General features: G+C 33.1%; 61 protein-coding genes, 2 tRNA genes and 1 rRNA gene. 53 read left to right on the top strand and 11 right to left on the bottom strand.

Features of this window, described 5'->3' with window-relative positions; translation table 11 throughout:
- Positions 1-11 precede the first annotated feature (11 nt).
- The 3 genes from rrf (at position 12) to C7P63_RS08740 (ending at position 983) form a co-directional block, all read left to right on the top strand.
- Positions 12-127: ribosomal RNA gene (gene rrf / locus C7P63_RS08730) — 5S ribosomal RNA — on the top strand.
- 5 nt (positions 128-132) lie between these two features.
- Positions 133-206: transfer RNA gene (locus tag C7P63_RS08735), tRNA-Asn, on the top strand.
- Between the two features lie 96 nt (positions 207-302).
- The gene (locus C7P63_RS08740; protein WP_125943776.1) at positions 303-983 is read left to right on the top strand and encodes a DUF2238 domain-containing protein; all 681 of its coding nucleotides are present in this window, start codon (positions 303-305) and stop codon (positions 981-983) included.
- 54 nt (positions 984-1037) lie between these two features.
- Here C7P63_RS08740 and C7P63_RS08745 read toward each other — a convergent pair whose 3' ends face one another.
- On the bottom strand, positions 1038-1529 hold the full coding sequence (locus C7P63_RS08745; RefSeq protein ID WP_165863808.1) for an AAA family ATPase: 492 nt from the start codon (positions 1527-1529) through the stop codon (positions 1038-1040).
- Positions 1530-1695: 166 nt separating this feature from the next.
- Between C7P63_RS08745 and C7P63_RS08750 the strand changes: the two genes are divergently transcribed.
- The 10 genes from C7P63_RS08750 to C7P63_RS08795 all read left to right on the top strand — a co-directional run bounded on the left by C7P63_RS08750 (position 1696) and on the right by C7P63_RS08795 (position 13580).
- Positions 1696-1768: transfer RNA gene (locus C7P63_RS08750), tRNA-Thr, on the top strand.
- A 166-nt stretch (positions 1769-1934) separates the two neighbouring features.
- Entirely contained in the window at positions 1935-3269 is a 1335-nt protein-coding gene (locus C7P63_RS08755; RefSeq protein WP_125943778.1) for a C1 family peptidase, read from the top strand.
- Between the two features lie 159 nt (positions 3270-3428).
- Positions 3429-4793 carry an endolytic transglycosylase MltG gene (gene mltG, locus C7P63_RS08760; RefSeq protein WP_243640827.1) on the top strand — a complete coding sequence of 455 codons (1365 nt, stop codon included), beginning with the start codon at positions 3429-3431 and terminating at the stop codon, positions 4791-4793.
- 148 nt (positions 4794-4941) lie between these two features.
- The gene (gene greA / locus C7P63_RS08765; RefSeq protein WP_125943779.1) at positions 4942-5415 is read left to right on the top strand and encodes a transcription elongation factor GreA; all 474 of its coding nucleotides are present in this window, start codon (positions 4942-4944) and stop codon (positions 5413-5415) included.
- 160 nt (positions 5416-5575) lie between these two features.
- Positions 5576-6307 (top strand): cell wall-active antibiotics response protein LiaF, encoded by a 732-nt coding sequence (liaF, locus tag C7P63_RS08770; RefSeq protein ID WP_125943780.1) that lies wholly within the window; start codon positions 5576-5578, stop codon positions 6305-6307.
- On the top strand, positions 6304-7383 hold the full coding sequence (locus C7P63_RS08775) for a sensor histidine kinase (protein WP_125943781.1): 1080 nt from the start codon (positions 6304-6306) through the stop codon (positions 7381-7383). The genes liaF and C7P63_RS08775 overlap by 4 nt, the downstream gene beginning before the upstream one ends.
- Positions 7376-8008 carry a response regulator transcription factor gene (locus C7P63_RS08780; RefSeq protein ID WP_125943782.1) on the top strand — a complete coding sequence of 211 codons (633 nt, stop codon included), beginning with the start codon at positions 7376-7378 and terminating at the stop codon, positions 8006-8008. The genes C7P63_RS08775 and C7P63_RS08780 overlap by 8 nt, the downstream gene beginning before the upstream one ends.
- Positions 8009-8032: 24 nt before the next feature.
- A complete protein-coding gene (locus tag C7P63_RS08785) occupies positions 8033-8695 on the top strand; it encodes a potassium channel family protein (RefSeq protein ID WP_125943783.1) in 663 nt (220 codons plus the stop codon).
- A gap of 68 nt (positions 8696-8763) precedes the next feature.
- Positions 8764-9063, top strand: a complete 300-nt coding sequence (locus C7P63_RS08790) for a HesB/YadR/YfhF family protein (protein WP_125943784.1) — start codon at positions 8764-8766, stop codon at positions 9061-9063.
- Positions 9064-9224: 161 nt separating this feature from the next.
- Positions 9225-13580 (top strand): 5'-nucleotidase C-terminal domain-containing protein, encoded by a 4356-nt coding sequence (locus C7P63_RS08795; protein ID WP_125943785.1) that lies wholly within the window; start codon positions 9225-9227, stop codon positions 13578-13580.
- Between the two features lie 54 nt (positions 13581-13634).
- On the opposite strand, the gene C7P63_RS08800 is transcribed toward C7P63_RS08795, so the two are convergent.
- The gene (locus tag C7P63_RS08800; RefSeq protein ID WP_125943786.1) at positions 13635-14447 is read right to left on the bottom strand and encodes a DUF1189 domain-containing protein; all 813 of its coding nucleotides are present in this window, start codon (positions 14445-14447) and stop codon (positions 13635-13637) included.
- A gap of 171 nt (positions 14448-14618) precedes the next feature.
- On the opposite strand from C7P63_RS08800, the gene C7P63_RS08805 reads away from it, so the two are divergent.
- From C7P63_RS08805 to holA, 15 genes are all read left to right on the top strand, one after another.
- Entirely contained in the window at positions 14619-15233 is a 615-nt protein-coding gene (locus C7P63_RS08805; protein WP_125943787.1) for a superoxide dismutase, read from the top strand.
- Between the two features lie 125 nt (positions 15234-15358).
- Positions 15359-16216 (top strand): diaminopimelate epimerase, encoded by an 858-nt coding sequence (locus C7P63_RS08810; RefSeq protein ID WP_125943788.1) that lies wholly within the window; start codon positions 15359-15361, stop codon positions 16214-16216.
- Between the two features lie 72 nt (positions 16217-16288).
- Positions 16289-16579, top strand: a complete 291-nt coding sequence (locus tag C7P63_RS08815; RefSeq protein WP_125943789.1) for an Fpa/YlaN family protein — start codon at positions 16289-16291, stop codon at positions 16577-16579.
- A gap of 17 nt (positions 16580-16596) precedes the next feature.
- Entirely contained in the window at positions 16597-17811 is a 1215-nt protein-coding gene (locus C7P63_RS08820; protein ID WP_125943790.1) for an FtsW/RodA/SpoVE family cell cycle protein, read from the top strand.
- Positions 17812-17834: 23 nt separating this feature from the next.
- Entirely contained in the window at positions 17835-21260 is a 3426-nt protein-coding gene (locus C7P63_RS08825; protein ID WP_125943791.1) for a pyruvate carboxylase, read from the top strand.
- Positions 21261-21281: 21 nt separating this feature from the next.
- Positions 21282-22445 carry a CAP-associated domain-containing protein gene (locus C7P63_RS08830; RefSeq protein WP_125943792.1) on the top strand — a complete coding sequence of 388 codons (1164 nt, stop codon included), beginning with the start codon at positions 21282-21284 and terminating at the stop codon, positions 22443-22445.
- A 23-nt stretch (positions 22446-22468) separates the two neighbouring features.
- Positions 22469-22870, top strand: coding sequence for a YlbF/YmcA family competence regulator (locus C7P63_RS08835; protein ID WP_279386796.1), 402 nt, complete (start codon positions 22469-22471; stop codon positions 22868-22870).
- Positions 22860-23213 (top strand): YlbG family protein, encoded by a 354-nt coding sequence (locus tag C7P63_RS08840; protein WP_125943794.1) that lies wholly within the window; start codon positions 22860-22862, stop codon positions 23211-23213. Before C7P63_RS08835 ends, C7P63_RS08840 begins: the two co-directional genes overlap by 11 nt.
- 12 nt (positions 23214-23225) lie before the next feature.
- Entirely contained in the window at positions 23226-23777 is a 552-nt protein-coding gene (rsmD, locus tag C7P63_RS08845) for a 16S rRNA (guanine(966)-N(2))-methyltransferase RsmD (RefSeq protein ID WP_125943795.1), read from the top strand.
- Between the two features lie 35 nt (positions 23778-23812).
- Entirely contained in the window at positions 23813-24307 is a 495-nt protein-coding gene (coaD, locus tag C7P63_RS08850) for a pantetheine-phosphate adenylyltransferase (protein WP_125943796.1), read from the top strand.
- Between the two features lie 23 nt (positions 24308-24330).
- Positions 24331-25383, top strand: coding sequence for a SepM family pheromone-processing serine protease (locus C7P63_RS08855; protein ID WP_243640829.1), 1053 nt, complete (start codon positions 24331-24333; stop codon positions 25381-25383).
- An 86-nt stretch (positions 25384-25469) separates the two neighbouring features.
- Positions 25470-26147 carry a helix-hairpin-helix domain-containing protein gene (locus C7P63_RS08860; RefSeq protein WP_125943797.1) on the top strand — a complete coding sequence of 226 codons (678 nt, stop codon included), beginning with the start codon at positions 25470-25472 and terminating at the stop codon, positions 26145-26147.
- A gap of 20 nt (positions 26148-26167) precedes the next feature.
- Positions 26168-26677 carry a ComE operon protein 2 gene (locus tag C7P63_RS08865; RefSeq protein WP_125943798.1) on the top strand — a complete coding sequence of 170 codons (510 nt, stop codon included), beginning with the start codon at positions 26168-26170 and terminating at the stop codon, positions 26675-26677.
- A 154-nt stretch (positions 26678-26831) separates the two neighbouring features.
- Positions 26832-28991 (top strand): DNA internalization-related competence protein ComEC/Rec2, encoded by a 2160-nt coding sequence (locus tag C7P63_RS08870; RefSeq protein WP_165863809.1) that lies wholly within the window; start codon positions 26832-26834, stop codon positions 28989-28991.
- Positions 28992-29015: 24 nt separating this feature from the next.
- The gene (holA, locus tag C7P63_RS08875; protein ID WP_125943800.1) at positions 29016-30038 is read left to right on the top strand and encodes a DNA polymerase III subunit delta; all 1023 of its coding nucleotides are present in this window, start codon (positions 29016-29018) and stop codon (positions 30036-30038) included.
- A 43-nt stretch (positions 30039-30081) separates the two neighbouring features.
- Here the strand turns inward: holA and rpsT are convergent, their stop codons facing one another.
- Positions 30082-30342, bottom strand: coding sequence for a 30S ribosomal protein S20 (gene rpsT / locus C7P63_RS08880; protein WP_125943801.1), 261 nt, complete (start codon positions 30340-30342; stop codon positions 30082-30084).
- Between the two features lie 256 nt (positions 30343-30598).
- Here rpsT and C7P63_RS08885 point away from each other — a divergent pair, with 256 nt between their 5' ends.
- Positions 30599-31576 (top strand): inorganic phosphate transporter, encoded by a 978-nt coding sequence (locus C7P63_RS08885; RefSeq protein WP_125943886.1) that lies wholly within the window; start codon positions 30599-30601, stop codon positions 31574-31576.
- Between the two features lie 41 nt (positions 31577-31617).
- Positions 31618-32244 (top strand): DUF47 domain-containing protein, encoded by a 627-nt coding sequence (locus C7P63_RS08890; protein WP_165863810.1) that lies wholly within the window; start codon positions 31618-31620, stop codon positions 32242-32244.
- A 50-nt stretch (positions 32245-32294) separates the two neighbouring features.
- Here the strand turns inward: C7P63_RS08890 and C7P63_RS08895 are convergent, their stop codons facing one another.
- On the bottom strand, positions 32295-32771 hold the full coding sequence (locus C7P63_RS08895) for a glutathione peroxidase (protein ID WP_125943803.1): 477 nt from the start codon (positions 32769-32771) through the stop codon (positions 32295-32297).
- Between the two features lie 137 nt (positions 32772-32908).
- Positions 32909-33742, bottom strand: coding sequence for an undecaprenyl-diphosphate phosphatase (locus tag C7P63_RS08900; RefSeq protein ID WP_125943804.1), 834 nt, complete (start codon positions 33740-33742; stop codon positions 32909-32911).
- Between the two features lie 201 nt (positions 33743-33943).
- On the opposite strand from C7P63_RS08900, the gene C7P63_RS08905 reads away from it, so the two are divergent.
- The 5 genes from C7P63_RS08905 (at position 33944) to C7P63_RS08925 (ending at position 39843) form a co-directional block, all read left to right on the top strand.
- Positions 33944-34792, top strand: a complete 849-nt coding sequence (locus tag C7P63_RS08905) for an aldo/keto reductase (RefSeq protein ID WP_125943805.1) — start codon at positions 33944-33946, stop codon at positions 34790-34792.
- Between the two features lie 131 nt (positions 34793-34923).
- The gene (gene rbr / locus C7P63_RS08910) at positions 34924-35511 is read left to right on the top strand and encodes a rubrerythrin (protein WP_125943806.1); all 588 of its coding nucleotides are present in this window, start codon (positions 34924-34926) and stop codon (positions 35509-35511) included.
- Between the two features lie 163 nt (positions 35512-35674).
- Positions 35675-38299, top strand: coding sequence for a pyruvate, phosphate dikinase (ppdK, locus tag C7P63_RS08915; protein ID WP_125943807.1), 2625 nt, complete (start codon positions 35675-35677; stop codon positions 38297-38299).
- Positions 38300-38380: 81 nt separating this feature from the next.
- A complete protein-coding gene (locus tag C7P63_RS08920; protein ID WP_125943808.1) occupies positions 38381-39022 on the top strand; it encodes a helix-turn-helix transcriptional regulator in 642 nt (213 codons plus the stop codon).
- A 14-nt stretch (positions 39023-39036) separates the two neighbouring features.
- Positions 39037-39843 carry a pyruvate, water dikinase regulatory protein gene (locus tag C7P63_RS08925; protein WP_125943809.1) on the top strand — a complete coding sequence of 269 codons (807 nt, stop codon included), beginning with the start codon at positions 39037-39039 and terminating at the stop codon, positions 39841-39843.
- A 39-nt stretch (positions 39844-39882) separates the two neighbouring features.
- Here the strand turns inward: C7P63_RS08925 and C7P63_RS08930 are convergent, their stop codons facing one another.
- On the bottom strand, positions 39883-40506 hold the full coding sequence (locus C7P63_RS08930; RefSeq protein WP_125943887.1) for an MBL fold metallo-hydrolase: 624 nt from the start codon (positions 40504-40506) through the stop codon (positions 39883-39885).
- Positions 40507-40585: 79 nt separating this feature from the next.
- Complete coding sequence (locus tag C7P63_RS08935) at positions 40586-41344, bottom strand: MerR family transcriptional regulator (protein ID WP_125943810.1); 759 nt, start codon at positions 41342-41344, stop codon at positions 40586-40588.
- 133 nt (positions 41345-41477) lie between these two features.
- Here C7P63_RS08935 and C7P63_RS08940 point away from each other — a divergent pair, with 133 nt between their 5' ends.
- The gene (locus C7P63_RS08940; RefSeq protein WP_125943811.1) at positions 41478-42092 is read left to right on the top strand and encodes a DUF5052 family protein; all 615 of its coding nucleotides are present in this window, start codon (positions 41478-41480) and stop codon (positions 42090-42092) included.
- A gap of 11 nt (positions 42093-42103) precedes the next feature.
- A complete protein-coding gene (locus tag C7P63_RS08945) occupies positions 42104-42886 on the top strand; it encodes a sulfite exporter TauE/SafE family protein (RefSeq protein ID WP_125943812.1) in 783 nt (260 codons plus the stop codon).
- Between the two features lie 175 nt (positions 42887-43061).
- Here C7P63_RS08945 and C7P63_RS08950 read toward each other — a convergent pair whose 3' ends face one another.
- Both C7P63_RS08950 and C7P63_RS08955 read right to left on the bottom strand, forming a co-directional pair.
- On the bottom strand, positions 43062-44207 hold the full coding sequence (locus tag C7P63_RS08950) for a site-specific integrase (RefSeq protein ID WP_125943813.1): 1146 nt from the start codon (positions 44205-44207) through the stop codon (positions 43062-43064).
- 65 nt (positions 44208-44272) lie between these two features.
- Positions 44273-44848: a helix-turn-helix domain-containing protein gene (locus C7P63_RS08955; RefSeq protein WP_125943814.1), complete on the bottom strand. Its 576-nt coding sequence runs from the start codon at positions 44846-44848 to the stop codon at positions 44273-44275.
- Between the two features lie 164 nt (positions 44849-45012).
- On the opposite strand from C7P63_RS08955, the gene C7P63_RS08960 reads away from it, so the two are divergent.
- Entirely contained in the window at positions 45013-45288 is a 276-nt protein-coding gene (locus C7P63_RS08960) for a hypothetical protein (protein WP_125943815.1), read from the top strand.
- Between the two features lie 52 nt (positions 45289-45340).
- Here the strand turns inward: C7P63_RS08960 and C7P63_RS08965 are convergent, their stop codons facing one another.
- Positions 45341-46033, bottom strand: a complete 693-nt coding sequence (locus C7P63_RS08965) for a helix-turn-helix domain-containing protein (RefSeq protein ID WP_165863811.1) — start codon at positions 46031-46033, stop codon at positions 45341-45343.
- 174 nt (positions 46034-46207) lie between these two features.
- Between C7P63_RS08965 and C7P63_RS08970 the strand changes: the two genes are divergently transcribed.
- The 13 genes from C7P63_RS08970 to C7P63_RS09030 all read left to right on the top strand — a co-directional run bounded on the left by C7P63_RS08970 (position 46208) and on the right by C7P63_RS09030 (position 54563).
- Entirely contained in the window at positions 46208-46483 is a 276-nt protein-coding gene (locus tag C7P63_RS08970) for a DNA-binding protein (protein WP_125943817.1), read from the top strand.
- Positions 46484-46525: 42 nt separating this feature from the next.
- Entirely contained in the window at positions 46526-47272 is a 747-nt protein-coding gene (locus tag C7P63_RS08975) for a Rha family transcriptional regulator (RefSeq protein ID WP_125943818.1), read from the top strand.
- A gap of 36 nt (positions 47273-47308) precedes the next feature.
- Positions 47309-47491 (top strand): hypothetical protein, encoded by a 183-nt coding sequence (locus C7P63_RS08980; protein ID WP_125943819.1) that lies wholly within the window; start codon positions 47309-47311, stop codon positions 47489-47491.
- A gap of 114 nt (positions 47492-47605) precedes the next feature.
- On the top strand, positions 47606-47881 hold the full coding sequence (locus C7P63_RS08985; RefSeq protein WP_125943820.1) for a hypothetical protein: 276 nt from the start codon (positions 47606-47608) through the stop codon (positions 47879-47881).
- A gap of 14 nt (positions 47882-47895) precedes the next feature.
- Complete coding sequence (locus tag C7P63_RS08990; protein ID WP_207853025.1) at positions 47896-50238, top strand: DNA primase family protein; 2343 nt, start codon at positions 47896-47898, stop codon at positions 50236-50238.
- A 284-nt stretch (positions 50239-50522) separates the two neighbouring features.
- The gene (locus C7P63_RS08995) at positions 50523-50759 is read left to right on the top strand and encodes a hypothetical protein (protein ID WP_125943821.1); all 237 of its coding nucleotides are present in this window, start codon (positions 50523-50525) and stop codon (positions 50757-50759) included.
- Complete coding sequence (locus tag C7P63_RS09000) at positions 50740-51213, top strand: hypothetical protein (RefSeq protein ID WP_125943822.1); 474 nt, start codon at positions 50740-50742, stop codon at positions 51211-51213. The genes C7P63_RS08995 and C7P63_RS09000 overlap by 20 nt, the downstream gene beginning before the upstream one ends.
- Positions 51214-51767: 554 nt before the next feature.
- Entirely contained in the window at positions 51768-52259 is a 492-nt protein-coding gene (locus C7P63_RS09005) for a hypothetical protein (protein ID WP_125943823.1), read from the top strand.
- A gap of 10 nt (positions 52260-52269) precedes the next feature.
- On the top strand, positions 52270-52842 hold the full coding sequence (locus C7P63_RS09010) for a hypothetical protein (protein ID WP_125943824.1): 573 nt from the start codon (positions 52270-52272) through the stop codon (positions 52840-52842).
- 19 nt (positions 52843-52861) lie between these two features.
- Positions 52862-52996 carry a DUF2292 domain-containing protein gene (locus C7P63_RS09015; protein ID WP_125943825.1) on the top strand — a complete coding sequence of 45 codons (135 nt, stop codon included), beginning with the start codon at positions 52862-52864 and terminating at the stop codon, positions 52994-52996.
- A gap of 184 nt (positions 52997-53180) precedes the next feature.
- On the top strand, positions 53181-53444 hold the full coding sequence (locus C7P63_RS09020) for a hypothetical protein (protein ID WP_125943826.1): 264 nt from the start codon (positions 53181-53183) through the stop codon (positions 53442-53444).
- Positions 53445-53467: 23 nt separating this feature from the next.
- On the top strand, positions 53468-54100 hold the full coding sequence (locus C7P63_RS09025; protein ID WP_125943827.1) for a hypothetical protein: 633 nt from the start codon (positions 53468-53470) through the stop codon (positions 54098-54100).
- 1 nt (position 54101) lies between these two features.
- Entirely contained in the window at positions 54102-54563 is a 462-nt protein-coding gene (locus tag C7P63_RS09030) for a hypothetical protein (RefSeq protein ID WP_125943828.1), read from the top strand.
- 428 nt (positions 54564-54991) lie between these two features.
- On the opposite strand, the gene C7P63_RS09035 is transcribed toward C7P63_RS09030, so the two are convergent.
- Positions 54992-55210: a hypothetical protein gene (locus C7P63_RS09035; RefSeq protein WP_125943829.1), complete on the bottom strand. Its 219-nt coding sequence runs from the start codon at positions 55208-55210 to the stop codon at positions 54992-54994.
- Between the two features lie 235 nt (positions 55211-55445).
- Between C7P63_RS09035 and C7P63_RS10285 the strand changes: the two genes are divergently transcribed.
- Both C7P63_RS10285 and C7P63_RS09040 read left to right on the top strand, forming a co-directional pair.
- The gene (locus C7P63_RS10285; protein WP_165863812.1) at positions 55446-55595 is read left to right on the top strand and encodes a hypothetical protein; all 150 of its coding nucleotides are present in this window, start codon (positions 55446-55448) and stop codon (positions 55593-55595) included.
- Between the two features lie 1286 nt (positions 55596-56881).
- Positions 56882-57502, top strand: a complete 621-nt coding sequence (locus C7P63_RS09040) for a replication initiation protein (protein WP_341538930.1) — start codon at positions 56882-56884, stop codon at positions 57500-57502.
- Positions 57503-57671: the final 169 nt, after the last annotated feature.

The raw sequence follows: 57671 nt of genomic DNA on the forward strand, positions 1-57671 counted from the left end.
CAACAACATAGTGTGGTGGCGATAGCAAGAAGGATACACCTGTTCCCATGCCGAACACAGAAGTTAAGCTTCTTAGCGCCGATGGTAGTTGGGGGTTTCCCCCTGTGAGAGTAGGACGTTGCCACGCAATATTCCGGCATAGCTCAGTTGGTAGTAGCGCATGACTGTTAATCATGATGTCGTAGGTTCGAGTCCTACTGCCGGAGCTAGGCAAAGACTATATAGATTTTCTATATAGTCTTTTTTTGTTATTATCTACTGCTTAATGTATACTTAGATATAATGAAGGGTAGATGATAAGAATGAAAAAATATACATTTGATCAAAAAATTCAGTTTTTTTTAGTAGGAATTGGTGTATTAATAACCATATGGTTTTTCTATCAGGGGCTCTATCTTCCAAAAACAAAACAAGGAGCGCAATTTTTTTTAGCTTTTGAAATGTTGTTAGGTGTTTTATTATTATTTATACCTGATTTAATTAGGTTTATGTTTAAATATGAGTTTCCCACTAGCATTAAAATACTTTACTGGTTGTTTGTATATTTTGCTGTGTTTATTGGAACTGGGTTTAGTTTTTATGGGAAAATTCATTATTGGGATAAACTATTACACATATCTAGTTCTATGCTACTTACAGCCTTAGCTTTTAGTTTGTTAGGCACCTTTATTCGAAAAGATTTAATGGGACAAATTCATCCTATTATTTATGCATTATTTGCTTGTTGTTTTGGAATTAGTATGGGAGTTTTATGGGAATTTTATGAATTTACTTTTGATGGTTTGTTGGGGATGAACATGCAAAGATTTGCTGCACATGGAAAACCACTTATTGGTAGAGAAGCTCTTTTTGATACGATGGGAGATTTGTTTATTGATGCGTTGGGTTCTATTCTATTCGCAGGATATGGTTATTGGCAAATAAAGAAAGAACCTTTGTGGCTAGATACTATTCGCATGCATAAAGCAGAAAAAAAGAGATAACTTTATTGTAAGTGTGAATGATTTTTCTCCTTACAAGTAGGGTTACTCTTTTTTCTATAAGTAATAACTAATAATGGTGTCAATTCGTTCACGCTCTTTAGGGGAGTGAATAATAAAATAATTAGGATTGAGTTTAAAAATTTTCTTTTTAACATGAGATTTTTTTTTATAGAAGCGCCGATTCCATTTGAATAAATTAAACATACGCTTAAGTAAAAACTTTTTTCGTTTCCAATTTTTTTTCTTCATTCGAGTTAAGGTGCGTTTAAATACACGATATTGGACAAGTAGCAAAGGATAATCTAAGAAAAGAATAATATCTGCTTCTTTAAAGGTATCTTGACACCAAGGTCTATCTTGGACACCTTCGATAATCCACGCATCATGCTGAGATAAAAAATGTTGTAAGCTTTTTTCACGATTTTTTTTGTTCTTTTCGCGTAAAAAAGTGTCTAATGAAAGACAGGGGATCTTATGTTTCTTGGATAATTGTTTACCAAGGGTAGTCTTACCACTACCAGAGGGGCCAATAATTCTAATTTTCATAGCCATTCTCCTAGTAATCTATCAAATCTAAACTATCATCATTATTATATCAGTGTTAAAGGAAATAGTAAAAAAAATAACCGATAAATAATTGTATTTAGTCCTATAGTATTGACAATAAGCTACTTATCAGTTATTCTATAATATGTATTTGTTATAAAATTATGCCACCTTAGCTCAGTAGGTAGAGCACTACCATGGTAAGGTAGGGGTCGCCGGTTCAAATCCGGCAGGTGGCTTTAATAAAAAAATGATTGAGACACACGCTAAAATTATTTAGCGTGTTTTTTTTTATAAAATGAGATAAAATAGAGAATATTTAAAATTTAATGGCTTTTATTTGTGTTTTTTTAATTAAATGCTTATAATTCTAGTTATTATATCATTTATGAAAGGATGAATGAAATGATACAAGAAATTACATTAGATACAATTCAAAATTTTGAAAAAGATTTTAAAAAATGTCGAAAAAATGGTGTGATTCAAAGAAGTGTGATGAAAAATGGTATTTTTGCTTCTTCTGAAAATCAGGAATCTTTAGTGAAAAACACACCTGTTTTTTCAATTGATTTAGATACAGGTCAAGTTTCCAACCAAAAAAGAAGTGGTAGATGTTGGATGTTTGCCGCACTTAATACATTTAGACATAAAATAGCAACTGATTTTAAATTGAAAGATTTTGAATTATCTCAAAACTACACATTTTTCTGGGATAAATTTGAAAAAGCAAATTATTTTTATGGTAATGTGATTAAAACAGCCAAAGAACCGATAACAAGTCGAGAAGTCGCATTTCTTTTAGCAACACCTCAACAAGATGGTGGACAATGGGATATGCTGGTTGCCATTATACAAAAGTATGGGATTGTTCCTAAAAGTGTCATGCCAGAAACTTACAGCAGTTCCAATTCTGGTGAGCTAAATAGTTTATTGAATAAAAAATTAAGAAAAGATGCGATGGATTTACGTGGTTTAGTTGAAGCAGGGAAAAAAGAGGCTGAAATTGAATCAGCAAAACAAGGGATGTTAAAAGATGTTTATAATATTTTAGCTACATCATTAGGTATTCCTCCTAAACACTTTGATTTCTCTTACCGAGATACTAGTGAGGCTTATGTTTATGATCAAAATTTAACTCCTCAAAGTTTTTATGATAAGTATATTGGGATAGATTTAAACGAATATGTCAGTGTAATTAATGCACCAACGAAAGATAAACCATACAATCAGTTGTACACAGTAGACATGTTAGGAAATGTGGTAGGCGGTAAAGAAGTTTGCCATTTAAATGTTGATATGGATACGTTTAAACAACTGGCTATTGCTCAGTTAAAAGCTGGGGAATCTGTCTGGTACGGCTGTGATGTTGGTCAGTTTTCAACGAGAGATTCTGGTATTATGGCAACCGATGTGTATAAATTTAACCAAACCTTTAGTGTTAACTTTGATATGACTAAAGCGGAACGCCTAGATTCTGGTGAAAGCTTGATGACTCATGCTATGGTGTTAACTGGAGTAGATTTGGTAGATGACCAACCAACTAAATGGAAAGTTGAAAATAGCTGGGGAGATAAAGTAGGAACGAAAGGTTATTTTGTGATGAGTGATGATTGGATGAGTGAGTATACTTATCAAATTGTTGTGCGGAAAGAATTTTTATCTGAAGAATTAAAAGAAGTCGTAGAAAAAAATGAAATGACAAGATTAGCACCTTGGGATCCTATGGGCGCTTTAGCCTAATCATAAGAGCAAAAAGAGAGGATAAATCCTCTCTTTTTGCTTGGTTTAATTTTATCTGTGAAAACAGATAAAAATCTGCTAGAACGTTTTAACTTTAAAGGGAATCGTGTATAATGGGAAGAGTTAGAAACTTAGTAAATTAAGCAAGGAGGTTTCATTTTGGCCAACGAAAAAAACAATAACCAAGATGAAAAGTTGACACAAGATAACCAGACTGCTAATTCTTCAGATAAAAGTCTGAAAGAACAAGTCATGGCGTCTTTAAATGAATCACTGGATAAACAGAAAGGTTCCCAACTTGATAATAATAAGATGGATACAGAAACAAGTAGTACTGATTCTTCTGAAGTAGAAGCAGATAATACCGCTAGAAATATTGCTGCTCAAACTAGAACCGAAAGTAGACAACGAGAAAGTCAACGTCGAAAAGTTCAACGAAAAAAAGAAAACTCAATGGTTAAAAAAATAGTTACCATTGTTGTTTTAACGATTGCTATTATGTTGACTATTTTAGGCGTTTCTTTTTATCGGTATTGGCAAGCAGGCTTAAAACCTTTAAATGCTAATAATGATAAATTAGTTCAAGTTAATATTCCTATTGGTACATCAAACAAAGGGATTGGAAGCATTCTTGAAAAAAACAACGTGATTAAAAGTGGCTTTGTGTTTACTTATTACGTAAAAACAGAAAACATCACTGACTTTAAAGGTGGCTATTACCAAATGGCGCCTAATATGACGTTAGATGAGATTGCTGAGATGTTACAGCAAGGTGGAACAGAAGAACCTGAAGCGTTAGCAGATGCTAAAATCACTATTCCAGAAGGTTCAACTGTTGAAGAGATTGCTAGAATTTATGGGAAAGAAACGAAAACAAAACCAGAAGACTTTTTAAAAGTAGTGAAAAGCGATAAATTCTTTAATAAGCTATTGGCAAGTTATCCAGAATTACTTCAAAGTGCTAAAGAAGGAAAACAGGTTCGCTACCGCTTAGAAGGTTACTTATTCCCAGCAACTTATAATTATTATAAGGATAAAAGTGTAGAAGATATGGTTACCCAAATGGTAGCTAAAACCAATAATGTAATTAGTAATGTATCAGAAGATATCAAACATGCCGATTTAACTGTGCAACAAGTGTTAACTTTGGCATCTCTAGTTGAAAAAGAAGGGGTAACAGATAGTGATCGCAGAAAAATAGCCCAAGTTTTCTTTAATCGTCTAGAAACTGACATGCCTCTTCAATCAGATATTTCTATTTTATATGCAATGGAAGAGCACAAAGTTCATTTGTCTAACAAAGATACTCAAATAGACTCTCCTTATAATTTATACATAAATAAAGGATTTGGTCCAGGACCTTTCAATAATCCAGGTAGTGATGCAATCGAAGCAGTGGTTCATCCAGCACCTAATGATTATCTTTACTTTTTAGCAGATGTAAAAACTCATAAAGTTTACTTCGCTAAAACTTATGAAGAACATTTGGCACTTAAACAAAAATATATTGACTCACAAAAATAAAAAAACCCACGTTTTTCTTATTTACAATCTGAAAAACTTGTGATAATATTTTGTGGTATAGACGTATGCAAGCTTTTCCAAAGGTTTACCTTTGGGAAAGCTATTCATTTATAACAACAATGTACGATTAAAAGGAGAAGAAGTTAAGATGGTAGAAAAAGTTTATCCGATGACTTTGGAAGGAAAACAAAAGTTAGAGGAAGAATTAGAGTATTTAAAAACAACTAAACGTAAAGAAATCGTTGAAAGAATAAAGATTGCTCGTGGTTTCGGAGATTTGTCTGAAAACTCTGAATATGAATCAGCTAAAGATGAGCAGGCATTTGTTGAAGGCAGAATTACTACTCTTGAAAATATGATTCGTTTTGCTCAAATTATTGATAACAATGGTGTTGATCAAGATGAAGTATCTATTGGGAAAACTGTTACTTTTATGGAATTACCAGATGGAGATGAAGAAGAGTATACGATTGTAGGAAGTGCTGAAGCAGATCCTTTTTCAGGTAAAATCTCTAATGACTCTCCAATTGCTAAAGCATTAATTGGTAAACACTTAGATGAAGAGTTAACTATTTCTACACCAGGTGGAGATATGCGCGTTAAGATTTTAGCAGTTAAATAAAATAAATGAAAGCTGTGCATCTTGCACAGCTTTTTTACATAGAAAGTCAGTCTAAAGTTGTAGCTTTTTTTCCAACTAAAGTGGCTACCTATTTTAGTTATGTTTCCGTATAATAAGTAAGATGAGGAAAGTATCATTTTTTAAGAAAAGGAGCAAGAATATGACAAGCTCATGGAAATTATTTATGGTGATTGAGATGTTGTTACTATTGGTTAGTAGTTATCAAATCTTTCAAAATACCCCAATCTTTATTTTACTGGTTATTGCTGCGATTAATATTGTTTATGTCATAAAAAAAACGCAAAGAACTTCTTTTAATCAGTTTCAAATTATCATAGGGATAGTTGTAGTAGTGCTTTGTTTATTAACTAGTCCAGCTACTTGGGTTCTTTTGGCTTTAGCTGTTATCTTTATTGGACTAAAAGGTGTAGAAGTTTCAGGAGTGGATTTATTTCATAATGCCCCTTGGAAAAAGAAACATATGTTAATGATTAAAACAGTTGAAAGTGATCCGAAAAACGGTCGACGCTTTAAACGCCCGTGGATTGGCAATCAGCGAATTGGAAGCAGTGTGTATGAATGGGATGATATTAACTTTACTATTTTTTCAGGGGATACTATTGTCGATTTAGGAAATACCTTGCTTCCTAGGCAAGATAATGTCATTATGATTAGAAAAGGCTTTGGTAGAACCCGAATTTTAGTTCCTGTAGGTGTAGGGGTAGTTTTAGAACACTCTGCTTTATTAGGAAATGTTATTTTTGAAGAAGAATTTTTCCGCTTGAAAAATGAGTCTTTAAAAGTATATAGCCAAGACTATGATTATAATGAACGGCGAATTCGAATTATCACTAGTACCTTAGTAGGGGATGTGGAGGTAGTGAGATTATGATGTATAAATGGACTCGTCCTTTATTATTTCTAGGCACTTTTTTGGCGACGTTAATTGTTCTTTTTATTTCGTTATATTCTTATTTTTATGCAATTCATCAAAAGCGCTGGTTAATGATTTTAGTTCAAGAAAAAATTGTTGGGGTTCCTTTGGTCATTTACTTAGTTTTGATTGCACTAGCAGTTAGTACAGTAGTAGTGTTGATGGTTTATTTTATAAGACGAGCTCAGTACGGTAAAATAGAAGAAAAAGTTCGTCTATTATCATCTGGTCACTATGATAACTCTATTTTTTTAACACCGATTTATTCTTTTGAAGAGGAATCATATATTTCTAATATTGATAGTGATTTAGATGCTATTCGGTTAAAGATGATGGATATGTCAAAAGAATTGCAACAACTATCTAGCCGGCCCCAATTAGTTGCGGGCGAAACGAAAGAAGAAATTTTACAAGAAGAGAGGCATCGGTTAGCTAGAGAACTTCATGATTCTGTTAGTCAACAGTTATTTGCAGCTACGATGATGATCTCTGCTTTACAAGAGTCAGCTGTTAAGACTAATCAACCAGAAGCTGCCCAAAAACAGTTAAATATGGTAGGTGATATTATTAATACCTCTCAATCGGAAATGCGAGCTCTTCTTCTTCATTTACGTCCAATTACTTTAGAAGGAAAAAGTTTACGGGCGGGAATTGAACAGTTGCTAAAAGAATTGCAAAGTAAAATTCAAATTCAATTAAAATGGGAAGTTGAAGACGTTCATTTAGATAGCATGATGGAAGATAATTTATTTAGAATTGTTCAAGAATTATTATCCAACACATTAAGACATGCAAAAGCTAATAGTTTAGAAGTTTATTTAAGAAAAATGGATAATCTAGTCTTACTTAGAATGGTGGATGATGGAGTAGGATTTGATGTGGATAAAACACGAGTAGGTAGTTATGGACTTAATAATATACAAGAACGTGTGATTGGCATGGGAGGAACTTGTAAGATTATTAGTTTTATTGGAAAAGGCACTAGTGTAGAAATTAGAATTCCTGATTTAAAGGAGCGTGAAGTGAATGATTAAAGTATTACTAGTAGACGATCACGAAATGGTAAGATTAGGTGTTTCTGCCTATCTCTCTATTCAAGATGATATTGAAGTGATTGGGGAGGCAGAAAATGGCCGAATAGGGTATGAAAAAGCGATGGCCTTGCGACCTGATATTATTTTGATGGATTTAGTGATGGAAGAGATGGACGGGATTGAATCAACTCAAGCTATTTTAAAAGATTGGCCACAAGCTAAAATTATTATTGTAACTAGTTTTATTGATGATGAAAAAGTTTATCCAGCTATTGAAGCAGGAGCTGCTGGTTACTTATTAAAAACGTCAACTGCTAGTGAAATAGCACAAGCTATTCGAGCAACCTATGCAGGAGAAACAGTATTAGAACCAGAAGTGACCACTAAAATGATGGAAAAACTAACGCGAAAAAATGAAACAGCCTTACATGATGATTTAACCAATAGAGAAAATGAAATTTTATTGCTGATTGCAGAAGGTAAAAGTAATCAGGAAATAGCAGATGAACTGTTTATCACTTTAAAAACAGTTAAAACTCACGTGTCAAATATTTTATCTAAATTAGATGTGGAAGACCGAACGCAGGCGGCTATTTATGCCTTTAAGCATGGTTTAACTAAATAAGTAAAAGAATTGGAGTAAGAAAAAATGAAACAGAATTTTGCTATTATTGGGTTAGGACGTTTTGGTGGAAGTATTTGTGAAACCTTAATAGAGGCAGGTCAAGAAGTCTTGGCTATTGATAAAGATGAAGACCGAGTAAATGAATATATGAATATTGCTACTCATGCTGTTGTTGCTAATGCACAGGATGAAATGGCATTAAGATCTTTAGGTCTTCGAAATTTTGATCATGTCATTATTGCCATTGGAGAGGATATCCAAGCAAGTATCTTAGTGACATTAATGGCAAAAGAGATGGGTGTTCCAAATGTAACAGCGAAAGCTCAAAATAAATACCATGCGAAAGTATTATATAAAATCGGAGCTGACCGAGTAGTGCATCCAGAACGAGATATGGGAATTAGAATAGCTCATAATTTAGTTTCTAAAAATATCTTGGATTATTTAGAATTGTCAGATGAGTATACTTTGGCTGAAGTGAAAGTAACTAATTCTAAGTTTATTGGTAAAACGTTGTTAGAACTTAATTTTCGTCAACGTTTTGGTTTAAATATTGTGGCCATTAGAAGAGGACCTAGAAATTTAATTATTTCACCTTCAGCAGAAGAAATGGTTATTGAAAATGATACCTTATTAGTCATTGGGGCAACAGAAGATGTGGATAGACTAGATGACAAAATGAAGTAAGCATATCAGGCGTGTTCTGTAGATACCTGTGTTAAAATACAAGTATCAATAGAGTAGGATGTGACAGTATGCAAATAACAATAACACCAGAAGCAGAAAATTGGTTTATAGAAGAATTAGAATTACAACCAGGGGATAGCGTACGATTTTTTGGTAAATATGGTGGGAAAACCAATGTGCATGCAGGGTTTTCTACAGGAGTAGAAGTAGCCACACCAAGTCAAGAAACTTACGCAGCGTTAACTCAAAATGATATAACTTATTTTATCGAACCAACAGATGAGTGGTTTTTTGCCAATCATGATTTAATCGTTGGATTTGATGATTATTTAAAAGAACCTAATTACTCTTTTTCAGAAATTAAATAAGATAGGAGACCCTCCTATCTTATTTTTTTATGAAAAAATTAAGATAGATGATAGACATTTTTAATCAATCTGTTAGAATAAAACTGTGTTATAAATTTTATTAAGTTGAGGGGATGGTGTAATAGATAAAACGATTTACATAATAAAAGTTAGGGGGAATTATGTTGAAAGGTAAAGGAACATCAAGATGGCTACAGGCGACTATGGCATTTGTCTTGCTACTAGGAACCATCAGTCCAACAGGCGTTGTGCTAGCTGAGCCATTAAAAGAAATAGGTAAGCAAGTTCAAACGGAAAAAATTGAAGAAGAAGCTGTGCTTGATTCGGAAAATGAAACCGTTTTAGCTGAGTCTGAGGACACAGATTTAGAGCAAACTTTGGACTCAACAGAAGTACCACCATTGGAAAAAGAGTCAGAGGTTACAACTGAAAAAGAACCAATGCTGTCAGAAAGTCAGAAAACAGAGGAGAAACAAGCTGTTTCTGCTTTAGCTGAAGATCCTACTGAAAAAAGTGAGAAAGAAAAATCCGATGCTACAAAAGTTAGCCAGAAGCAAGTCACTATTTTAGGGACATCAGATGTTCATGGAAATGTGTGGGATTGGTCTTATGAAGATAACCGAGTAGCTGATTTAGGGTTTGCCCGTATTGGCACAATTGTGAAACAAGTAAAAGGTCAAAACCCTAATACTTTAGTCATTGATGCAGGGGATAACTTACAAGGTACTTTGCTAACAGATGATTTATATAGCACAGATAAAGAGTTACTTAAAGAAAAACATCCAGTAACTCAAGCTATGAATACAATTGGCTATGATGCTATGGTGTTAGGTAACCATGAATTTAACTTTGGTTTAGACTTGATTACTAAACTAAAAAATGAAGCAAGTTTTCCAATTCTTTCTGCTAATATCTATAATAAAAGCAATGGAAGTAATTTTGTTAAGGCTTACACAACTAAAAATGTTGATGGAGTTAAGGTAGCTATTTTAGGTTTAACAGTTCCTCATGTTCCAAAATGGGACGGGGATAAAGTTAGTTCCTTAGATTTTAAACCATTAAAAGAAGAAGCACAAAAACAAGTTAAAATAATTGAACAACAAGAAAAACCAGATGTCATTGTTGCAGCTATGCATACCGGATTAGATAATGAAGATCCTAGTGCAGCAGCTAGAAATGTCATTACAGAAGTGCCAGAAATAGATGCGTTTATCTTAGGACATGATCACCGTGAATTCGCTGAGAAATTGGCAGACAATACTGGAAAACTAAAACCAGTAGGAGCTGTGAAAGATACTGGTTCTGGAGTTCTTCGAATTGATTTAAATCTTGAAAAAGATGAAACAGATAAAAAATGGCAAGTAAAAGAAAGTGCTCCAACTATTATTTCATCTAAAAGTGTAACTGGAGACGGAGAAGTTAAAGCTGCCACTCAAGCAGCTCATGATAAAACCAAAGAATATGTAACAGGTGTGATTGGTGAAGCAGTTGCTGACTTTTTACCAGAAGCAGAAATCCCTGGTATTCCAGAAGCACAATTACAACCAACTGCTATGATTTCTTTGATTAATAATGTTCAACGTCAAGTCACTGGTTCAGACTTAGCGGCAGCTGCTCTATTTAAAGCAGATAGCCAATTAAATAAAGGACCTATTAAATTTTCTGATATTTTTAACATTTATAAATATCCCAATACGTTAGTGGGAGCTAACATGAACGGGAAACAATTAAGAACGTTCTTAGAAAAACAAGCAGCTTACTATCAACAATATGAAACAGGGGATGTAACCATTGCATTTAACCCTAATATTCGGGTATATAATTATGACATCGTGTCTGGTATTCAGTACAAAATGGATATATCTAAACCTGAAGGCTCTCGTATTGCTGAATTACTATTTAAAGGGAAGCCTGTTACAGATAACCAAACCTTTAAAATTGCAATGAACAACTACCGATTTGAAGGAATGGTTAAAGAAGGCTTAGTAGACGCTACTCCTTATTTTGAATCAGATCCTGATACGTTGCGAGGAGAAATTGTTAATTACATTAAAAATCAGCCAAATGGAGTTATAGACCCAGCTAAAGAGATTGAAAAAAGTTTTGAAATCATTGGAGCTGATTTAAGTCATCCGCTAAGAGATTATGTGATTAGCCAAATCAAGGCTGGAACTAAAGGCTTTGAAATTGAATCATCTAGTGATGGTAGAACTCCCAATGTGAAGAAATTTAACGTGGATCAACTAATTGCAGAGGGACTTATTCCAGAAGACATGCTAGAAGGTCTGGAAGGAAATACTGTTAAAATTATGCATACTAACGACATGCATGGCCGATTAGAGTATATGGAAGATAAATACAGTCCTTCTATTGGTATGGGCCGAGTGAAAACGTTTAAAGATCAACAAAAACCAACTTTATTAGTAGATGCTGGAGATGCTATGCAAGGTTTACCAATCTCTAACTATTCAAAAGGGATGGATATGGTAAAAGCGATGAATGCTGTTGGTTATGATGGTATGACGCTAGGAAATCATGAATTTGATTTTGGTTTAGAGACAGCTCTTGCTTATAAAGATAAGTTAAACTTCCCAATTGTCTCTGCTAATGTGTATAAAGACGGCAAACGGCCATTTGAACCTTATGCATTAGTTAATAAGAAAGTAGAAGGAAAGACCCAGCGGTTTGCTTTAATTGGGTTAACCACACCTGAAACTAGTGTTAAAACACATCCTAACAATGTCAAAGGTGTTACGTTTAAAAAACCAGCACCAGTAGCGATTAAAACAGTGAAAGAAATTGGCAATAAAGCTGATTATTTTGTATTTATGACACACCTAGGTTTTGATGAAACAACAGTAGAAGATGAAACTAGTACTTATTTAGCGAAACAACTAGCTAAAAATTTCCCAGATAAAAAAATATTTATAGCAGATGGTCATTCACATTCCGAGTTACCTAATGGTCATATCGAACAACATGTTTTAATGGGACAAACTGGTAACCATTTAAATAATGTCGGCATGATGACAGCTGATTATTCAGAGAAATTGACAAAATTATCAGCTAAACTACATTCTTTTGCGGAATTGAAAGGGCTAGAACCAAATCCTGAAGTTGAAGCGATTGTTCAAGAAGCTAAAGAGAATTTTGATGAAGATATGTCTCAAGTTGTTTTAGCTAACAATCCAATTGTCTTTAACGGAGAGAGAGAAAATGCTAGAACAAGAGAAACCAATTTAGGAAATATTGTAGGAGATGCTTTGTATCACTACGGACAAACAGGTTTCAATCAACCATCTGATTTTGCCATTATGAATGGCGGTGGTTTAAGACAAAGCATTCAAAAAGGTAAAGTAACGAAAGGCGATATTGTAGGGGTTATGCCTTTTGGAAATACTATTTCTCAAGTGAAAGTAACAGGAAAAGAAATTTATGAAATGTTCGAACATTCATTACGGTCTATTCATGAAAAAGATGAAGAGGGTCAAGTTATTTTAGATGAAAACGGCGTGCCTAAATTAGGGGCTAATGGTGGTTTCTTACAAGTATCCGACTCAATTAAAGTAGTGTATGATTCTAATTTACAAGGTGCTAATCCAGAAGAGAAAGTACCAGGTAAACGTGTTTTAAGCATTCATATTAGAAATCAGGCAGGTAAATTTGTTCCAATTAGTCGGACAGATAAAACTACTTTTAATATGGTGACCAATGATTTCCTTGCAGCAGGTGGAGACGGCTATACAATGTTAGCAGGCAAACCAGTGGAACAAGGACCATCAATGGATGAAGCCTTTCTTGCTTACTTAAAAGGACTAAGTACGAAAGAATTAGAGAAATATCAAGTAGCATTACCATATACACGTATTATCTCTAAAGACTCAGGTCTTGTAGTTCAATTGAATACTAAACCTTTAAAAGAAGCGATTGCTCATGCTGAAGGACTTACTTCAGCTGACTATACACAACATAGTTGGAAAGCATTAACAGCTAAACTTGCTTTAGCACAAGACTTATTACAACAAGGAACTGAAACAGAAGAGGTTAGTCAAGCAGATTTAGACAACATGGTAGCTCAGTTAAATGAAGTAACCTTGGTTTCAGTAGTAGCTTTGCGAGAAGCAGTGGCTAGCACTTCTCATTTGCGTGCTAAAGATTATACGACTAGTAGTTGGCAACAATTTATGACAGCACTTAATCGTAGTACTCAGTTATTGTATGATGCAAAAGATGAGTCCATCGCTATTTCTCAGCAAGCTTTAGATACTGTAGTAACTCAACTTTCAGATGCTAAACAAGGGTTAGTTTCTGTTACAAAAGAAACACCAACACCAACGCCAACACCAACACCTAAGCCAGGGCAACCTAAACCTGATAAAAAACCACAAACAAATAAACAAACTCTACCTAAAACAGGGGAGGAAAGAAGTTTAGTTGCTTTAGTCGGAATGGGAGTTGTTTTAACAAGTAGTTATGGCTGGTTTTGGCTTAAAAAGAAACAAGAAAAAGCTTCTTAATAACTAATATAAAGAATTAAAAAAAGAGCGATTCTAAAAGAGTCGCTCTTTTTATTATTTAAAAGTTAATTTGATAGGGTAGTTTTTATTGATGACTTGCATAAAAATAATCAGGGTCATTAGTAATAACACAAAATTACTATCCACTTGTGGAAAGAAACTAGTTAAAAAGATAGAAATAACAGCTGGTATAGATGAACAAAAAGCAATAATTTTAAAATGTTGAGCAAAGCTTAAAGGAGTTCGTCTCATTTTACTATAAAAATGTCCACCAATTGTTAAAATTAATAAATCAAACATAAAATTAAAGAAAATAGGCAGGAAACCAATTAAAAACGAAGCCAATATAATAGCACCTAAACGACCATTTGAATGGGCTAAGGTGACAAAGAAATCTTTGTTAATATCAGTGGTATCAAAGTCTTTATATGGAATTTTCTTTAAAGTAGTAGGTAAGAAAGAAGCCATTAAATTATCTTGAGTGACAGCAAAGACGACTTGATCTTTAAGTAAAGCCGCCCCAATTCGATTACCAATTAAATCTTTTTGAATATCTTCACTAGTTCTTTTACCATCAGGATCAAAGGTAAAATACATGTAGTTGGTTTGGTAAATAAACCCACTAGCTTGTTTCTCCGTTTTTAATTGGTTTTGTTGAATGTTAAATTCAGGCATTTTTTCTGTAATACTTACCATATCCTTTTGAATTACTTTTAAGGTTTGAATGGATTGAATGGCAATGGGAATACATAGCAGCAAAGCCAGTAACATAATGTGTCCAATTACTTTTCCAAAAGTTCTATCTTTTGCCTGAATCAATGCTTTCGGATGTTTAAAGGCTGCCTTGAATAATTGAAAGTTTGTCATAAAATCTCCTTCCTAATGTGTCTATCACGTATTGTAAACTGTTTTCAAAAGAAAAACAATATTGAAAGAAAAACAAGCATTTTTTTTGCCAATAGATGCTTAGAATGATACATTTAATGTAGAGAGTTAATTATAATAATAATAAATAAATATATAAATGGAGGAATGACCATGTCTTATTACAAATTATCAGATTTACCTTATGCTTATGATGCTTTAGAACCTTATATTGATGAAGAAACTATGCATTTACACCACGATAAACATCATCAAACTTACGTTAATAACTTAAATGCCGCTATTGAAAAACATCCAGAATTAGCAGAAAAATCAGTAGAAGAATTAATCGCTGATTTATCACAAGTTCCAGAAGATATTCGGACTGCTGTTCGTAACAATGGTGGTGGACATGCTAACCATGAGTTTTTCTGGAAAATTATGGGACCTGATGCTGGTGGAGAACCAACTGGTGCTGTTAAAGACGCGATTAAATCTGATTTAGGTAGCTTTGAAGCGTTTAAAGTTGACTTTAAAGCAGCAGCAACTGGCAGATTTGGTTCAGGTTGGGCTTGGTTAGTTGTGAATAAAGAAGGTAAATTAGAAGTGACTTCTACACCAAACCAAGATACACCATTAGCTGAAGGTAAAACACCTATCTTAAACTTAGATGTTTGGGAACATGCTTACTACAAAAAATATAGTAACCGTCGTGCTGACTACATTGATGCTTTTTGGAATGTAGTTAACTGGGACGAAGTGAACCGTTTATACGCTGCAGCTAAATAATTAATAAAATTAAGATTAGATAAAAAGATGTAGAAAATTCTACATCTTTTTTATTTGATTTGACGTTAGTTAAACTCCTTTGTGGTATGATGAACTTATTAAAATAAAGGAGTGGGCGAGTAGAGATGATTCCAGAGATGACGATGATTCAGGGGATAGGGAAAAATTTTTTCGTTATGGATAATTTAGGAGCAAAGAAACCTTTAACGTTCAATCAGATGAAAACGCTATCTAAACAAGCAGAGGAGTTTAATCAACCTATTAATGGTTATGTTTTACTTGAAACATCTAGACAAAAAGAAACGGATTGTCAGGCTAAAATTTATTACCCAGATTATGAAGAAAATCTTTTTTCAGCAAGTGCACTGTGTTCTGTTGGTCATTATTTAGCTAGTCACTTAATAGATCAACCTCAATTTGTAATTGAAACTAATTTTGCTAATTTAAAAGTAAGGCAACTACCTGAAGAAGCCTATTATCAAGTAGAAATTGCACCAGTGAGAATTGGCATGAATGAATCTTTTCAAAAAATTGAACCTAAGGATATTTTATTAAATCAGCCTTGCGTAAAAGATGAGGTAGAATTAACTTATTCTTTTGTTTCGATTTTAAAACCTCATCTGATTGTTTTTGTACCAACAGACTGGTTAGAGAACAAGAGTAAGTTAGAAGAAATCATCGAAGAATTTAATCAACGCTATGATTTAAAAGGGCACCATATTGCTGTTAGTTTTGTTGCAGAAATAAGTGAAACAAATATTTCCATTCAAACTTATGAATGGACACATGGTTGGGTTCTAGGTAGTGGTAAAAGTGCAGCAGCAGCTAGTCTGGCTTATACTTTAAGATTTAGCCAACCTTTTTATCAAAAAATAACTGTTAATTATCCAACTGTTTCATTAACAACTGTGGTACATCAAGATCAAGATGATAATTATTGGTTAGAATTAATTGCTCCAGCCACTCTTTTTAAATTACAGTAAAAAACGAGGATTGATAGTAAAAAGAGAAAAATTCTATGATATAATAAGAAAATTAGAATAGGAGGAATTATTATGGTAGAAAATCTCTCGAAAGAGGTTGTCATAAATGCTTTAGAACAAGATGCAGGTAAGATTAGACGCCTGATAGGTAACCAAAAAAATCATTTATGTATAGCACAGTGTAAAGCGTTTGAAGAAGTCGTAGATACTCAAATGTTTGGTTTTTCAAAAGAAGTGGATTTTGCTATTCGGATTGGGGTTATTAGTGAGCAAGAGGGGCAAAGTATTTTATTAAATTTAGAACAAGAATTAAATGATTTATATAGCCAAACTTATGACATACAAAAAGGTCAAGAAGGCTAAGGGTGGAGGAGTTTAGTATGTCTAAAAAAAGAATTTATTTAGATTACACCATTTTAATTCCCTATTTGATTCTTTCTTCATTAGGGGTTTTAATGGTGTATAGTGCTAGTTCATACTCATTGATGATTGAAGGGAAAAATGAAGCCAAGCAAGCGATTATGCAAGGTCTTTTTTTTGTCTTTAGTTTAATAGCGATTGTTTTCATTTATAAAATGAAAACGTCTGTGTTTCAAAACAAAAAATTTATCCAAATAGCTATGGCTATTATTGGAATCATGCTGGTTTTAACCAGATTTACGCCTTTAGGTGTTGAAGTTAATGGGGCAAAAGGCTGGTTAAAAATTGGACCGGGACAAATTCAACCGGCTGAATTTTTAAAAATTATGTTAGTTTGGTACTTAGCTTATATTTTAGCTAGAAGACAAGATAAAATTGAGGACAATTTTAAAGAAGCTGCCCAATCTCCCATCTTCATTGTAAGTTTACTTATTTTTATGGTATTAATTCAACCGGATACAGGTGGAGCGATGATTTTACTAGCGATTGCTAGTGTGATGTTTTTTGCCAGTGGTATTAGTTATATTTATTCTATGCTAATAGCTGGTGGCGGTTTTATTGTAGGGGTCGGGTTGCTTGAATTGATTATTGTAACCAAGGGGAAAATATTCCCTGGTCGACTTAAATACATTTATGACCGATTTGCCATTTATAAAAATCCGTTTATTGATCCATTTGATAAAGGACATCAAATGGTGAATTCTTATTACGCCATTTATAATGGAGGTTGGTTTGGAGTTGGTCTAGGTAAAAGTGTACAAAAAAAAGGCTTTTTACCTGAAGCTCAAACTGACTTTATGTTTTCTATTGTATTAGAAGAATTAGGCTTGATTATTGGCATTTTAATTTTACTACTGCTATTGTTTTTAATCATTCGGATTATTTGGGTGGGAATTAAGGCCAAAAAACCATTTAACTCTATGATGTGTATTGGAATAGGTGGTATGCTATTCATTCAAACTTTTGTAAATGTTGGCGGAATTACCGGTTTTATTCCGTTGACAGGTGTGACTTTCCCTTTTCTAAGTCAAGGAGGATCTAGTTTGTTAACCTTGTCAATTGGAATTGGTTTTGTGTTAAATATTTGCGCAGATGAGAAACGCCATTTAGAATTAGGTTCAGTGGAATCGAACAAAGACGAAATAGGAGACGTTGTTCAATTACCTCGCTCATAGATTGATGATAAGGAGAGATTGTAATGAAAAAAGTATTAGTGGCTAATCGGGGAGAAATTGCCATTCGTGTCTTCCGTGCTTGTACCGAGTTAGATATTCGGACGGTAGGAATTTATGCAGCAGAAGATGAAAATTCAATGCATCGATTTAAAGCGGATGAGGCGTATGTAGTCGGTAAGGGAAAACGTCCAATTGATGCGTATCTAGATATTGAGGATATCATTCGTATTGCAAAAGATTCAGGGGCAGATGCTATTCATCCTGGCTATGGTTTTTTATCTGAAAACATTGAGTTTGCTAAAAGATGTCAGGAAGAAGGAATAATTTTTATTGGACCTTCTTTGACACATTTAGACATGTTTGGAGATAAGTTAAAAGCCAAAGAAACGGCTTTGGCAGCTGGGATAAAACCTGTTCCAGGATCAGACGGTCCTGTTAACTCTGTTCAAGAAGTACTAGACTTTGGGGAAAAACATGGTTACCCGCTGATGATTAAAGCCACATTAGGTGGTGGCGGACGAGGTATGCGTGTTGCTTACAATGAAAAAGAAGCAAAAGAAGGCTATGACCGAGCAAAAAGTGAAGCTAAAGCGGCTTTTGGGAATGATGAAGTTTATGTAGAGAAATATATTGCTAATCCTAAACATATTGAAGTTCAAATTTTAGGAGATAGTCACGGAAATGTCATTCATTTATTTGAAAGAGATTGTTCTGTTCAAAGACGTCATCAAAAAGTGGTAGAAGTAGCTCCTTGTGTATCTATGTCAGACAGTCAACGAGAAGAAATTTGTCAAGCAGCTGTCCAAATTATGAAACATGTAGGGTATATCAATGCTGGAACGGTTGAGTTTTTGGTTGAGGGAGATCATTTTTATTTCATTGAAGTCAACCCAAGAGTACAAGTAGAACACACCATTACTGAATTGATTACTGGCATAGACATCGTTATTGCCCAATTATTAATTGCTGATGGCAAAGATTTGCATCAAGATATAGGTATTCCTCATCAAAAAGATATTGAATTACGTGGTTCAGCCATTCAATGCCGAATTACCACGGAAGATCCTGAAAACCAATTTTTACCAGATACAGGTAAAATTGATACGTATCGTTCACCAGGTGGCTTAGGCATTAGATTAGATGTAGGAAATGGTTATGCTGGTTCAGAGATTACTCCTTACTTTGATTCTTTACTAGTGAAAGTGTGTACCTTTGGAACAGACTTTGACAAAAGTGTTCAAAAAATGCGTAGAGCCTTGAAAGAATTCCGCATTCGCGGGGTGAAAACGAATATTTTGTTTTTATTTAATGTGATTAATCACCCTGTTTTTCAATCTGGTCAAGCAAAAACAACCTTTATTGACACAACACCAGAGCTTTTTGAGTTTCCAAGATTAAAGGATCGGGGCAACAAGTTGTTGCGTTATATAGGAGAAGTTTCTATTAATGGTTTCCCTGGAATTGACATGGATAAAAAACCTTATTTTGAAGAGTCTAAAGTACCTAAACATTTAGAGCGTCAACACATTGTGACAGCAAAAGATATTTTAGAAAAAGAAGGAGCAGAAGGTGTATCCAAATGGGTCTATGAGCAACCGAAAGTTCTATTGACTGATACAACCTTTAGAGATGCTCATCAAAGTTTATTAGCTACTAGAGTTCGTACGAAAGATTTAGTCAAAATAGCGGAAGAAACAGCACAAGGAATGCCAGAGTTATTTTCAAGTGAAATGTGGGGAGGGGCAACCTTTGATGTGGCTTATCGTTTCTTAAACGAAAACCCTTGGGAAAGACTCCGCCTTATTCGCCAAAAAATGCCCCATACACTGCTTCAAATGCTAATTCGCGGTTCTAATGGGGTAGGCTATCAAAACTACCCAGATAACGTTATAGAAGAGTTTATTAAAGAAGCTGCTCATCAAGGAATTGATGTGTTTAGAATTTTTGATAGTTTAAACTGGGTACCTCAAATGGAAAAAAGTATTCAAGTTGTTAGAGACACTGGAAAAATAGCAGAAGCGACGATGTGCTACACAGGAGATATACTAGATCCTATGCGTCAAAAATACGGTGTGTCTTACTACAAAAACATGGCTAAAGAGTTGGAACAATTAGGGGCTCATATCATTGCCATTAAAGATATGGCAGGCTTACTCAAACCACAAGCTGCTTATCAGTTAGTCAGTGAATTAAAAGAAACCGTAGATATCCCTATTCACTTACATACTCATGATACAAGCGGCAATGGCTTACTAACTTACGCTGAAGCAACTAAAGCTGGAGTAGACATTATTGATGTGGCCATGAGTTCTATGAGCAGTACTACTAGTCAACCAAGTATGAGCAGTCTTTATTATGCCTTAGCTAATGATGAAAGAATGCCAGAAATGACTATAAAAAATGTCCAACAGTTAAATCATTACTGGGAAACAACTCGAACCTATTATGCTCCTTTTGAAAATGGGATAAAAGGACCACAAACAGAAGTCTATTCTCACGAAATGCCAGGAGGCCAGTATTCTAATTTGAAACAACAAGCTAAAGCTGTAGGCTTAGAAGATAGATGGGAAGACATTAAAGAGATGTATATCACTGTTAACCAAATGTTTGGTGATATCATTAAAGTGACTCCTTCTTCTAAAGTGGTAGGAGATATGGCTTTGTTTATGATTCAAAATGATCTAACAGAAGAAGTGATTGAACAACGCGGAGAAACTTTGAACTTTCCAGAGTCTGTTGTGAATTTCTTTTTAGGTAATCTAGGACAACCAGTCGGAGGCTTCCCTGAAAAATTACAACGGATTATTTTAAAAGGGCAAACACCTATCACTGTTAGACCAGGTAAGTTAGCTCCTGCAGTTAACTTTGAAACAGTTAAACAAGAACTAGCTACAAAAATCGGATACACGCCTTCTAAAGAAGAGGTGTTAAGTTATCTTATGTATCCGCAAGTCTTTTTGGATTATGCTAATATGTATAATAATTACGGAGATGTTACAGTGCTAGACACGCCAACTTTCTTTTATGGTATGCGTCACGGTGAAACAATCCGAGTGGAAATTGAAAAAGGTAAAACATTAAATATTCAACTGGAACAAGTAGGAGAACCTAACCTAGAAGGCAACAGAACTCTTTACTTTATTTTAAACGGTCAAAGACGAGACTTAGTAATCAAAGATACAAGTATTAAGACAACCATGACTGTTAAACAAAAAGCAGAACCAACGAAAAAAGAACATATTGGTGCGACTATGCCAGGAACAGTTTTAACAGTGTTGGTTAAAAAGGGAGAAAGTTTTGAAAAGGGAGATCCTCTACTAGTAACAGAAGCAATGAAAATGGAAACCACCATTCAGGCACCATTTTCTGGTATAGTAGAAGTGCTTCATGCCCAAGAAGGGGAACCAATTGAAGCTAATGATTTACTAATGGAAATAAAAGAAAAATAATTAATAGAAGGAAGGAAAAACATGAAACGTTTGCGAGATTTTTTAATTGTCTTTGCATTGTTGCTGGTAGTAGCATATGCTCAACCAGTAGTTTCTCCTTCTTTTTTTTCTCCTAAAATAAATCAAGAACAGAATCCAGCTGATTCTAAGCCAAAAAATAAAAGACCTAAAAAAATTGATTATGAAAAAATACCAACAGTTGGGTTAGCCTCTTTTATTCACCAAGATCCTCAAGAATTAACCAAAGAGTACGGGGAACCTCTTGAGATACAAACAACTAGTTTAGGCTATGATTGGTGGATTTTAGGCGAAGATGAAAAAGATTATATGCAAGTTGCAGTTAGGAATCATAAAGTTCAGTCGATTTTTGTTTTAGGAAAAGAAGTAGATACCAGCCCTTTTCGTTTAGGAATGAGTGTGAGTCAAGTGTTAGAGATTGGCTCTGTTTCTCCTGATTTTAAAATAGATAATGAAAACACAGCAGTGAGTTTTGAATTATCTGAGAAAGATATGAATCATCGGCCGTTACTAGCTTTTGATAATGGCAGTTTTGCGATGCTTCATTTTAGTCAAAAAACTAATCGGTTGATTGGTATTAGGTATTTAGATAAAGAAACTTTATTAAGATTGATGCCTTATCAATTAAATGAGGAAGACTTAGAGGCAAAAAAAGCGACGGATAAAATTGACTGGGAAACAGTAGATAATAATAATGAACGGCAGTTTTTATCTATTTTTAACATTTTAAAAGAAAAGGACCAGTCTGCTTATTATTCACTGAATAAACAATTAGATGAAAAAGCTGAACAAGTCCTCACTTCTTTTTTAGCCAATCCTGAACAAGTGTTAAAAAATAAAAATCACTTAATAAATTGGGAACATGCAAAGACAAGATTGGATTATAGTGCTCCTTTTTATTTAACAAATGAAGAATTTAAACGCTTATTAGCTTTAGGCAATCTATCTAGTGATAGCGTTCATGGGATTATTTATACTCCAGCTTATGATGTTCCCATGATGATAATGAATTGGTACAGCGAAGGGGTTTACCGCCAACAATTTTCACATAAAAAAGAGCGAGATATGGGAATTTATTTTTATGAAGATGTTGGTTTATTTTTATTTGGCAATCACGAAGGGAAAGTTCCTACGGTAAATGAAACAGAAGGGAGCGATTCACGATAATTTATTCAGAAGAATTATTAGAAATAGAAACAGACAGTCTACAGTTATGCCAGTTGATTCGAGAGAGTAAGGTATATCAAAGCTATGTAGCTTGCTATCACCAACTTCAAACCGACCAACTAGCACAAGAAAAAATTGCGGTATTTAGAAGAAGTAAAGAAAAATTTGAACAAGTAGAAGCTTACGGAAAATATGCCCCAGATTATAAAGAAAAAAGACGTGCAGTGCGGCAAGCTAAACGGTGTGTTGATTTAGATGAAACCGTCGCTCAATTTCGTTTGAAAGAAAGAGAGTTACAAGATTTATTAGATCACATTACTTATGAAATTGCTCAAGCTGTTTCAACGGATATTAAAGTAGATGCAGGAAATCCTTTCTTTGAGTTTGGGGATAAAGGATGCGGAGGTCAGTGTCATGTTAGATAATCAAGCAGAGCAACTAGTTTTTGAACATATACCTCGTCGCTCATTAATTGTTTGGGTATATTCATTAAAACAAGTAAAAAATTTGAGAAAATATGGTTTTATTTATTATGTATCACGAAAAATGAAGTATGTAGTGCTTTATATGGAAGAAGCTTCTTTTGAAAAAAATGTGGAAGCGATTGAGCGACTTCATTTTGTAAGACATACGGAAAAATCTCATCGTCCTGATTTAGATATGAACTTTGGCGAGAATTTTAAAGAAATGATTCGATTATCAGAATTAGAAACGCCAGAAACAGATTTTCAAGAATTACTAGATCAAGGGATTGAAGAAGATAATTAGAGGTGAGAAATTATGCGAGTGATATCTGGAGAGTATGGAGGCCGTCGGTTAAAGTCCCTAAGTGGAGATAATACTAGACCGACAACAGATAAGGTGAAAGAATCTATTTTTAATATGATAGGCCCTTATTTTGATGGAGGGATTGTGCTGGATTTATTTGCTGGAAGTGGTGGATTAGCTATTGAAGCTATTTCCAGAGGATGTGAACATGCTTATTGTGTAGATAAAAGTTATGCAGCTATTAAAGTAATTCAAGAAAATATCGCAATTACCAAAGAACCTGAAAAATTTACTTTGGTAAAAAAAGAAGCTAACAGTGCCTTATCACAATTTAAAGCATCAGACATTCAATTTGATTATGTGTTTTTAGACCCGCCTTATGCTAAGCAAACCATTGAAAAACAAGTTGAATGGATGAAAGAAGCCAATTTACTGAAAGAACAGGCTTATGTTATCTGTGAAGTTGACAAAGCGGTTCAATTACCAGATGAATTAGCCTCTTTAACCTTAAAAAGAAGACAAACATATGGTGGAACAGAAATTGTGATCTATCTAAATGATTAACCATCATTAACTAGAAGTAAAAAGGAGAGAGACTCATGTCACTTGAAAAAATTGCCTTATTTCCAGGGAGTTTTGATCCCTTTACTAATGGGCATTTAAATACTGTGGAGCGTGCTGCTAACATTTTTGATCAAGTGTATATCAGCATTGTGACTAATACGACTAAAAAAGCTTTATTTACCTTAGATGAAAAATTAGACTTAGCCCAAAAAGCAACGAAACATTTAGAAAATGTTTCAGTTATTGTTCAAGAAGAAGGTTTAACCGTTGATTTAGCTAAAAAATTACAAGCTAATTTTTTAGTTAGAGGGATAAGAAATGCTACAGATTACGAATACGAAAAAAATATTGCCTTTATGAATAGTCAATTAAATGAGCAGGTTGAAACAGTCTTCTTATTGTCTCACCCTGAATTTAGTAATGTTAGTTCAAGTATTATTAAAGAAATAGCGTATTTTGGTGGAGATATATCTGCTTTTGTTCCAAAATGTGTCCATCAAGCAATTTTAGAAAAATATCATCAAGACTAATGGAATGATAAGGAAAAATAGGTATGGAATTTATGACAAATAAAAAAAACCGAATATCGTTAAGTGTGATTGTACTAGCTGTGCTAGTTTTAATCAGTGTCCTTCTTCCGTTGCCTTACTACATTGAAACGCCAGGATCTGCTGAAAACATCAATGAATATGTACGAGTAGACAACCGAGAAAATACTCACCCAGGAGCTTATTATTTAACTACTGTGGCAATTCAAAGAGGGACTCCCTTAAGTTTAGCTATGGCTAAATTTTTACCTTTTCGTGAGATTATCTCTAAAGAAGAGTTAATGGGAGAAAGTGACGATCAAGACTATGAGCGGATTAGTCAATATGAAATGGATAGCTCAGAAAATATGGCGAAAAAAGTAGCTTTTGATTTAGCTAAAAAAAAGTATAGCTTCCAATTTCAAGGTGTTTATGTAATGGGAGTGATGAAAGACTCTAGTTTTTACAATCAATTAGCAACTGGAGATATTGTCTATCAAATAGATAACTTTAAACCACAGTCTTCTAAAGAATTTATTGATTATATTAAAGCAAAAAAAGTAAAGGATCAAATAACGGTTCACTATAAACGAGATGGCCAAACCAACCAAGTGTCAGGGCCGTTAATTTTATTAGGAGAACCTAAACGTCCAGGAATTGGGATTACTTTAGCAGATAAAACCCAAATCAAAACAAAAGAACAAGTAGACTTTTTAACCGAAGAGATAGGGGGACCTTCTGGAGGGTTGATGTTTACTTTAGAATTATATGAAATATTATCAGGTGAGGATTTAAGACAGGGTAGACAAGTAGCAGGGACTGGTACTATTGAAGAGGATGGAAAAGTGGGCAGCATTGGTGGGATTGATAAAAAAATTGTGGCAGCAGATAAAGCAGGAGCTAGTATTTTCTTTGCTCCATCTGAGCCAATTAATCCAGAGCTTAAAAAAATGTACCCTGATTTATTAACGAATTATGAAGAAGCTAAGCGAGCAGGGAAAAAAATTAAGACTAAAATGAAAATTGTTCCAGTCAGTAACATTCAAGAAGCTATGGACTATTTGAAAGAAAGTAAGTAAAAGTTGCTAATTTAGCAACTTTTTTTCTTTGCTTCGTGTTTTTTTACAACTTTTCCATATATTTATTATGAAAAGGAGGGAGCGTGATGAAAAGACATTCAAAAAAATCAGCCAGTTTAGCTATGAAAAAAAAGCTAATGTTAATCAGTACCGTCTTAATAGGGATTAGTTTTCTTTTTAGTTTTATTTGGTTGAGACAAAGTCAGATAAACAAGCAAACTGTGATTCCAGTCGTCCAAAAACAAGAAAAAAGGTCAGAGAAACCTAGTACTCAGATAAAAGAAAAACAAGGAAGCTTATCAAAGAACACCCAAATGTTTGTAGACGTTAAAGGAGCGGTAGCTAAACCGGGCATGTATTCAGTGACAGATAATATGCGAGTTCAAGAAGTTATTTTAAAAGCTGGCAACTTTTTACCTGAAGCAGATCAAACTTATGTAAATTTAGCTCAAAAAGTGACAGATCAGCTAGTTATTTATGTGCCAAAAAAAGGAGAGGAAACTTCTTTAACTCAAGTGAAAGTGTCGGCAACAACATCTAAAGAAGGTAGCTCTCAATCTGATCAAAAGCAGTTAATAAATATTAATCAAGCAGATGTAGCTGGTCTTCAACAACTAACTGGCATTGGAGGGAAAAAAGCAGAAGAAATTGTTCGCTATAGAGAAGAACAAGGTGAGTTTCAAAAGATCGAAGATTTAAAGAAGGTATCTGGTATTGGGGAAAAAACATTTGAAAGTTTAAAAGAATGGATTACAATTGAGTAAATAAGAAAAGGAGGGATGACATGTCTTTTGAGCGAATACCTTGGGATCAATATTTTATGGGACAAAGTTTATTGCTATCTCTTCGAAGTACATGTAGTCGGCTTACTGTAGGAGCAACCATTGTTCGGGATAAACGGATTATTGCTGGAGGATATAATGGTTCCGTCAGTGGAGATGTACATTGTATCGATGAGGGGTGTTATGTTGTAGATGGACATTGCATGAGAACTATCCATGCAGAAATGAATGCTATTTTACAATGTGCTAAATTCGGCGTACCTACAGAAGGAGCTGAAATTTATGTGACTCATTTTCCTTGTTTACCATGCACTAAAATGATTTTACAAGCGGGCATTAAAAAAATTCATTATTTAACAGATTATCATAATAATGAGTATGCTTTAAAATTGATGGAACAAACTGGTGTAACGGTAGATCAAGTTAAACTTTCAAAAAAATATTTTACCAATTTACCTTTTGGTACAGAAAATGGCTGTCTTACAGAAGATATCTTTTTGGAAGATAACTAATTACTGGATATGGCCTTGTTTTTTTGTAGGACTTATTAATCTGCTTGCCTTAGATTTTTCTTGGATATGGGTAGGATTAATAAGTCTTTTTTTATGGCGATTGTGGAGGTTAAATCATTTAAAAATAGGGTTAGTTACGCTGATTATCGGAGGAATGTTTTTAGGTTACTATGTATGTTTAGGTCAATTCACGCAAAAGAATTGGCAAAAAGTGGAGAAAGAAACAGACTGGAAGGGGGAAATAAGTATTGACTCCACTAGCATTCAGTCTACGGAAAACTCTTTAAAATTTATCGCTCATGTTTCTTCCAGTGGGGAAAAAGTGCAAGTATATTATCAACCTGCTGACTTAAAGGAACGGGCTAATTGGCAGAAAATGACTGGTAGGTTAATTTTATCAGGTTCTTTTCATTCAGAATTAGCTGAGACAAAGCGTAATGTAGCAGGCTTTGATTACCGATTTTATCTAGCTTCCCAACATATTTACCGGTTACTAAAACTTGAGAAAATTGATACTCTTAACTTAGTGTCTTCTCTAACCCTTAAACAGCGTTGCTTTTTTTGGAAAAAGCATATTATTTCTCGGCTTTCTAGTCGGCAATTTCCTTATCTAATAATGTGTCTTAAAAAATTTTATTTAGCTGAATCTGATGAAGAATTTATTCAACAAACAACCTTACTAAATAAATTAGGTCTTATTTTTTTATTTCAACTAACTGGCATGTATGTGGCCTATTTACTGAAACTACTGAGATATCTGTTATTAAGGTGTTACGTGTTTCAAGAGTTAGTCGATATAATTGAATGGTTTATTTTATTGACACTAGTGTGTTTAAGTGGGCAAAGTAACCGATTAACTTATCTTTATAGCTTATTATTTATGACAATAAGTAAAGCTAGCCGTTTTTTTAAAATAAAGTTAAGCCCGTTAGATATTTGGGCTTGGCTGATGTTATTGATACTAGGAATTTATCCTTATAGTTTGCAACAATTTAGTGGGCAAATGATTGGCTTAATGGGGTTAGTCTATCTTCAGCGGCATACGCTGCTTTTCGGTCCCTTAGTAAGTACAGCAGATAAATTTACCTACAAGCTAAAGACTAAACTGTTTTTTTCTGTTGGATTATGGGGGCTGACTTCCTATCATTTTTATCAAATATCTGTAATAGCTTTGGTTTTAGTTCCTTTGTTAAGTTTAGGCTTGATTGGTATAAATTTATTAGGATTTTTATTAAGTGTTCTAGTAGTTATTTTTCCAACTAGTAGTATGTTAGGTTTAAATCTTCTAGAGAAGACTCTTCAATTATTTTTCAAAAGTATGTCTAGTATAGAAGGGCTACCAGGACTTTCAGTGATAACTTCTCGCTTGCCCTGGATAATTTATTTAGGGATAGTAGTAGTTATGATTGTTATGGGGTGTAGTCAGAGGCGACTTTCTTACATCTCTTATTTCATAGGTTGTTGCAGTTTGCTATGTTTTGGAAAATATTTAAATCCTATAGGTCAAATAAGTTTTGTGGATGTAGGACAAGGAGACGCTATTTTTATTCAAATGCCCTTTCATCAGCAAAATATTTTAATCGATACTGGTGGTAAACTAGTGTTTAAGCCAAAGAAACAAGCAACTGGTAAAAGTAATGCAGCTTATACATTAATTCCTTTTTTAAAAAGTCAAGGAGTTAGTCGGCTAGATCAAGTATTTGTGACTCATAGTGATATGGATCACATGGGAGATTTAGGAGTAATAAGTCAAGAGTTTCCTATCACGAAATTGTATTATGGCAAAGGAGCCATGGCTAAATCCGTTTTTAAGCAATATGCCAAAAAATTAAAAAGTCAGGGAACTCAACTGATTCCTTTGTTAGCGCCTAAAGAATATAGGTTATTTGATGGATATTTAGAACTATTATCTCCTGAAGAAAAAGGAGCAGGTAAGAATAATGACTCCCTTGTCCTGTTGTTTCAAACCCATAGGCAAAGTTATTTGCTAACAGGTGATTTAGAAAAAGAAGGAGAAAATAAACTATTAGAAAAATGGCAACTTCCGCAAATAGATGTGTTAAAATTAGGCCATCATGGCAGTCGCTACTCCACCTCAAAAGAATGGTTAGATAAATTAAAACCAAGAGATGGGATTATTTCTTGTGGAAAAAACAACCGTTATCAGCATCCACATAGAGAAGTACTTCAACAGTTGCAAGATCATCATGTTTCTATTTTTAGAACTGATTTAGATGGAATGATTCGCTATAAGTGGTGCTATTTATTTGAAGCTAAATGGCGAAGAGAAACGGTTAAAATAAGAGAAGAGTAAGTTAAAAAGAAAGTAGGAAGATCAGTGAGTTTTCAAACAGAATTAGCTAAAATTAAACAAAATAAACTAGCTCCTATTTATTTATTACAAGGAACTGAAAAATTTTTAGCAGATCAGTTTTTAGAACAATTAGTTAATCAATTGGGATTAATCGATGATGAGATGAATAAAATAGTATTCGATATGGAGAGTACCCCATTATCTGAAGGGATAGAAGAGGCAACTAGTGCTCCTTTTTTTGGTGAGTATCGATTAGTGATGCTAGATCATCCCTATTTTTTAACAGGAGATAAGAGAACAGGTATGCCAGAACATCATTTAGAGGAGTTATTAGCTTATTTAAAAAATCCTTTGGAGTCGACTATTTTAGTTATGATAGCAGGTTATCCTAAACTAGATGAACGAAAAAAAGTCGTTAAAGAATTGAAAAAAACAGCGACTTTGATAGATGTATCCCCGATGGAAGAAAAACAGGTAAGAGAGTATGTGGCACATTATATAGCAGGAGAGGGTTACGATATTAGTCCAGAAGCTTATCGGTTATTACTAGAAAGAACTAATATGGATTTTTCACAACTGATGGCAGAATTAGATAAGTTATTTTTAACCGGTATGCCAACCAAAAAAATTACTCGCTACATGGTTGAGAGTTTAGTTCCAAAAACTCTCGAACAAAATATTTTTGACATGACTAGCTACGTGCTAAAAAAAGATACTAAAGAAGCACTAAATCTATATCATGATTTGGTAAGACAGGGAGAAGAAACAATTAAAATCAATAGTATTTTGATTAGTCAAGTAAGGTTACTTCTTCATGTTCAGTTATTAGGAAAAAGAGGTTATCCGCAAAAAAATATGGCCCAACTGTTAAAAGTTCACCCTTATCGCATTAAATTAGCGATACAACAAGCGAAACATTTTCAATTTGCATCATTGGCTAGTGTGTTAGATGAGCTAATCGAAAATGACTACGGAATGAAAACTGGAATGATGGATAAAGAACTGTTATTTGAATTATTTCTTCTGAAAACAGCTAGCTTATTATAAAAAAACACCTTCATGAATTGTCATGAAGGTGTTTTTTTAATCATTAAGCTTTTTTAGCTAATTTTGCATGTAAGCGAGATTTAGTGCGGTTAGCTTTGTTTTTATGAATAAGGCCTTTAGTTTCAGCCATATCAATTGCTCTATTAGCTGCAAGTTGTAATTCAGCAACGTCGTCAGAACCAACTTCGATAGCTTTTTCGAATTTTTTAATAGCAGTACGCATAGAACTTAATTGTTTAGCGTTTAATTCGTTAGACTTTTCAGTTGTACGAACGCGTTTGATAGCAGATTCAATGTTTGGCATGGGTGTCACCTCCAATGGTATAGAATACTATATTCTATAGAGACTATAGGAATATAATTCAACATGACTTATTATACAGAATGAATTTTAAGTTTGCAATATTTTTATTTAACAAACACTGATTCTATTTATAAAAGAAACAAATATGTTCATAAAAACGGTAGGAAAATGTGTAAAATATGTTATGATAAAGTCAGTTAAATGAGAGTAGGTGAAAGGATTGAGTATTGCGTTTATTGTGACCATTATTTTAGTCATGAGCGTCATTTTTGTTAATGGATGGACAGATGCACCAAATGCTATTGCAACAGCTATTTCAACAAGAGTTTTACGACCTAAACAAGCGATTCGTTTAGCAGTTGTGATGAATTTTTTGGGAGCCTTAGTGATGACATTATTTAATGCACAAGTGGCTGAAACCATTAGTAATATTGTTTCTTTTGGGGATGATATTCGGTCAGCACAAATTGCTTTAGCAGCTTCGTTATTTGCTATTGTCGTTTGGGCAGTTGCAGCTTGGTGGTTTGGTATTCCAACCAGTGAAAGTCATGCTTTAATTGCAGGATTAACAGGTTCAGCCATGACACTAGGTGGACTAAATGCAGTGAATATGGGGGAATGGAAAAAAGTATTGATTGGTTTAGTTGTCTCAACAGTTGCCGGTTTTTTTGGAGGCTATTTAATTGTCAAATTAGTGGAAGCGCTTTTTAAATGGGTGGATAGAAGACGGGCTAACACTATTTTTACTTATGGACAAGCTTTCGGGGCGACGGCTATGGCATTTTTACATGGAGCTCAAGATGGCCAAAAATTTATGGGAGTCTTTATGCTAGGTCTTTATTATAATGGCTTAGTTGCTAAAACAGCCGGTGGTTTTATTATTCCAATATGGGTGATGGCCTTGTGCTCGTTAACCATGGGGCTTGGTACATCAGTCGGAGGTATGCGAATCATTAAATCAGTGGGAATGGATATGGTTAAGCTAGAAAAATATCAAGGATTTTCTGCTGATATAAGTGCGGCTATCTGTCTACTGGTTGCCTCTTTATTAGGGATCCCTGTTTCAACAACTCATACTAAAACAACTGCTATTATGGGAGTAGGAGCAGCACGACGAGTTTCTAGTGTGGATTGGCAGATTGTTAAAGAGATGGTTTTAGCTTGGGTACTTACTTTTCCAGGATGTGGTTTGATCGCGTATTTAATGTCAAAATTATTTTTAGCCATTTTTTAAGTTAAAATAAATCGTTAATGGATAGAAAAGGAGTTTTTTTGATGAGACGTAGTCGAAAAGAATTTGATTATTTCGCAGAATTTTTAAATTTAACAAATAAAGGACAAGAAGCTAGCAATGAATTGCTAAAGGTATTAAAGGATTACGATAGTGGGACAATAGAAAATCAAGCTTATCAAATCCATGAAATTGAACAAGCAGGGGATAAAATTGTGCATAATATTATGGATGAGTTAAATCATTCTTTTATTACACCGATTGACCGAGAAGATATTGTGTTGTTAACTGAATCATTGGATAATATTTTAGATGGGTTAGATTCTGTTCCTTTTCAATTGGATAGCTATTTAATTACAGAAATTAGAGGTAAAGCGATTGAAATAACTGAATTAATCGTAGAGGCAATGAATCATTTGATTGGTGTTGCAAAAGAATTTGCTAAATTTAAAAATTCTAAAGTATTAGGAGAAAAAATTGCTCATGTAAACAGCATAGAAGAGCAAGCAGATTTTTTATATCGCTCTGCTGTAAAAGAATTATTTTCTACTGAACAAGATATTTTTAATGTAGTTAAATGGAAAGCAGTTTATAGAAGATTAGAAGACATTATGGATGACATTGAAAAAACAGCAGATGTTATGGCTGGATTAGTGATTAAAAACACATAAAGACAGAGATATAAAAAGTGTTCCCACCAAACTGAGTGAGAACACTTTTTTTATTCTGCTAAAAGAGCTTCAATATCGGGAATCATTTTAGATGGTTTATCTTTAGGAGCAAAACGTTTTACAACATCTCCTTTTCGGTTAATTAAAAATTTAGTGAAGTTCCATTTAATATGGTCACCTAATAATCCAGAGGAATGAGCGGTTAAATAAGCAAATAGTGGGTCTGCCTTTTCTCCGTTTAAAACAGTTAATTGATGCATAGGAAAAGTAACCCCGTAAGTCATGCGGCAAGCTTCAGCTGCTTTTTGCCCAGATTCTAATTCTTGTTTAAATTGATTAGAAGGAAATCCTAATACTACAAGACCTTCTTTTTGATAGGTTTGATACAAAGATTCTAATTCAGCAAACTGAGGAGTAAAACCGCATTTGGTTGCAGTATTGACGATTAAGAGAACTTTCCCTTGGTAGTCTTTTAAGGAATAAGTTTGACCATTTTCTAAAGTAGCAGGGTAATCATAAATAGACATAGTTAACATCCTTTCAGTAATGACTAGATTACTTTCATGATAAAGCTGTTTAAAAAAGAATGCAAAGAGAAGGATTGAAAAAACTATACCTGTTCATGATTAGTTGTTTAGACTAATAGAAAACAGGTATAGTTTTTTTAGTTAGTAATTAACCAGTAACCAATAAGAACGGCACCTAAAATAATACGATACCAACCAAATGGTTTAAAGTCATTTGTTTTAATAAAGTTAAGTAAGAATTTAATAACAATGATTGATACTACAAAAGCAACAATACATCCAACCATTAAAATAGTAAATTCATTGATGGAAAAAGTATTTCCTCGGTAAAAGAATTTAAATAATTTTAAACCACTTCCACCAAACATAGCAGGGATACTTAAGAAAAATGAAAATTCAGTAGAAACAAAACGGGAACAACCAATAATCATTGCACCGATGATAGTCGCACCAGAGCGAGAAGTTCCAGGCATTAGAGCTAAAACTTGAAATAGTCCAATGATAAAAGCTGCTTTATAAGTGAATGAGTCAAAATTATCACATTTAGGGCTACGACCTTTATTCCAATTTTCAACTAGGATAAATAAAACCCCATATAAAATCAGCATAATGGCAATAGGTAAAAATTTATGGAAATGCAGTTCGAACCAATCATCTAAAGGAACTCCAATAATAGCTGCAGGAAGTGTTCCTACAATAACTTTCCCCCATAAATTCCATGTGCTTTTTTTCTCGAGGGGTGATTTTTTAGGAGAAAAAGGGTTGAGTTTATGGAAGTACAAGACAACTATAGCTAAAATAGCACCTAGTTGAATGACTACATTAAACATTTCTTTAAAAGCAGGTGTTGCTTCTAATTTTAAAAATTCATCTACTAAAATCAAATGACCAGTACTACTGATAGGGAGCCATTCAGTAATACCTTCAACGATTCCTAGAATAATGGCTTTAATAATATTAAACCAGTCCATTGTGTCCATCCTTTCTAAATAAAATAGTTATCTTAAACAGTATAGGAAGAAACTAACAAAATACCAACTAATTTGTTAAATATTAAAGAAACCCTAAACTTTTATGCACTTTTTTTCTTAGAAGACAGATAAAAGAAGATAAGATTAATTAGTTCACTAGGATCTTTTTTAGCAGTATAGTAAATAAAAGGAGGGATTTTAATGAAACAGATGATGATTGGTAAAAGGTTAGTACCAGCAATTGGCATGGGAACTTGGGGATTAGGAGAAAGTATATCTAGCCACGCTGCAGAAAAACGCTCCTTACAAGAAGGACTTCATTTAGGTGCTAGAGTTATTGATACAGCTGAAATGTATGGGGATGGCTTAGCTGAACAACTAGTAGGAGAAGTCATTCAAGAAAGTAAGCGAGAAGACATTTATTTAATTTCTAAATTTTATCCGTGGCATGCTGGTGCTCAGCAATTAGAAGCTAGTTTACATGCTAGCTTGAAACGGTTAAAAACTGACTATTTAGATTTATATTTACTACATTGGCGAGGAAACATTCCGTTAACTGAAACCATTGAAATCCTCGAAGCTTGTAAGAAAGCAGGAAAAATTAAACAATGGGGAGTTTCCAACTTTGATATACGTGATATGAAAGAATTATATCAGTTACCTCAGGGAGATAAATGTGTAACCAATCAAGTCTTGTATAATTTAGGGAGTCGTGGTATTGAATTTGATTTACTTCCTTGGATGAAAGAGCAACAGATACCGTTGATTGCCTACGCTCCAGTGGCTCATGGAGATACTTTAGGGGCTAATTTGGAAAAGAAAAAAATTCTTCGTCAAATTGCTGGTGAACATAATGGAACAGTCTATCAAATTTTATTGGCTTGGTCTATTCATAACGGCACAACTTTAGCTATTCCGAAAGCTAGTCAATTAGAACATATGCAAGATAATATGGGAGCTTTAAATCTATCTTTAACAGAAAACGATTTGAAAGAGTTAGACCGTTTATATCCTGCTCCTAAGCGCAAATTACCTTTAGCAGTCCTGTAGTACTGTGACATAAAAGTATGAGTGAATTAAAAAATTGCTGGAACAGAAGCTGAATTTACAATTAATCGTGGATTTTTTCACAAAAGTGGTATAATGAGAGTAGAAGTAAATGTATGAGAGGAGATCTAAACATGAAAAAATCATTAAAAGGAACAAAAACAGCGGATAATTTATTAAAAGCTTTTGCAGGAGAATCTCAAGCAAGAAATCGTTATACCATGTATGCTTCTGTTGCTAAAAAAGAAGGGTATGAACAAATTAGTGCTATTTTTCTAGAAACAGCTGAAAATGAACGGGTTCATGCGAAACGTTTCTTTGAATTTTTAGCAGATGATTTTGAAGGTGAAATGAGACACTTAGAAGCAGACTACCCAGTCGGATTAGGTACAACGGAAGATAACTTAAAATATGCGGCTGAAGGGGAACATGATGAATGGTCTGATTTATATCCAGCTTTTGCAGAAGTAGCAAAAGAAGAAGGATTTACAGCTATTGCAGCTGCCTTTAGATATATTAGTGTTTCAGAAAAACATCATGAAGAACGTTACTTAAAATTATTAGAAAATGTTAAAGAATACGAAGTCTTTAAAAAAGACGGAGAAGTTTACTGGCGTTGTCGTAAATGCGGTTATGTGTACAAAGGAAAAGAAGCACCTAAGAAATGTCCAGCTTGTGATCATCCTCAAGCTTATTTTGAACTATTATGTGATAATTTTTAATCTGATTATTTTATAAATAATGAGTTGACTAAAAATAAGTCTCCTAAATTTAGGAGGCTTATTTTTTAATTTTTTTATAAGATGTATTGAAATTCAATAAGACGTATTATATAGTGTAAATATACTTAATTAATACGTCATAATGAAACGGGGAAGAAATTAGATGCAAAAGAATGTTTTTCAATTTAATGAAGGAAATGCTAAAATGCGTGAAACCCTTGGAGGTAAAGGAGCTAACTTAGCTGAAATGGTTAATATGGGCTTACCAGTCCCTCAAGGATTTACAATTACAACACAAGCTTGTATGAATTATTTAACAAATGGTAATCAACTACAGGATGATTTAAAAGAAGAAATTCAACAAGCATTACACACATTAGAAGAACAATCTGGCAAGAAATTTAACGATATGACGAATCCGTTGTTAATATCTGTTAGAAGTGGGGCAGTTTTTTCAATGCCTGGTATGATGGATACTATTTTAAATTTAGGTTTAAATGATCAAACGGTTAAAGTGCTAGCTGAAAAAACAGGAGACGAGCGATTTGCTTATGATTGTTATCGCCGGTTGTTACAAATGTTTGGAGATGTTGTTTATGGGATTGAAGCTAATCGTTTTGAACAATATTTAGATTATTTAAAAGATCAATATCATTATCAGTCAGACACTGATTTTACAGCAGCTGATTTAAAACAAATTGTGAAAGTATATAAAGAAATTTATCAAGAAGCCATTCAAAAAGAATTCCCACAAGAACCAACAGAACAATTATATGCAGCGATTGAAGCTGTATTTAGCTCATGGAACAATCACCGAGCGACTATTTACCGGAATGCCCATGGTATTGCTCATGATTTAGGAACGGCAGTTAATATCCAAATGATGGTATTTGGTAATAGTGGAGCTAACAGTGGAACTGGTGTAGCTTTCACTCGTAATCCTTCCACTGGGGAAAACAAATTGTTTGGTGAGTATCTAATGAATGCACAAGGAGAAGACGTTGTTGCAGGTATTCGGACACCTTCTAGCATTGAACATTTAAACGAAACATTGCCAGAGGTTTATCAACAGTTTGTTAACATTGCAGATAAACTAGAAAAACATTACAAAGATATGCAAGATATTGAATTTACCATTGAAGATAAAAAATTATACATGTTACAAACTCGTAACGGTAAACGAACAGCTCAAGCTGCTTTCCAAGTAGCTTATGATTTAGCTAAGGAAGGTCTTATCTCAAAAGAAGAAGCGTTGATGAGAATAGAGCCTGAAATGATTGACCAACTACTTCATCCAGTATTTAAAACACAAGACCTAAAAGGAGCAGTTGTTATTGGACAGGGCTTAGCAGCTAGTCCAGGTGCCGCAACAGGTAAAATTGTTTTTGATACCTTACAAGCTAAACGCTTAACAGAAGCAGGAGAGAAAGTTATTTTAGTCCGACAAGAAACTTCACCAGAAGATGTAGAAGGCATGCTTATTAGTGAAGCGATTGTAACTAGTCGTGGTGGGATGACTTCGCACGCAGCAGTAGTTGCTCGGGGAATGGGAACTTGTTGTGTGGCAGGATGTAGTGATTTAAAAGTAAATGAAACAACTCGTAGTGTCCAATATGAAGGTGGCACGTTAACTGAAGGAGATATTATTTCAGTTGATGGTAGTAAAGGGGTTATTTATTTAGGTGAAATTGCTGCAGAAAATAATGAAGAAACTGAAGTATTCAAAGAAATGATGAATTGGGCTGATCAAATGGCTACGATGAAGGTTAGAGCCAATGCTGAAACCATTCAAGATATTCGTACAGCTATTCATTTTGGAGCAGCAGGGATTGGTTTGGCTAGAACAGAACATATGTTTTTTGAAGGACCTCGTTTACAAGCAATGAGACGACTTATTTTAGCTAATACTGCAAGAGAACGCCAAAAACCATTAGAAAAATTATTAGAAATCCAACAAGAAGATTTCTATCAAATGTTTAAAGAAGTCGAAACAAGAGGTATAGTCGTTCGTTTGTTAGACCCACCTTTACATGAATTTTTACCTCATACAGCAGATGAAATAAAAGAAGTAGCTAAACAAGCAGACATGTCTGAAGAGGAATTATTAGTTAGAATTAAGGAATTAACAGAAACTAACCCAATGTTAGGACATAGAGGGTGTCGGTTAGGCATTACCTTCCCAGAAATTTATGAAATGCAAGTGGAAGCTATTATTACTAGTGCTTGTCGTTTACATGAAGAAGGCATTCCAATTCAACCAGAAATTATGATTCCACTAATTGGAACAAAAGAAGAGTTAAGTTATTTACGTGAGTTATTAGAGAAAAAAATAGAAGATACATTGAAACAATTGTCTAACCAAATACCTTATCAATTAGGGACAATGATTGAAATTCCAAGAGCTTGTTTAGTTGCAGATGATATTGCACAGGAAGCTGATTTCTTTAGTTTTGGTACCAATGATTTAACTCAAATGACATTTGGCTATTCTAGAGATGATGCAGGCAAATTTATTCATCAATATAAACGACAAGGTATCTTAAAAGCTGATCCATTTGTTCATGTAGATGAAGAAGGTGTAGGCGCTCTAATGGAAATGGCAGTTAACAAAGGAAGAATCACTAAACCGGAACTAAAAATTGGTGTATGTGGCGAAGTTGGAGGAGATCCACAATCCATTCAATTCTTCCAAACCCTTGGGCTAAATTATGTATCTTGTTCACCTTACCGAGTACCTGCTGCAAGATTATCTGTGGCACAAGCAGCAATTAGTGCGTCAAATAAGTAAAAAATACTAATTTAAAGCCTATTGTATTTTATTAGAACGTCTTATATAATGAAATTATCAATAATAAGACGAGGGATTTAAATGGAACTTTCAACTAGACAAAAAAAGATAATTGAAATTGTTCGTCGAGATGAGCCAATTAGCGGCGACAATATTGCAAAACAACTAGGTTTAACTAAACCGACGTTAAGAAATGATTTATCCTTATTAACTATGACTGGAATTTTAGATGCACGTCCAAAAGTTGGTTACATTTACTCTGGACAAACAATTGAGCCACTGCTTTTTGAAGAGCTGTTTCATCAAAAAGTAGCTGAGATTATGGTTCCTCCCGTCTTTATTAAGCAAACTACCTCTATTTCTGATGCCATTACTGATTTATTTATGCATGATACAGGGAGTCTTTATGTGATTCATGAAGTAACTGGAGAATTTGTTGGATTGTTATCTCGAAAAGATTTATTAAGAGCATCGATTAACAATCAAAATATCACCGGAACCCCTGTTGCTATGATTATGACAAGAATGCCCAATATCGTAACGATCACACCAGATGAAAGAATTATTGACGCTGGGTATTTGATTGTCCATCAAGAAGTAGATTCGCTACCTGTTGTAGAGTCAGCTAATAGCACTAAAGTGATTGGTAAAGTTTCAAAAAGTAAATTATTGACTCATTTTATCTCATCAGGTTACGAAGTAGAAAAAAATAAAGAAAAGTAAAGAGGAATGACAAAATGACAAAAGCAAATTTATTTATTGTTTCAGATTCTGTTGGAGAGACAGCTCAAAAAGTTATTTCTGCCGCTTTAGCTCAATTTCCTAATGTGTCTGATACTGATATTAAACGTTATCCATTTATTGATAATAAGGACGATCTAACTCAAATTTTAGCGGATGCCTTAAAAGAAAAAGCGATTGTAGTAGCCACTTTAGTTAACAAAGAATTAGTTGCTACTTTAACTGATTTTTCTAGACGAACAGGCTTAGATTATGTCGATTATATGTCTCCTTTAATCGACTTAGTTCAAAGCAAAACAGGAGAAATTCCAAAAGAAGAACCAGGCGCTTTACATAAACTTAATGAAGAATACTTTAACCGAGTATCTGCAATTGAATTTGCTATCAAATATGATGATGGTAAAGATCCACGTGGTTTTGCCCAATCAGATTTTGTAGTGTTGGGGATTTCTCGAACTTCTAAAACGCCTCTTAGTATGTACTTGGCAAATAAATCTTATAAGGTATCTAATTTACCTTTAATTCCAGAAGTACCTTTGCCAAAAGAATTATACGATGTGCCAGCTGAAAAATTAATTGGTTTGACAGCTGATCCTGAGAGAATTTTACGGATTAGAAAGTCTCGTTTACATTCTTTAGGTTTAAACGATTCCTCACAATATGCTAATTTAGACCGTATTTGTGAAGAAGTCGATTACGCAGAAAAAATTTTTAAAGAGCTTGGAGCAAAAATTGTCAAAGTAGATGATCGGGCAGTTGAAGAATCAGCAGCGATTATTGAAGGATTGAAAGCTAACTATTAAGAAAAAGGTCATTTAGAATAAATTCTAAATGACCTTTTTTTAATTGAAAAATGGATTAGTCGCTTTTTCATGTCCAATGGTTGTTGGCTCGCGGTGTCCTGGGTACACTTGGTAATGGTCAGGTAAAGTAAATAATTGTGACCGAATACTTTGTAATAGCTGTTCTGCGTTACCTGTATACAAATCAGAACGACCAACGCTTCCTTTAAATAAGGCATCTCCTGTTACGACAAACTCTCCGTCTGGAAAAATGAAGCTAACACTGCCAATAGAGTGTCCTGGAGTTTCTACAACAGAGAATGTCATCTCTCCTAATGTATAAGTCCCTTCTTCTAGTTCATAATCTGCAGGTGCAACAAGTAAAGGAGCACCTGTTAAGTCTTGGGATAAGTTTTTTACCGGATCTCCCAACCAACTATTTTCTTTTGCACTTACATAAACTGGAATATGATAAGCTTCTCTTAAAGGATCTACTGCACCGATATGATCGAAATGGGTGTGTGTTAATAGGATAGCTACAGGTTTTCTATCTAGCTCTGTTATAAGGGACTGTAGCTCCTCATTATTATTACCAGGATCTACTATTAGCAAATGTTTATCATTATAAATTAAGTAGCAATTTTCTTCAATCCATTTACCTGTTACAACTTGTTGAATGTCAATCATTGAGTAAACTCCTCTCACGTTTCACTTTTTCTCCTTTAGTATAACGAAAAGAAATGGAGAACACAAAGGGAAGGTGTTAACAAGTATGGGCTAAGATAATTTGGACTAATAAGTTACCAGCTCCTTGACCGACTCGTTGATCGTAATAGTCAAGAAATGTAGGAGTTTCTTGATACATAGTCGCTAAGCCTCGGTGTGCCTCTTTAGAATAAAAGGTCCAGTGTTGTTTTAACCAGTCTTTGTGAAGCTGAAAAATCATTTGGGTATCATCTAAAGGTGTTTGTTGTTCTAACGCTTGTTTTAAGCTAGCAAACAATAATTCTTCTGTTTGGATTTGTTCTTGGTAGCTTTCTTTCGTTTGATTGAGTTGTTTTTGATACACAGCTTCAACTAATTCTTCTCCGTATTTATCTCGAATTTCTTCGCCGTAGAGGGTATCGTTTTTTTGGATGCGTTCTTGTTTAAACTGATTAAACTTTTCTTCATTAGTCATGTGATATTCTCCTTTTTGTTCTGCTATTGTTTTTTCAACAGTTTGAAGTAGCTGAGTTAACTGTTGCTGTTTTTGAATGAGTTTTTGCTGATGGAGTTCCAAGATAGCAACTAAATCTGTGTCTGAATGAGTGAGAATAGATTGGATGGTTTGTAAGGATAAACCTAGTTCTTTTAAAAGTAGAATATAGTGGAGTTGTTCTACTTGTTTTTCTCCGTAAAGTCGGTACCCATTTTGGCTAATACTAGCTGGTTTTAGTAAATCTATTTCATCATAATAACGCAAGGTTCTGGTAGTAATGTGGGCTAATTGAGCCAGCTCTTTAATGTGGTAAGTAGTCATTCTTTAACCTCCTGTTCTGTCTTTACTATATAGGTTGACGTAAGGTTAATGTCAACACTCTTTAAGTAAATTCTTTTAAAAGAATCTAAAAAAGGATAAACTAATAAGTAGATAGATTAGCTTGGTAGAAAGGATGAGAAAATTGAAAAGAAAAAGTAAAAAGTTTTTGCTAGTAACTGTTTTAACCAGCTTGTTACTTTTAACAGGCTGTCAAAATGTTAGAATGTGGTTTAAAGATTTTCAGCAAAGTTTTAAAGGCTTACATATGACTATTAGAACGTATGATGATGAAAGCCAAATTATTGATGAAGTGAAAGGGAAGTCTGTCTATATCGAAAGAGACAAAGATTTTGATACAGATGATGAAACAAAAGATTCCTCTGTGCTACGGATTACAGTTGGAGGAAAAGAGTTGCATCATGTAGGTTCTTCTATGATAGTAGAAGAAGAGGGACTTCATAACGTGTTTGATGATTATAGACAAAAACATGATTTGAAAGATCTAGATTCTTCGTTACCGATTGTGAATAAAATGGTGGATGAATTTAGAAATCAATTTACTGGTAAAAAGAAAGTGGTGCTAATTCGTAGTCAAAGAGGGTATCCTTTAGCTACTTATTCAGGTGATAAAGTTTCTCTTTACCAAACAGATGTGCCAAAAAGTACAGGCATTTTAATTGATAATCATTATTTGTTTATTTATCGGTGTGATTATACGATCTATGATACTAGTTTATTAGATGATTAAGGAGGAACTCTGTGGGAATTTATCTGATTTATTTTTTAGTGATTGTTTTAAGTAATACAATTGGCGCTATTTCTGGCATGGGTGGGGGAGTGATTATTAAGCCTGTTTTAGATGGTATTGGCTACCATAGTCTTGCTGCCATTTCTTTTTATTCTAGTGTGGCAGTATTAACCATGTCAGTTTCTTCTACTTTTAAGCAAGTTAAAAATGGTGTGAAAATCGTTTGGCCTTCAGCAATCGCCGCTTCAATTGGAGCAGTAATAGGAGGAGGGATTGGACAACGTTTGTTTGATTATTTGCTAACTGTTCTTCAAGGGGAAAAACAGGTGCAACTAATCCAAATTAGTTTACTTATTGGAACCCTATTCTTGGTATTATTGTATACGTTTTTTTCCAAAAAAACCCTTAATCTTAAAGGTGAATTTATTTATCTTTTAGTTGGAATAGTTTTAGGAAGTTTATCTACATTATTAGGGATTGGCGGCGGACCAATTAATGTTTCTTTACTTGTGTTTTGTTTTGGGTTAACAATGAAAGACGCTACTGTTTATTCGATTATCACTATCTTTTTTTCTCAAATAGCTAAATTAGGTTTGATGTCCATGACAACAGGATTTAATTCTTTTGATATTAAAATGCTTTATGTAATTGTGCCAGCAGCTCTTTTAGGTGGCTATTTAGGTGGTTATTTTAGTGGAAAAGTGTCAGATAAACGGGTATCTAATATCTTTGTAACTGTAGTAGTCTTAGTTATAGGTATAAACTTATACAATGCTTGGCATCTTTTAGTATGAGTTAAGTATTAAATAGATAAAAAAGAAGGGATAAGTTAACTTATCCCTTCTTTTATAGGTGATGGAGGCGGCGGGAGTTATACCCTACTACTCCTAAATCGTTGCTATATCAATGTTATCAAGGGTTTAAACCTTGTTTAATCTTGCTTTGACTACGTTTTTGAATACGGTTTGTTTATATTTCCATAAATTTAGCGAATTGTTCAGCCGTATCTTCTTTAATTTTTTCTGAAACGTGTGTATAGATGTTCATGGTTGTTTGAATGTCTGAATGTCCTAATCTATCCTGTACACGTTCGATAGGTACACCGGCTTCAAACAGTAAGCTACAATGCGTGTGTCTTAGTCCATGAGTTGTGACACGTTTTAGGTTATATTTTTCTTGTATGCTTATCATCCATTTTCTACTTCTTGATGGTATGATATGCTTGTTATATATATTACTGAATACCAGTTGTTTTGGTTGTAGGGTATTGATCCCTAACTTTAAAAAATCTTCTTGCTGTACTTTACGCCATTTTCTAAGAATGTTCATAGTGTCTTTATCCATTGAGATAGTACGTTTTGACTTCTTAGTCTTTGGCGGCTGCACTAATAAACGATTATCTTTGCCTTGTGCTAAAGCTTTATTAATCGAAATAGTATTTGTTTGGAAGTCTATATCTTCCCATGTTAAAGCGAATGCTTCACCTTTTCTCATACCGCTGAAAGCAAGCAACCTAAAGAACGTGTATATGTAGCAAGGTTTATCTTGTTCCATATAGTCGAGAAATACTTTTAATTCATCTTTGGTGTAATAGTTCTCGATTTTATCTTCATCATCGTCCTTTACAGATGGTCTAATAACTTTAGATAAAGGGTTATCACTTATTATACCTAAAGTCATAGCGTACTTAAAAACGTTATTAGCATAGCTTAAAGTCATGCGGTATTTCTTTAATTTAGATGCCCACTTATCGACAGCCTTTTGACAAGTTAGCACGTCAATTTTATTGATCTTCATTTTACTAAATGCTGGTAGTATATGAAGCCTAAAAATTTGCGTTGTTTTAGCGTACGTGCTTTCCTGTACTGTCTTTTCATATTGAACTACCCATAAATCATAAACGTCTTGATAGGTCATATTTTCGGCTTTTTGAAGCCCTCCTTGTTCATAGTCTAGTTTTAGTCTAGATAGAGCAAGTTGGGCTTCTTTTTTGTTTTTAAAGCCACGACGAGTTGTTCTAATGTCTTTACCTGTTAATGGATCTACGCCTAAATAAGCTTGAAATAACCAAGCCTTAGAGCCATCTTTTTTTACATATTGTTTAAATGTTGCCATAAATATCTTACTCCCTTGTACTAAGTGCAGGGGTGTGCATAGTTGTAGGAAGAATTCTTACCAAATTACTTATGTAATAGATTATTAAAAAAATCGTATAGTTCTTTTCTTTGTGAATATTGAAGAGTGAAAAAATCTTTATCAATTTTTTCTTTCATTTCTATAGAATTTTGATATTCTTCATTTGTTTCTAAATAGTCTAAATCTTCGAAAAAATTGCGAATACTAATATCTAAAATTTCTGATAATAGATAAATTTGATTAACGTAAATATTTGATAGAGTACCATTAAGTAAACTTTTAAATTTTTTCTTTGGGATATTCGTTGCATTAATTAATTCTTCTTCAGTAATTCCTTTTTCATGCATTCTACCAACAAGAATTCTTGGCAGGTTCTTTACTAATGATTCATTAGTTTTCGAATATTCTGAAAGTTTTAATGCAAATTCCTCCTTTGTAATTCCAAATGCTTCAGAGTATCTTTCAATTTCCTTTTCTCCCAATGATCTCACACCGTTTTCATGATTAGAAATTGTATTTTGACTATATCCAGTTAGACGACCTAATTCTTTTTGGGTCATTCTTTTTTCTTTACGCATGTCCTTCAATACCATTCCAAAAGTTATTTCTTTTTTATTCAAATCAAACAGCTCCTTTGAAAAAAGATTAACATAAAATGAAATCAAAATACATAAAAAAATCTCAAATAGAGATTTTTTTGTTGCATTATTATATTTTATCGAGTATTATTATCTCGTAATGAGATATATCTCGTAATGAGATAATATTTGGAGGTGATTAGATTATGAATGGATTACAGGTTTATTTGTCAGAAGAGCAATCGAAAGAGTTGCGCTTATATGTTTTTGAGGTAACGAAAAATGCTATTGAGGAGGCTAAAAAAATGGCTGGACTTGATAGACCATTCTTAAAACAAAATGAAATGGCTAAATATTTAGGTATTTCTATTAATTCATTAAGAAAGTTAGAAACGTATGGTTTACCAAGTATTCAGATTGACGGTTTGAAATTCTATTCAAAAGAAGAAGCAACAAAATTTTTATTAAGTTATCAAAAATAAAACAATCTAAGTGCAGGGGTGTGCAATTAAATAAACAAAAGGGATTGTAATATTAAAGGATAGTTTCAACATCCACTAGTTCTATAGAATTTTCGTTCTTTTCTATTTTTTTATAAAAATAATAGTTCCAGTCTGAATCTAAACTCATTCTAACTCTAATATCAGCGAATTTAATTTGTTCATCATAAGGAATTAGTGAAGAAAATAAAAAATTATATATATCTTTTATTAAAACATTTTGTTCATCTTCTTTCAATTCGTTGAAAAATTTAGAATTATCCTCAAATGAATGTTCTGTATCATCTGCGTAGTTGTTAAAAACATCGGCATCTTTTGTGGTTATTATAACTTTATATTCACTTTTTGTTTTAGTTACAAAACAATAGACTTGATAATCTAACGGAGGATATGAACTTATCTCAACGGTTGTTCCATCATCTAAGTTTGCAACAGTTAAATTTCTTTCCGTAAAAACTCTAATTATAAATAAATCTGCACCATTATCCATTTTAATGGGAGAAGTTTGTCCATAAACAAACCATTTGTCTGGTTGAATTTCTATTAAGTCATTTGGAGTGATTTTTAAATGCGTACAAATCTTTTCTAAAGTATCAAATTGAATACCTTTACTAGTATTATTTGCCATTAAACTAAGTGTATTTTTAGAAATACCTGTTTTTTCGTGAAGCCAAGTCATTGTTTTACCTTGGTCCTTTAATATTTTTTTTAAAGTAATGTTAATCATTAATAATACACGCCCTTTCATCATAAGATTAACACAGAATGATAGAGTAATACAATGTTTTTTACTGTATATAGTTAATTTGTTACAAATAAGTAGTTGCAAATGATTTTATATGATGTTACTGTATAGTTGTAACAGAAATACTATAAATAGTATGAATGGGGGGTGAAATTAATGCAAGGATTACAAGTATTCTTATCAGAAGAGCAAAGTAAAGATCTACAGAAGTACGTTTTTGAGCTTACTAAGGAATCAATCGAGGAAGCTAAGAAGATGGCTGGACTTGATAGACCATTCTTAAAACAGAATGAAATGGCTAAGTACTTAGGTATTTCTATTAATTCATTAAGAAAGTTAGAAACGTATGGTTTACCAAGTATTCAGATTGACGGTTTGAAATTCTATTCAAAAGAAGAAGCAACAAAATTTTTATTAAGTTATCAAAAATAAAACAATCTAAGTGCAGGGGTGTGCAGGCGAAAGGAGATTTATATGAAAGAATTAGTATTCGTTAAAAGCGCGATGTTGGATGAAGTACCGTTTACAACTAGTTTAGTTATTTCTGAATATGCAGATATTGAACATCGTGCGGTATCCCAAATGGTTAGAAAGTATCATGACAGATTAGAAGGGATGGGGAAGGTAACATTTAAAATGTCGCCTATGGCAAGCGGTCAAAAAGCTAAAGTGTATATTTTGAATGAAGTACAAGCAACGTTTCTAATTACATTATTGAAGAATACAAATAAAGTTGTTGATTTTAAGGAAGAGTTATCTAAACAATTCTTCTCAATGAAACAAGAATTAATGAAACGTCAAATGTATCGTGAGTTAGAAAAGCCACTAAGAAGAACTCTAACAGATTCTATTAAAGAATGGGAACACGTTAATAAATGGGCATACAAACTGGTTACAGATCTTATTTGTAAGAAGATAACAGGTATGAACACTAAGCAATTAAAACAAGCTAGAAACGTTTCTAAAGGAACTAGTGGCACAGATATTTACACCGTAGAAGAATTTGAACAGTATCAACGATTAGAGCATAAAGTAATAGCTTTACTTGATATGAACATGACGTATGAACAAATTAAAGCTGTAGTAAACGGTGAAAGTATTGAGTTTAGGTTACAAGTGAAAGAAAAAGTTGGCAGAGGTTTACCAGTTTCAAAAATTCAACAAGTTAAAAGAATTTCAAAAACTGATATTGATAACTTTTTGAATGAAAATAAAATATAGCTAGCTGGGGAGCAAGCAAGAAAGAGGTAGTTAAAAATGTTAGAACATAACACATTAAAAGATGTTTTAAAAGATTTGTATGACTTATCAGAAGGAAGTAATTTCATGACAGATGGGAAACCATCAACTATTGAAGATATTCAAGATTTATATCATGAAAGAATTATTAATGTGATTGATTTATTGGGATATGAAAGTATTTATCTAGATGAAAAATAGCACACTTAGGATGGCAGTCCTTTAAGTGTGCTGGGTACTAAATAGAATTCTGACAAAACTATCTAGTACCCATTATATCATGATTTTTAAATTAAATGAAATGGGGAATAAAAAATGAAAGTAAATAATAAACAAATTTTTATAGAAGGTAAACCAGTAACAGAGGATTATTTATTAAATATAGCAACAGAATTAACTTCATTGTCTGAATTAATTCAATTGGTCAGACAACCACTTGAAATGCTCGATTATAGTGTTACTAAAAATGATGAGTTTGTATTTAAGCATTATATTCTTACAGGTGGCTTACAATGTTTAGAAAATAATTTGGAAGATATTCAAAATAAAATATTGAAAATTTCTAACAATATTTGTCCAGATGAAATGTAAAGGTAGGTGATTGAGTGATATACACCAGTCAAGGATTTACAACCAAAAATATGGTTCAAGTTGATACTAACCAATCAGATTGGGAATATCTAACAGCTTATGAGCCTAAAATAATCTCTTATGAGAATATCGAACAAGTGGAACAATTCAAGAAAAGCCAAGCTGATTATTTTTTAAGTGGAGAAATGAAACTTAATTCTGTAACTAACCAGTATGAGCGAAGTAATCAAAACTTAATTGGTAAACGTATCATAGCATTAGATTATGATGACATAGATGTGCTTCTAACTAAGTTTAATCATATCGTTAAAGAGAAGCTACAAGGCATTGATTATATGTTATATCCGACTATCAGAAATAATTTTGATGGTTACGGGTTAAGGTACCGGCTTCTGATTAATACAGACCGTTTATACAATGAATCAGAATCTAAGGTATTGCTTACTAATGTGATTGATCATATCGGCTTAAAATGTGACAGTGCTTCAAAAACATTTAGCCAGCCAATGGGATTACCTTTAATCAATGCTTTTTCAAATGAAAAGATGATTACAGTTAATCATGGTCAACCTTTAAAAGTTGATGATTACTTAACACCACTAGAAGTAAAAGAACCATTTATATTAAATTATCAACAATCAGAATTATCTGATAGTGAGTATATTAATTTGTTTAAGCAGTATGCTAAAAGAAACGCTCCTAATTTATCAGACTACTCATTTTATCTAAATGCTTATATGTGTTTAAAGCATGGTGTACAATCCAATGAGATTAGTCAAGAGATAGCAAAAGTAGGGTTAATGATTTTAGCTGGTGATAATGAAGAATGGCAGAGAGATAATGTTAAACACTTTGAGCAAGACAAGGCAGTTAGTCGATTAAAGAAACCAGTTAAAGAGTATTTTGGCAATAGAGTGGGTTCTGAATTATTAGATGGCAATGATTTAAAAAAGGCGTTATATGAGCGTAGACAAGAAGAAATAGCTTATATGATGCAGCAATGGGAAGAAAATGGAAGTAATGGGCGAAAACCATCTTTAATTTCTCCAATTAGGGTAGCAATTGTATTAAAAGATTATATTAAATTTTGTTTATTTGATATGAACGAGAATACAAAATTAGCTATATACAGACCTAGCGAGGGAATTTACACACAGAATGAAACGTATATCAGAAGAATTATTTCATGGTTAGAACCTAAGCATAACAGTAGCAAAGCTAGTGATGTAATCTATCATCTTAAAAATATGGCAGATATTAGAGAAAAAACAATCTCAAGATATTTAATTCCAGTCAACAATGGGATATTCAATCTTGAAACAAAGCAATTAGAAGCATTTAGTTATGAGAAGGTATTCACTTCTAAAATAGCTACTGATTATGTTGTGCCTGAAAGCAAACCTATTATAGATGGCTGGAATGTAGATGAATGGATGAAATCTATCTCATGTAATGATCCAGAGATAGAGCGGCTATTGTGGCAAGTAATCAGTGCTTCGCTCAATGGCAATTTTTCAAGGAGAAAATCTATCTGGTTAGTAGGTAGCGGTAACAATGGGAAAGGAACTTATCAAGCATTAATTAAAAATCTAGTTGGTGCTAAAAATGTGGCTACTTTAAAGCTTCCAGACTTTCAAGGTAGGTTTAATTTATCTATGCTAGAAGAAAAAACGGTATGTATTGGTGATGATGTACCAGCAGGTGTTTATATTGATGATAGTTCAAACTTTAATTCTGTTGTGACTGGTGATGATGTCATGGTGGAAGAAAAGAATAAGCCAGCATATAGCACTAACTTTCAAATGACGGTCATTCAATCAACAAACGGAATGCCTAAAATACACAACAAAACAGAGGGTACTTACAGAAGGATTGTGATAGTACCTTTCTCAGCTAACTTTAAAGGTCAAGGGGATAACTGGAAGATTAAAGATGAATATATTAAAAATAAATCTGTTTTGGAATACGTACTATATCAAGCAATTAATTTGGACTTTGAACGGTTTACTATTCCAAAAGAATCGGAAAATCTTATGAGTGATTATAGACAAGTTAATGATCCGTTAGTTGATTTTAAAGAAAATGTATTCGATAGTTTGAACCTTAACAAGATACCTTTCTATATTGTTTATGGTTATTATAAAGACTTCTGCCATGATAATAACTTCCAACCAATGAGCAAACTAAAATTTTCAAGAGATTTTGAAACTATGTTGGATAATGATTGGAAAAAAATTAATCGAAAATATTCAAATGGCGAATTAGGTACGTTACCTAATAAGCCGACAAATATAGCCTATCCAAGTCATGGAAAAGTTTATAAATATTATATAAATGAACGACTGAAAATAGTATAGGTTACTAAGGTTATTAATAGGTTACTCATTTAAAATGAATGGGTAACCTTTATAAACATTGATACACCAATCTTATGAGTAGATAGGTTACTCATTTACTCATTTATTTCAACTTTTAATAAATTAAATAATGATATAGATAATACATTAAAATATAAAGTTAATGGAAAAAATGGGTAACCAGTAACCAATGTATAACAAAGCTATATACACCAATGCTTTAACAAGGTTACTAATATTATTCAAATGAGTAACCTTAACACCAACAAAAAGGAGATTATACAATGAAAGTTAAAATGATAGAGGGAACTAATTCATTAGATACCTTCCAGCTACAAAGAGGGGTAAGAAGATTAGACACTAGGGTTAATGAGTTCTTAGAAAATAACCCAGACATTGAGATTGTAACCATTAAGCAGTCCAGTGCTTCAAGTGGTGATAAAGACGATTTAGGAAGTATAACAACAGTATCAATTTTTTATAATGAAAAAAGAGCAAGTAATGACAATTCAATGGTTTAATACAGAACAGTACCCAACAGTATTTTTAGGAAATAGCGAAGCAAGTAAAGAGTATAAAGAACAGTTATACAAACAATTTGTGAGTCAATTTGGTTTTGACAAAGTAGCTGCTTATGAACGTGTGAAGAATTTAACCTATTTATTGGAAGGGAAACAAGGTTATAACAGTGGTAAAGAATACGACACACCACCAGCGTTACCATGCTTTTTAGACCATGCTATGTATTTTAGAAACACTAAACTTGATACTACAATAGTTGTTAGTCATCCTTATCAATTTGACTTAGAGCTTATGTCCGAGTTTTTAAACCAATTAAATCTAGAATCTATCGTCTGGTTTAATGATAAAAGTTTTTACATGACAAAAAGCACCCCAACAATAATGATTGGGGCACAAGAAAAATTAGAAAATTTAAACATGAATGCCAATAATCGAATTTGGCAATGTAGTTAAACCTACAAGTAAAAATAAAGCTAGAGTTAAAAAGATAATGAGTGAGAGACTAGAGATAATTTGGTTGCTGATCTGATACGTACAATATACGTTTCAGCCTTTACATCATCTTTCTCTATCTCTATCTCTTTCTCTAACTCTATACTCTGTGGGACATCCAGGGGACATTGTCCCAAATAATTTAGAGAACTCAAAAACGAGCAATGAAGATACATCATCTAACTCTGTCTCTAACTCTATTTCTAACTCTGGTGGGCATTTGTCCGACATTTGTCCAAACTAAAATGACTGTACCCACAAGTGGGTATGATTTCCCATTGAGGTAGTCGAAAATTCGGCATACGTGTCGAAAGATAAAATCACTTCTACCGCTATTACTAATAGTAATAGTGATGAGAGCAGCAATGATGAGCTGATAAGAACGATGTTAACCAGTGAGGTTTAGGCTAGGTTGTAAAAGATAGCAATGATGAGCTGACGGAAAAACCACTCGGACAATTGTTCCGAACGTTTAGCATATCAATGCTTATATATAAATAAAGGAGAGTAGAAGAATGTTTGATGACCTATACATGATTAATAGCTATTTTTGTTTACCAGATAAGATTAAGGAGCTAAAAATTGCTAGGAAGGAGCTTGAAACAATCTTTTACTCTCAAAATATGGCAACACGTACTGAATATACAGACATAGGAATAGTTACACGAGCGTTTAGATTGGAGAAAATGGTAATAGAACACAACATGGCTCAAGAGCTGCTTAATAAGCGTATAGAACGTAATGAGCTAAGACATAAGTATTTTACTAGCTACTTAGATTCATTGGCTGAAACAGACGTTAAACGCTTGTATCAACGCCATGCTTTAAATCAAAATGTATTTGTAACTGAACAATTAGAAGAACAAACGATAGATGAGATCAATGAAATTGAAACGTGTATCTGTTTACGAGAAGGTATTTTTGTAGAAGAGAAACTTCAAAAAGTGGAACTAACAGATGATTTTGAGACTAATTTAGATGTTTTAACTCAATTATTCGCAATTTAGGAGGGGTATTGTGCAAACAACTTATAGGCTAAGCCAAATACAGTATTTTTTAAGACAATGGAAAATGTTAGAAGCTAACAGAAACCAGTTAATGCCTAATGAAATCAAAAGAGCTAAGCTGCTATTTAACAGTTTATCTCAATTAGAAAAAGAAGAACTGAAGCTACTTAAAGAAAAATATTATGATACTAACAACTTAGCTAACTTTGATAAGAACAGAAAGTGTTATACAACTGCTATACCGGTTAATGATGAGGTAGTAGCTTATAAATTAAACGTAGAATCATTTGACTATAGCAATGAAAGAAGGCAAGTAGAACGCAAGCTAGGAGAAATCATGATAGAAACAGGTCAAAAGATTTTAAAAACTGAAGAACGTATCTATCTAGCTATAAACCCTATGCTTCATGTAAAGCATGTTGATTTTCCTTGTGATGATTCAGATTTCATTACTGGAGATATTGTTTTAACTACAAGCTTTTTAAATGATGAAAAACAAGTATTTAACATGACTGATCCATTAACCGTAAAATTAGTAACAAGATTAGAAAGATGTGGCTTTAAACGTGTAGCAATAAATTAAAACAGAGGAGACTATATCAATGGATAAAGTATATATTGAAAATGACGAAAAAAAAACAACAATAATGTTACCTAATTATGGAAATGTTACGCTTATAGTTCAAGATGGAAAAGTAATAAGATTAGAAACAAGTATAACACAAAAATTAAAATAAACTTACAATAAAACCATGTTTAAACTAGCAATAAACAAGCGATTGTGATATACTATATATAGTAATTAAATAATGTCTGACTAGAAAGCTAGAGGATATCTTAATGAGTTCACCAATAATTTGGTGGCTTGTAAGGTGTCCTCTTTTTTTGTTTTTTTATCAGCAAAGTAAGGAGGTGGATATATTGGATAGTAAATCATTTGAGTTATATGAGATTCTTAAAAAGCCAGTAAGCGAGGAAGCAGAGTACGAGTTCATTAATAAAATTTTCCCTATAGGTTCATGTATAAACCTAAAGAAAGAAGATCTTAAAGCTTTATATCTGACTAGCAAAGCAGCTATAGATATAGGAAAACTAGAAGTAAATTGGAAGGATATAGCTAAAAAACAGGAAGCTAGCCTAAAGGCTTTATTAAATAGCCTTAACGTAAATCCTGAAGACATATAAGTAAAAAGAAAGAAGTGATAAGGATGTCATTTGAAAAAACTATTCAAGAATTAAACAAAATCAGAAATGAAGAGTATGAACAATTAAGGTATGACCGTTCTGTTTGGGAAGGAAATTATCAAGGTTCAAACTGTTCAATGATTAACGTCGCAAGACAAGATGTTAGAACCCCTGAAGAACTAAGCAGCTTAGAGCAAACAAAACGTATGATAGATTTTTACGGTAAAGATCCATCAGATAGATTGAATGAAGCTACAGAAGACGAGTTACAAGAGTTAATGAACCTATATGATAAAGAGTTGTCTGAACATCAAGAAGCTACTACAAAGGCTATAACAAAACATCAAAGCAATCTACAAGCATTGGAAACAGAATTAAAGCGTGTACTAGATAAACACTCAACTAAGATTAAAGACAGTCTTAAAACATTAGCAGAACTTCAACGTGATGAAGTTTATCTATATGATTCTAAAGGAATTCCCACACCCTACAGTAATACAGGGATATTAGATTATGATAAACGTGCAGGACATTCTATCTCATCAGATGATAGATGCCTTAGCAAGTCAAAGAGTCCTAACTATCTAGCTTTACACCATAATTACAGTGCGTTAGAACAAGAGCTACTAACTAATCTAGCAAAGGCAGGTGAATAATATGAATCCAATTGACAGAGCAACAGCACAACATAAACGCTTGTCACCAGTCTGGAAGTTTATTATAGAAGAAGATTTCAAAGTAAAAGAACCATACTATAAATTAGAGACAGACACACATATCATTGTGGTAGAACGAGAAGGTTCTAATGATTCTACTTCATTCGATGGCTACTTTATTTCTAGTAAATATAATCATGCTAATGACTATGGCTTAAACTTAAAAGAAAATGAAAGAATCGTGCAAGCTATTCCTAAAGATAGTCTGCAATCAGTTGATTACTTATACTATGATGATCCGGACGAAACCGAAGATGAAAGAATTGCTTATATTAATAAAATGGATATTCAAAAGAATAAACCAGTTAAGTATCAATTTGATATACTCTCAACAAGCAAAAAAATTAAATCTATAGAATATGTTAAACGTCAACCTTTCAGCTATCAGCATGGCGTGCTATAAATATGTATCTCGTTATTTAAATAACTAACAAGTTTTTACTCCCTCCCATCGATTTTTGATACTATAGCGCCCTAAGGGAGAGACCGGTTGCTGGGGTCGATTAGCAGATATACCCTCTAAAATACGCACGATAGGGGGGGATACACTGAATATGATAACAACATTCTCTTTATAATCATTATTTATTCAACTCAATAAAAGCTCTATAAAATAATTATAGAGCTTTTTTACTGTATTTATTAACATGTTTATCTGATTGTCAGTTGTGCCAATTTCAACCTGATGCAAGTATTATATGCATCAGCTTTTAGATTTTATGAACTAATAATTAACTTATTTTCAATAAAGGGACAAGAGTAGATGTTTTGAAAGCTTACTATTCTTTATTATGATATCTATTGAAGGTGTATAAAAAATAATAAATTAATTTAATAACGACTATTTTTTTTAACTTTAGATATTATAAACTTAACAACAACTACGCTACACCATATAGCAGCAACAACTAGAAGAAGTTTACCTATAAAAACAAACAAAATTTTTATAAGAGCAACTAATAATTGAACCAGACCAATACCTAATATAATAGCAACTAATAAACCAACTGCCATCATGAAAATCATTCCTATAGCTATTCCTTCAAACATTGTTATCCCTGCTTTCTCTAGTTAGTTAATCATAAAATATTATTTATTTTCTTTTTTGCAATCTTAGACACGCTATTATAAATAAGTTCTGCAAGCAGCTAATATCTTTACTATTGCGGAAAATGCAAGTACGAAAGAAAATGATAATACAAGCGTTAAAACAAGTAATGATAAAAAACAAGACCGCCAACACCAACAACTATTACAATTAATCCCTCAAGACTCGAACACTGAAATGGACTGTTTACCGCCAGAAGCTAAGCATACAATTGTAGTATTATCTAGTAATTTACAACAAGCTTATGAGTGGACTGGTTTAATTTTAAAAACTAAAAATAAAGTAGCAAGAAAGCAAATAGCGGCTGGAATGACTGAAATAATTTAAATGAGGTATATTTTTTAACTAAACAAGTTTTATATGAGCCACTTACGGATGATTGTCCATACAAAAGACTAAACAGTGCCTTAAAATCAACGTCTGAGACATAAAAAAAGAGGCTGAAAAGTAAATTATTGAATTATTAAAAAAATAATAGGTGATTATATGAAAAATAGTGGAATGATATTAATACAGATTATAATCTATTCTTTGGTTGCGGTAAATGCTTAGTTAAATATAACTAGGGTATTACCAATAAAAATATTTAAAGAATTATTTCATACTAGAACCTCTAATTGAATTTGATTAAAAGGATACAAAAGTCTTAATACACGATTATCATACAATGTATATGTCTAAAAGCACCGAATGAGCTGCATTTGTTACTTCTAAATGAAAGTTATAGCATACATGATTGACAGTCTTGTATAAAGAATTTAATTATCTTGTAGATCACTAAATAATGAGATATTATATAGGGTAAACAAAACTCCTTGCTTAAATACGTTAATTTCTGTATAATTTGGTTGAATAAAAAAGAGCACATGCGCTAACATGTACTCTAGTGTAGACCGTTAAAAAGACGGTGACTTTATATTTAAATGTTGAACCATCTAAACGCCGGTCAAAGTTTTAGATGGTTATTTTTTTTGGTTAAATTTCAGAATTTCGATAACCAACAAAGCGAAACTTGTCGCTAATGTCAGTGACTCAAAAACTGTCAAAGGCTATTCCTTTCCAGGAGTATTATCAGTTAAATTTAACATAGGCATCACCCCTTTTTTCAAGAGATTAGCCACCATCTTTTCACTTTCTACAAAACTTATTATAACAGAGTATTTGTATAATCAAAGTATTAATAGATGAATAAACAGTCTAGTATAAACGCTAGGCTTTTTTTATAAACAAAATAAATAGTGATAGTGATAAGATGACTGAATTAGAATTTTAAACTAGATACTGAGGTGAAGCATAGATTATATGCACCAGATTAAATCTGATGTTCTTGTTTTTAGTTTACATAACTATTCTACCTATATATATATTATTTTTAAATCTTTTTTAAAACCTTTTTAGGTGGCTTGTAACCCTTGCGGCTGTAAGGGTTGTTATAGGGTATAGGATACAAAATGTATGCATATAGGGTACGATATTTACTTGAAGCCCTTTTTAAGTATAATGCTTTTAGGCAGTGATAAAGTGAATGAACTAACAGTGAAATATAAAAATGAATTAAATCATGTTCCGTTTAGAAAAATGAATAGCGTAGAAATGGATTTCTTTTTTTCTGTGTGTGCCAAAATAAAAACAATGAAGTTGCTCGATTTTCTTTTGAAGAATTAAAGAGTTTATCAAGATATAAATCTACTTCTTTGGATCGTTTTGTCAAAGATTTAGAAAGTACCAGAGATAAGATAATGAAGCTTTCTTACACTGAAAGAAATGGTTTAAATTCTGATATGTTTATATTATTTAGCAGGTTTAGAATCAATGCAGACGAGCAATATATAGAGGTCAAAGCGAATTCTGATTTTGCGTATATTTTAAATGAGTTGACTAATGAGTTCACACAATTTGAGCTGCAAGAGTTTACAAGCTTAAAATCTAGTTACTCTAAGACAATGTACAGGCTTCTAAAGCAATACAAGAGTACAGGCTACTACACAGTGTTTGTTAAAGACTTTAGAGAACTGTTAGATATTCCAGTTAGTTACAGAATGCGTGATATAGATACTAGGGTTTTCAAACCAATAGAAAAAGAGTTATCCCAATTCTTTGATTCCTTCCAAATTAAAAAGATAAAAGCTAAGAAAGGGAATAAGATTGAACGGTTAGAATTTTATTTTATGGAGAAAACGCCACCTATAGATGATTTACCTAAAGTGCCATTATATAACTGGTTAGAGGACTAAAATAGTCTAGTTTGTGTAAAGCTAATGCTTTAACATGCATTTACATTATGTAAAAGTGGGTGAAACATGGAAAATACTATACAGTACGTGAGATTTCAGAGCTTTTAGACATTAACAAATTACAAGTATATCGTTATATTGATAAACTCAATTTACAAAGTGATAAAAC

This window comes from Vagococcus humatus (assembly GCF_003950325.1).
Classification (GTDB): Bacteria; Bacillota; Bacilli; order Lactobacillales; family Vagococcaceae; genus Vagococcus_C; species Vagococcus_C humatus.

Coding starts and splice junctions, on each gene's coding strand:
- C7P63_RS08740 (WP_125943776.1), top strand. CDS start 303: ATGAAAAAATATACATTTGATCAAAAAATTCAGTTTTTTTTAGTAGGA.
- C7P63_RS08745 (WP_165863808.1), bottom strand. CDS start 1,529: ATGAAAATTAGAATTATTGGCCCCTCTGGTAGTGGTAAGACTACCCTT.
- C7P63_RS08755 (WP_125943778.1), top strand. CDS start 1,935: ATGATACAAGAAATTACATTAGATACAATTCAAAATTTTGAAAAAGAT.
- greA (WP_125943779.1), top strand. CDS start 4,942: ATGGTAGAAAAAGTTTATCCGATGACTTTGGAAGGAAAACAAAAGTTA.
- liaF (WP_125943780.1), top strand. CDS start 5,576: ATGACAAGCTCATGGAAATTATTTATGGTGATTGAGATGTTGTTACTA.
- C7P63_RS08775 (WP_125943781.1), top strand. CDS start 6,304: ATGATGTATAAATGGACTCGTCCTTTATTATTTCTAGGCACTTTTTTG.
- C7P63_RS08780 (WP_125943782.1), top strand. CDS start 7,376: ATGATTAAAGTATTACTAGTAGACGATCACGAAATGGTAAGATTAGGT.
- C7P63_RS08785 (WP_125943783.1), top strand. CDS start 8,033: ATGAAACAGAATTTTGCTATTATTGGGTTAGGACGTTTTGGTGGAAGT.
- C7P63_RS08790 (WP_125943784.1), top strand. CDS start 8,764: ATGCAAATAACAATAACACCAGAAGCAGAAAATTGGTTTATAGAAGAA.
- C7P63_RS08795 (WP_125943785.1), top strand. CDS start 9,225: ATGTTGAAAGGTAAAGGAACATCAAGATGGCTACAGGCGACTATGGCA.
- C7P63_RS08800 (WP_125943786.1), bottom strand. CDS start 14,447: ATGACAAACTTTCAATTATTCAAGGCAGCCTTTAAACATCCGAAAGCA.
- C7P63_RS08805 (WP_125943787.1), top strand. CDS start 14,619: ATGTCTTATTACAAATTATCAGATTTACCTTATGCTTATGATGCTTTA.
- C7P63_RS08810 (WP_125943788.1), top strand. CDS start 15,359: ATGATTCCAGAGATGACGATGATTCAGGGGATAGGGAAAAATTTTTTC.
- C7P63_RS08815 (WP_125943789.1), top strand. CDS start 16,289: ATGGTAGAAAATCTCTCGAAAGAGGTTGTCATAAATGCTTTAGAACAA.
- C7P63_RS08820 (WP_125943790.1), top strand. CDS start 16,597: ATGTCTAAAAAAAGAATTTATTTAGATTACACCATTTTAATTCCCTAT.
- C7P63_RS08825 (WP_125943791.1), top strand. CDS start 17,835: ATGAAAAAAGTATTAGTGGCTAATCGGGGAGAAATTGCCATTCGTGTC.
- C7P63_RS08830 (WP_125943792.1), top strand. CDS start 21,282: ATGAAACGTTTGCGAGATTTTTTAATTGTCTTTGCATTGTTGCTGGTA.
- C7P63_RS08840 (WP_125943794.1), top strand. CDS start 22,860: ATGTTAGATAATCAAGCAGAGCAACTAGTTTTTGAACATATACCTCGT.
- rsmD (WP_125943795.1), top strand. CDS start 23,226: ATGCGAGTGATATCTGGAGAGTATGGAGGCCGTCGGTTAAAGTCCCTA.
- coaD (WP_125943796.1), top strand. CDS start 23,813: ATGTCACTTGAAAAAATTGCCTTATTTCCAGGGAGTTTTGATCCCTTT.
- C7P63_RS08855 (WP_243640829.1), top strand. CDS start 24,331: ATGGAATTTATGACAAATAAAAAAAACCGAATATCGTTAAGTGTGATT.
- C7P63_RS08860 (WP_125943797.1), top strand. CDS start 25,470: ATGAAAAGACATTCAAAAAAATCAGCCAGTTTAGCTATGAAAAAAAAG.
- C7P63_RS08865 (WP_125943798.1), top strand. CDS start 26,168: ATGTCTTTTGAGCGAATACCTTGGGATCAATATTTTATGGGACAAAGT.
- C7P63_RS08870 (WP_165863809.1), top strand. CDS start 26,832: ATGTTTTTAGGTTACTATGTATGTTTAGGTCAATTCACGCAAAAGAAT.
- rpsT (WP_125943801.1), bottom strand. CDS start 30,342: ATGCCAAACATTGAATCTGCTATCAAACGCGTTCGTACAACTGAAAAG.
- C7P63_RS08885 (WP_125943886.1), top strand. CDS start 30,599: ATGAGCGTCATTTTTGTTAATGGATGGACAGATGCACCAAATGCTATT.
- C7P63_RS08890 (WP_165863810.1), top strand. CDS start 31,618: ATGAGACGTAGTCGAAAAGAATTTGATTATTTCGCAGAATTTTTAAAT.
- C7P63_RS08895 (WP_125943803.1), bottom strand. CDS start 32,771: ATGTCTATTTATGATTACCCTGCTACTTTAGAAAATGGTCAAACTTAT.
- C7P63_RS08900 (WP_125943804.1), bottom strand. CDS start 33,742: ATGGACTGGTTTAATATTATTAAAGCCATTATTCTAGGAATCGTTGAA.
- C7P63_RS08905 (WP_125943805.1), top strand. CDS start 33,944: ATGAAACAGATGATGATTGGTAAAAGGTTAGTACCAGCAATTGGCATG.
- rbr (WP_125943806.1), top strand. CDS start 34,924: ATGAAAAAATCATTAAAAGGAACAAAAACAGCGGATAATTTATTAAAA.
- ppdK (WP_125943807.1), top strand. CDS start 35,675: ATGCAAAAGAATGTTTTTCAATTTAATGAAGGAAATGCTAAAATGCGT.
- C7P63_RS08920 (WP_125943808.1), top strand. CDS start 38,381: ATGGAACTTTCAACTAGACAAAAAAAGATAATTGAAATTGTTCGTCGA.
- C7P63_RS08925 (WP_125943809.1), top strand. CDS start 39,037: ATGACAAAAGCAAATTTATTTATTGTTTCAGATTCTGTTGGAGAGACA.
- C7P63_RS08935 (WP_125943810.1), bottom strand. CDS start 41,344: ATGACTACTTACCACATTAAAGAGCTGGCTCAATTAGCCCACATTACT.
- C7P63_RS08940 (WP_125943811.1), top strand. CDS start 41,478: ATGAGAAAATTGAAAAGAAAAAGTAAAAAGTTTTTGCTAGTAACTGTT.
- C7P63_RS08950 (WP_125943813.1), bottom strand. CDS start 44,207: ATGGCAACATTTAAACAATATGTAAAAAAAGATGGCTCTAAGGCTTGG.
- C7P63_RS08960 (WP_125943815.1), top strand. CDS start 45,013: ATGAATGGATTACAGGTTTATTTGTCAGAAGAGCAATCGAAAGAGTTG.
- C7P63_RS08965 (WP_165863811.1), bottom strand. CDS start 46,033: ATGATTAACATTACTTTAAAAAAAATATTAAAGGACCAAGGTAAAACA.
- C7P63_RS08970 (WP_125943817.1), top strand. CDS start 46,208: ATGCAAGGATTACAAGTATTCTTATCAGAAGAGCAAAGTAAAGATCTA.
- C7P63_RS08975 (WP_125943818.1), top strand. CDS start 46,526: ATGAAAGAATTAGTATTCGTTAAAAGCGCGATGTTGGATGAAGTACCG.
- C7P63_RS08980 (WP_125943819.1), top strand. CDS start 47,309: ATGTTAGAACATAACACATTAAAAGATGTTTTAAAAGATTTGTATGAC.
- C7P63_RS08985 (WP_125943820.1), top strand. CDS start 47,606: ATGAAAGTAAATAATAAACAAATTTTTATAGAAGGTAAACCAGTAACA.
- C7P63_RS08995 (WP_125943821.1), top strand. CDS start 50,523: ATGAAAGTTAAAATGATAGAGGGAACTAATTCATTAGATACCTTCCAG.
- C7P63_RS09000 (WP_125943822.1), top strand. CDS start 50,740: ATGACAATTCAATGGTTTAATACAGAACAGTACCCAACAGTATTTTTA.
- C7P63_RS09005 (WP_125943823.1), top strand. CDS start 51,768: ATGTTTGATGACCTATACATGATTAATAGCTATTTTTGTTTACCAGAT.
- C7P63_RS09015 (WP_125943825.1), top strand. CDS start 52,862: ATGGATAAAGTATATATTGAAAATGACGAAAAAAAAACAACAATAATG.
- C7P63_RS09025 (WP_125943827.1), top strand. CDS start 53,468: ATGTCATTTGAAAAAACTATTCAAGAATTAAACAAAATCAGAAATGAA.
- C7P63_RS09030 (WP_125943828.1), top strand. CDS start 54,102: ATGAATCCAATTGACAGAGCAACAGCACAACATAAACGCTTGTCACCA.
- C7P63_RS09035 (WP_125943829.1), bottom strand. CDS start 55,210: ATGTTTGAAGGAATAGCTATAGGAATGATTTTCATGATGGCAGTTGGT.
- C7P63_RS10285 (WP_165863812.1), top strand. CDS start 55,446: ATGGACTGTTTACCGCCAGAAGCTAAGCATACAATTGTAGTATTATCT.